This is a genomic window from Pseudomonas sp. ok266, from assembly GCF_900110195.1.
GTDB lineage: Bacteria > Pseudomonadota > Gammaproteobacteria > Pseudomonadales > Pseudomonadaceae > Aquipseudomonas > Aquipseudomonas neuropathica.
Map to the genome: position 1 here is coordinate 680146 of NZ_FOCU01000001.1, position 57671 is coordinate 737816.

A 57671-nucleotide genomic window follows, 5' to 3' on the forward strand; every position below is an offset into this window, starting at 1 on the left:
AACTGCCGTGCAACCAGTGCGGCGACTGCGTTTCGGGCTGTAACAACAAGGCCAAGAACACCACGCTGATGAACTATCTGCCGGACGCCTGGAATCACGGCGCGGAGATTTTCTGTCAGGCCGAAGTGCGGCACCTGGAGCGTGATGGTGAAGGCTGGATCGTGCACTTCCAGTACCTCGACAGCGGGCGGGAGATGTTCAGCGCGCCGACGTTGTTCGTGAAGGCCGACATCGTCGTGGTCTCCGCCGGCACCCTCGGCTCCACGGAAATTCTTCTGCGCACGCGCGACAAAGGCGTGGTGATGTCCGCCCAGCTCGGCGAGAACATGAGCGGCAACGGCGACATCCTCGGCTTCGGCCACAACTGCGAGCAGACCATCAACGGCATCGGTTTCGGTGCGCACCCGGCCAAGGAACTGCACCCGGTCGGCCCGTGCATCACCTCGGTGATCGACATGCGCACGGAAGGCGACTGGCGCAGCCGCATGGTCATCGAGGAGGGCTCGATCCCCGGCGCGCTCGGCCGGCCGATGGTGCCGGCCATGGCCGGGTTTGCCGAGATGATCGGCGTGGCCACGGATGACAGCTTCAGCGGCAAGGTGAAATACAAGGCGCGTGAAGCGGAAAGCTTTCTGCGCGGCCCGTATTACGGCGCACTGCACAACATGCAGACTTACCTGATCATGAGCCATGACAGCGGCCAGGGGCGGATGGTCCTCGACAGCAAGGATCAACTGCGCATCGACTGGCCGGGCGTTGGCGAGCAGGAGAATTTCAAGCTCGGCAACGAGCGTTTGCAGCAGAGCACCAAGGCACTGGGTGGCGTGTGGGTGGAGAATCCGATCTGGACCAAACTGCTCAAGCACAGCATCGTCTCGGTGCACCCGTTGGGCGGTTGCGTAATGGGCGAAGACGCGGCGCAAGGCGTGGTCAATCACAAGGGGCAGGTGTTCAGCGGTGCCAGCGGCACGGATGTTTACGCTAATTTGTACGTGACTGACGGCGCGGTGATTCCGACGTCGCTGGCGGTCAATCCGCTGCTGACCATCTCCGCGGTGAGTGAGCGCAACATGGGCTTGCTCGCCGCCGACCGTGGCTGGCAGATCGACTACACGCTGCCATCCGCACCGCGTAAACCAGTGGCACCGCCAACCCTCGGCGTGCAGTTCACTGAAACCATGAAGGGCTATTTCTCCCGGGCTTTCACTGCGGCGCAAAGCACCGACCTGAAAGTCTACGAAGCGGCGGCCAAACGCGGTGAGGCGGACAATTCGCCGATCGACTTCACCCTGACCATCACCGCCAACGACCTCAACCGCATGATCAAGGAGCCCGAGCACGCGGCAACCATCGTTGGCACTGTCATCGCCCCAGCGCTGTCACCGCAGCCGCTGACCGCGAGCAACGGCGTGTTCAACCTGTTCGAACAATTCGAGCAACAGGTCGATACGCGCCACATGAAGTACGACATGAAACTGACCGCCGAGGACGGCAGCGACTATTTCTTCAGCGCCTTCAAAACCGTGCCGGAAGACAACGGCGTGCTGAATATCTGGCACGACACCAGCACGCTGTACGTGACGCTGTATCGCGGGCCGGACAAGACCGGCGAAGTGATCGGTTCCGGGGTGATGCACATCCATCCGACCGATTTCGCCAAGCAGATGACCACCATGAAAGTGCTCAATGCGCGTAACGAACGTGAGCGCATTGAAGGCCTGGCGCGGTTCGGCAAGTTCTTCGCCGGGATCCTCTGGGAGAGTTACGGCGGGGTGTTTGCCGGGGATATCTACTTCAATCCCGACGCGCCGCCACGCCTGAAACGGCCGCTGGATGCGCCGACGCCAGCGGTGCATTTCTTCCCCACCGAGGACGGTGTCGAGTTGCGCCTGACCCGGTATCAGGCCGGGAGCAAAGGCCCGGTGATGCTGGTGCATGGCCTGGGCGTCGGCTCGAATATCTTTTCCACCGACACCATCCAGACCAACCTGCTGGAATATCTGTGCAAACACGATTACGACGTGTGGTTGCTGGATTTCCGCGTGAGCATTTTGCTGCCGGCGAGCAAGAAAGAGTGGAACGGCGACCAGATTGCCCAATACGATTTCAAGGCTGCCATCGCGCAGATTCAGCAGCAGACCCAGGCCAAGGACGTGCAGTGCGTGGTGCATTGCTACGGCGCAACGACCTTCTTCATGTCGTTGCTCGCCGGTTTGCAGGGTGTGCGTTCGGTGGTCTGCTCGCAGATTGCCGCTGACACCGTAGTTGCCACTGCCACAGGGCTGAAGGCCGGATTGCACCTGCCGGGGATGCTCGATGCGATCGGCATCAAGTCGATGACCGCTTACGCCGACAGCAAGGAAAACTGGTTCAATAAACTCTACGACAAGGCCCTCAACGGCTACGCGCGGATCGAGGCGCAGGGTTATTGCACCAACCCGGTGTGCCACCGCATCACCTTCATGTACGCCTCGCTGTATCGCCACGACACCCTCAACGAAACCCTGCACGACAACCTGCACGAGTTGTTCGGCGAGTCGAATATCGAGACCTTCGAGCACCTGGCGCTGATCGTGCGCAAAGGGCACCTGGTGGATTTCAAAGGCAACGATGTGTACATGCCGCACTTCGATCGCCTGACCATGCCGATCTGCTTCATCAGCGGTGCCGACAACCAGTGTTACCTGCCGGAAAGCACCCTCAAGACCTATCAGCGCTTGTGCGAAATGCATGGGCCGGAGCGCTATAGCCGGCAAGTGGTGCCGGGCTATGGCCACATCGACTGCATGTTCGGCAAGAACGCGGTGGTCGATGTCTATCCGATCATCCTTGAACACCTGGAGAAAACGGCCCTCGGTTGACTATTGACCGAGTCGAATGCTTCGCGAGCAAGCTCGCTCCCACAGGGGCACGCATTCCAATGTGGGAGCGAGCTTGCTCGCGAAAGCGGTAGGTCAGGCGCTACACCTCTTGGGTCTGCACAAGGAAATGGATGACATGGACAGCTACATCCGCTGGTTTCAACGCTTCATCTGGATCGGCATTGCGATGAACATGGTGTTCGCCCTCCCTGCGCTGTTCGCGCCGGGGTTGCTGACATCGGTGGTCGGGCTGCCGCCGCAACTCTCTGACCCATGGCTGGAGAACGCCGGGATGCTGCTGGTCGGCATCAGCGTGTTTTACATGCCGTCGGGTTTCGACGCGCCGCGTTACGTGGTGCATTCCTGGTTGTGTGTGCTGACGCGATTGATCGCGGTGATTTTCTGGATTTACCTGATCAACACCAGCTCTCAAGGCTCGGTATTCGTGCCGATGTTGATGGGCGATCTGAGCTTCTTTCTGATCCTCGGCATTCTGCTCTACCTCGGCACCGCGCCGGAGAATCGCCCTTGGGCATTGCTTTGCGATGGCTGGCGCGAGTGGCGCGCGGCATGGCAGCGGCAATGGCAGAGTCACGCCTTCAAGGTAGGCACGCTGTTTGTCGTCGCGGTGCTCGGTTTCATCGGTTACGAGACTTGGTATCAGATGCTGCGAGTGGTGCCGGAGCAGGAATACGCCTCCGACGAAGACCACTACAAGTACGCTGCCATCGGCCTCGGCATCGAAGCGCGCATCCCGTATTACCTGTTCGCCGTGCTGCCGCAGATGTGCCCGGAGAAAATGCCCAAACCCGGTGGCTGGGAGGTTTTCGGCTTCCTCTTTGAAAACGGCAAGGACCTGCCGATCGGTATGGCCAAGCGGCAGATCGGTTACCCGACGGTAGAGCCGAACTGCGCGCTGTGCCACACCGGCTCATACCGCGCCAATGCCAGCGACGTCGCCGTCAATGTGCCCAGCGCGCCGGCCAACACCCTGCAACTGCAAGCCTTCCAGTGGTTCGCTTACGATTGCGCCAGCGATCCGAAATTCACCACCGACGCGGTGATGGCGGCGATCAACAGCAAGTTTCAGTTGGGCTTCTTCGAGAAGCTCTACAACCGCTACCTGATCATGCCGATGGCCAAAAGCGCACTGCTCAAGCAGAAGCAGGCCTACGCCTGGCAGAAGCTGCGTCCGCAACAAGGCCCGGGGCGCACCGACACCTTCAATCCGACGAAAATGGTCGTGTTCGGCTTCCCGGATGACTCGACGATCGGCACCGTCGACCTGCCGCAAGTATGGAACCAGAAACCCCGCGAATCGATGTACCTGCACTGGGACGGCAATAACAACAAGATCCACGAACGCAACTACGCCGCCGCGATGGCCGTAGGCGCAACGCCAGAATCGGTGTTGCCGCCGAGCTTCAACCGCGTGACCAACTGGCTGCTCGGGCACAAGGCGCCGGCGTGGCCGTGGGCGCTGGATCAGGCCAAGGTCGCCCAGGGCAAACCGATCTGGGAGGCCAACTGCGCGGCTTGTCATGACTTCGGGCGCGCCGATACCGGGCAGGTCACGACCAACATCGATCAGCTCGGCACTGATCCGCACCGGCTCGACTCGTTCACCACGGGGCTGGTGGCCGCGTTCCACACCTTCAAAAAACCGCCGTTCGATTTCGGCGCCTACCGCAAGACCCAGAGCTACAGCAATACGCCCACCGACGGCGTCTGGTTGCGCGCACCGTACCTGCACAACGGCTCGGTGCCGACCCTGTGGGACTTGCTGCAACCGCCGGAAAAGCGTCCGCAGGTGTTCATCACCGGCTCGGATATTTACGACCCGGTCAACGTCGGTTTCGTCACCAGCGGCGCTCAGGCCAAAGCCTCGGCGGACTTCAAATACGACACCCGCCTGGAGGGCAATCACAACAGCGGCCACCTGTACGGCACGACGCTGTCGGACGACGACAAACGCGCGCTGATCGAATTCATGAAAACCCTGTGAACCTTACGGAAAGAGGATTACGCCATGTCACTGGTCAGTCATTGGGAACACGAGTACGACAAGGTCAAAGTGCGCATTCACGGCTTGTTCACGCGCATGGAAATGGCCTGGATGAAACTCATCAGCGAGCTGGAGCCGCAGGAGTTTCAGGCGATCATCAAGCTGCTGCAACGCGGACATGATCAGGCGCAGTACGTGCTGAAGAACGGCGAGTTGCCGGACGACGAACCGAGCGTACCCTGGGAGCTGTCCCACGGTCTGTCGATCCTGCGCATCGGCAACGCCGCACCGTTGCCGCAGTCCACCGATCAACTGGCGACCCGGGTGCTCAAGGACGGCAGCCTGCTCGGCTGTCGCAAGTGGGAACTGCTGGATCTGCTGTGGAGCGAGGCGCTGCTGAAGTGGATCGAAAACCTGCGCCATCACGCGACCTTCGGTACTGACCCGGCGGTGGTGCAAATGGATCGCGACGTGACCCTGGCGATTGCCGGCGACTGGGGCACCGGGCCGTTCGACAGTCATGCGCCGGCGGTGTCGGTGGCCAATCAGATGCAACTGGCCCAGGCCGATTTCACCATTCATTTGGGCGATGTGTATTACGCCGGCAGTCATTCCCAGGAAGACGTCGACATGGCCGGTTGGCCGATGGGTACGCACGGCTCGTTCACCCTCAATTCCAACCACGAGATGTACAGCGGCGCCCACGGTTATTTCAAGGAGCTGGCCAAGCGTTTTCCGGGGCAGCAGGGCACCAGTTACTTCGCCTTGATCAACGATGACTGGCTGGTGGTAGGGCTGGATTCTGCGTACGCGTCTGATGCGATGAATTTGTACATGGACGGCACTTTGAACGAGCCGCAGATCGCGTGGATGAAAGGCCTGCCAAAACGCAAAAAGCTCATGGTGCTCAGCCATCATCAGGGCTTCGATATTTCCGGGCACAACAAGACCGCGCTGTATCAACCGGTGTGCGATGCGCTGGGGCGTGAGCCGGATTACTGGTATTGGGGGCATCTGCACAACGGCATCGTGTATGCGCAGCAGGGCGGTTTGCATGCGCGTTGTGCCGGGCACGGGGCGATTCCCTATGGCAATGCCAGCGAGCTGGACGGGCATTCGCGGGTGTTGTGGTCGGAGACGCAGGATGCCAAGGACCCGGCATATCCGCTGCGGGTGTTGAACGGGTACGCAAAAATCAGGTTGGTGGGGGAGGAGATATTTGAGGAGTTTATTGGTGAGGATGGATCGGTGAGGTGGTCATCGAAGTGATGCAGCGATTGTAATGACGCCATCGCGAGCAGGCTCACTCCTACAATTGGAATGCGTTCCCCTGTAGGAGTGAGCCTGCTCGCGAAGCTTTTGCTTTTAGCCTTGGACAGGCACGCCTTTGAGGTATGGCGCCGGCTCGGCGCCGAGGTTGCTCAGCAAGCGCTCGCTGTACCAATCAACGAAGTTGACCACGCCAAACTCATAAGTCTTGGAGTAAGGCCCGGGCTGGTAGGCGGTGGAGTTGATCCCGCGCTGGTTCTCTTCGGCCAGACGACGATCCTGATCGTTGGTCGCGTCCCACACCTGGCGCATACGGTCGACGTCGTAATCCACGCCTTCCACTGCATCTTTGTGCACGATCCACTTGGTGGTGACCATGGTTTCCTGCGCGCTGATCGGCCACACGGTGAAAACGATGATGTGGTCGCCCATGCAGTGGTTCCACGAGTGCGGCAGGTGCAGGATGCGCATCGAGCCGAGGTCCGGGTTTTTGATCCGGCCCATCAGTTTCGCGCAGCCCTGTTTGCCGTCGAGGGTCATCGACACGGTGCCCTTGAGCAGCGGCATGCGCACGATACGGTTGCGCAGGCCGAAGCTGGCGTGGGCATAAGGAATCTTCTCGGCTTCCCAGGCAGCAGCGGAGGCGGCGACGTGATCCTTGAACGCCTGATCGGCGCGCGGGTCGGTAACGTCGTCCCATTCCAGCAGGGTTTTCAGCAGTTCCGGGTGCGACGCGTTGCAGTGGTAGCACTCGCGGTTGTTTTCCAGCACCAGTTTCCAGTTGGCCTTTTCCATCAAGGTGGTGGTGATCGCCACCTTGGTGTTCTCCATGTCGTACGGTTCCATGTAATGGTTCAGCGTCGACAGGAAGTCATCAATGGCCGGCGGGTTCTCGGCCAGGCTGATGAAGATGTAGCCGCCGGCAGTCTTCACGTTCACCGGTTTGAGGCCGTACTGCTTCATGTCGAAGTCGGCGCCCATTTCGGTACCGGCGAACAGCAGGCGCCCGTCCAGCTCATAGGTCCACTGGTGGTAGTGGCAGACCAGTTTGGCAACCTTGCCTTTTTCGCTGGTGCACAGGCGCGAGCCACGGTGGCGGCAGACGTTGTGGAAGGCATGGACCACGCCTTCGGCGCCGCGGATGACGATGATCGGGTTCTTGCCGACCTGCAGGGTCAGGTAGTTGCCCTTGGCCGGGATCTCGCAGGTCATGCCGGCGATCAACCACTCTTTCTGGAAGATCTCCTGCATGTCGATATCGAACAGCCGCTCGTCGCTATAGAACGGTTGTGGTAGCGAGAACGTCCGCTCGCGCTCCTGGAGCATTTGTGCGGTGGCCTTGCGTGCGGGTTCCAGCGGATCGCCCAGGCTGATTTTTGCGGTGACGTCCATCGATGTGATCCTCATGGCCATCTGCGTGGCCGGCGAAAAGTGGCTGATCAGGTGTGCTGCTAACGGTTGCTACGCAAGGTGTAAAGAATCTGTATTGGTGTTGGGGCGAGTGTGGGGCCGGCGCTGCCGCGAACCTTATCCATGGGCGACATGGTGCAATCTGTTCCCGACGCGCAACCCCCGGTGGTTGGGGGCTGGTCGCGATAAGTATGCCGATGTCGCGGATAGGTAAACGGACGGTTCACGCTATACGCAGAATCGCCGACATGAGGCCGACAGTCGGCCGTGGAGAACAGCATGTCCAACAGCTTCCTGAATCCGGTCACCACCCAGACCTGGGCCAATGGCCGACACATCGTCCGTTGCGTCAAAGTCATCCAGGAAACCTGGGACGTGCGCACCTTCTGCTTTATGGCCGACCAGCCGATCCTGTTCTTCTTCAAACCCGGGCAGTTCGTGACCCTGGAGCTGGAAATCGAAGGCCAGCCGATCATGCGCTCGTACACGATCTCCAGTTCGCCGTCGGTGCCGTACAGCTTTTCGGTAACGATCAAACGGGTGCCGGGCGGCAAGGTCTCCAACTGGTTGCACGACACGCTTCATGAGGGGCAAGAGCTGGCGGTGCACGGGCCGGTTGGGCTGTTCAATGCCATCGATTTCCCGAGCCCGAAAGTGCTGTACCTCAGCGGCGGCGTCGGGATCACGCCGTGCATGTCGATGGCGCGCTGGTTCTACGACACCAACGCCAACGTCGACATGACCTTTATCCACAGCGCGCGCTCGCCGAAAGACATCATTTACCACCGCGAGCTGGAACACATGGCGTCGCGGATCGACAACTTCAGCCTGCACCTGATTTGCGAGAAGCACGGGCTGGGCGAGCCGTGGGCCGGCTATCGCGGCTACCTCAATCACAAGATGCTCGAGCTGATGGTTCCCGACTTCCTTGAGCGCGAAGTGTTCTGCTGCGGCCCGACGCCGTACATGAACGCGGTCAAGCGCCTGCTGGAAGTGGCAGGTTACGACATGTCGCGTTATCACGAGGAATCCTTCGGCGCTACGCCACCGGAAGCTCGTGCCGATGCGGTCGAGCAAGCCGAACAGGCAGCCGATGCGCCGGAAATCGATGCAGCGGATTTGCATCAGGTCGAATTCACTTCGTCTGGCAAGAGCATTCGTGTGGCACCGGGTGAGACGGTGCATGCGGCGGCGGCCAAGCTGGGGCTGATGATTCCGAAGGCGTGCGGGATGGGGATTTGCGGCACGTGCAAGGTGATGAAGCTGGGCGGCGAGGTGGAGATGGAGCACAACGGCGGGATTACCGAGGATGACGAGGCTGAAGGGTTTATCTTGTCGTGCTGCAGTGTGCCTAAAGGGGATGTGCGAATCGATTTTTGAGTGGGGCGAATTTTTGCGTACGGCATGCCCCTCACCCCAGCCCTCTCCCAGAGGGAGAGGGGGCCGACCGAGGTGTCTTGAGGGATCCATCGACCTGAAAGATCGAGTCGACTATGGATTCAGTAAAGCAGTTTCACGTCGGCGTAATTCTCAAATATCTCCCAATCAGTCCCCTCTCCCTCCGGGAGAGGGCTAGGGTGAGGGGCTTTTCAGTCGATAAACAAATCCGGCATGAGTGCCGCGTCGCTTTCTCGATCAAAGCGATATTGACCGAACTCCGTCACACCGCTCTCCCGCAAAATCTCCTCATCAATCAACAACCGCCCGGTAATCTGCCGCCCGCTGCTATCCAGAATCACATGCGCCGCATCCGCCATGATCGCTGGCGTTCGCGCCTGCTTGAACGACTCCCGATTACCCAACTGAAATTCAATCGCCGCCGTCGCAATCATCGTCTGCGGCCACAACGAATTGACACTGATCCCGTAACTGGCAAATTCCTCGCTCATCCCGATCGTCAGCATGCTCATGCCGTATTTGGTCACGGTGTAAGGGCTGAACTGTGTAAACCATTTGCTCGCCAGATTTAGCGGCGGCGACAGGTTGAGAATGTGCCCGGCGGACTTTTTCAGATAAGGCAGGGCGGCCTGGCTGCACAGCAACACCGCGCGGGTGTTGATCTGGTGCATCAGGTCGAAGCGTTTGAGCTCGATGTGTTGCACACCGGTGAGTTTGATCGCCCCGGCGTTGTTCACCAATGCATCGATGCCGCCGAAATGTTCGTTGGCCTGAGCCAGTGCCTGGCGTACGGCGTCTTCATCACGCACATCGACTTGCAGGGCTAAAGCCTTGCCACCCGCCGCTTCGACTTCGGCGGCGACGCTGTGGATGGTGCCGGGCAGTTTGGCGTGGGGTTCGGCGCTCTTCGCCGCAATCACGATATTGGCCCCGTCCCTCGCGGCCCGTAGCGCAATCTCGCGGCCAATGCCACGGCTGGCGCCGGTGATGAACAGGGTTTTGCCTTGTAACGACATGCCGATGCTCCTGCTTATTGTTATGTGAGCGGAGGGCTCGACAGACAATGTAGACCAAGTCTTCAGGTGCGAACGAGGAGGGCTGAGTTGATCGTTCCCGCGCTCTGCGTGGGAATGCAGCCCGGGACGCTCCGCGTCCCATTTTAATACCAGCACTGAACCTCGATCAGCCCCGGCATTCCCGCGTAGTTCCTGGCACTCGAATAACGCCATTGTTCTGGCAAATCCACATATCCGCGTTTCACTGGGTTGTTGTGGATGTATTCAAGCTTCTGGCGCATCACCGATTCGCTATAAACCATCTCTGCGTGGGAGCCTTCTTGCCACAACTGGTAAACCCGGTCTTGCTTGTGCGCACGTTTGCTAAAGCGCAGACGTTGCAGGGCTTTGTCTGCACCTTTGCTTTGCAGATCATCAATAATCTTTCGAGCGGTGAATGACTTGAACTGACTGAGGCATTTGCTCAGGTCGGGTGCTTGGGCGACGAAGTGAAGATGGTTTTCCAGAATCACGTAGCCGTACAGCTTCAAGTCATGGTGGGTCTGTTGATAACGCCAGCAGTTGAGCAGGTGGTCGACGATGTAGGGACGGATAAACAGCGGCAACCACTCCATGACCGTGCAGGTCAGAAAATGTGGCTTGTCGGTTTCGGTAAGGGTGTAGCGGCTGCGGCCCATGGGATTCTTCCTTGAATCTTGCGGTGCATTGGAGATGGAACGCGGAGCGTCCCGGGATGCGTTACCACGCGGAGCGTGGGAACGATCAGGATGAGTCGGGTGGCATGTTCTCGCTAGAAGAGAAGTCTGGTGTTGCGGTGGGAAAAATCATTCCCGATCGAAGATCGTCCCCACGCTCTGCGTGGGAATGCAGCCGTCGACGCTCCGCGTCATAGCGGTGTTAAGCATGTCGACAGTGGTGAGGCTGGAACGCGGAGCGTCCCGGGAGGCATTCCCACGCGGAGCGTGGGAACGATCAGTGTGCGGGAGTCAGGTCAGGCGGACATGACTTCGCGGATGTCGCGAGCCAGTTCGCGGACGCGTTCTTCTTCGGTGTCCCAGGAGCACATGAAGCGCGCGCCGCCCTTGCCGATGAAGGTGTAGAAGCGCCAGTTTTTTGCGGTCAGCGCGGCAATCGCCGGTTCCGACAGTTGCAGGAACACGCCGTTGGCCTGCACCGGGAACATCAGTTCCACGCCTGGAATGTCGCTGACCAGCTCGGCCAGCAATTGCGCGCAGTGGTTGGCGTGGCGGGCGTATTTCAGCCAGGCGCCGTTTTCGAGAATGCCGACCCAGGGTGCCGAGAGGAAACGCATTTTCGACGCCAGTTGCCCGGCTTGTTTGCAGCGGTAATCGAAATCTTCGGCGAGTTTGTGGTTGAAGAACAGGATCGCTTCACCCACGGCCATGCCGTTCTTGGTGCCGCCGAAGCACAGCACATCGACACCGGCCTTCCAGGTCAGATCCGCCGGCGAGCAGCCGAGGAACGCGCAGGCGTTGGAGAACCGCGCGCCGTCCATGTGCAGGTGCAGACCCAGCTCTTTGCAGGTGGCGCTGATGGCGCGGACTTCTTCCGGGGTGTAGACGCTGCCGACTTCGGTGGCCTGGGTCAGAGTCACGACGCGCGGTTTCGGGTAGTGAATGTCCTGGCGCTTGAGCGCGACTTCGCGGATCGATTGCGGGGTGATCTTGCCGTTTTCGGTGCCAGCGATCAGCAGTTTCGAGCCGTTGGAGAAGAATTCCGGGGCGCCGCATTCGTCGGTTTCGACGTGGGCGGTTTCCGAGCAGATCACGCTGTGGTAACTCTGGCACAGCGACGACAGGGCCAGCGAGTTGGCGGCGGTGCCGTTGAAGGCGAAGAACACTTCGCAGTCGGTTTCAAACAATTGGCGGAAATGGTCGGCCGCGCGTGCGGTCCATTCATCGTCGCCATACGCGCGCTGGTGGCCGTGGTTGGCCTGTTCCATCGCAGCCCAGGCTTCAGGGCAGATTCCGGAATAGTTGTCGCTGGCGAATTGTTGGCTCTTGTCGGTCATGGCCGGCTTCCGTGGTCGAGACTCTTGTGAAGGCTCGTGGTCAATGAGGGTGCGCACTTTACCGAAGATCTTCCGGGGAGCACACGGGATGTCACGTTCAGGAAATTACCAGTTTGTAGGACGATTATGCACCTGAGCAAACGCGACGGCGCACTGGATCTGCTCAAGTGGCTGGCGCTGCTGTGCATGTTGCTCGATCACCTGCGATATGCCGGGTTCTCCGCCGATTGGCTGTATGTGCCTGGGCGGCTGGCGTTTCCGTGGTTTTGCCTGGCGATGGCGGCGAATCTGGCGCGCGCCGGGTCGCGGAGGATGGAATGGCGCTATCTGGGCTGGTTGATGCTGTTCAGTGCAGTCAGTGAGATTCCCTATCGGCTGTACATTCCTGAGCCCGATACGTTGAACGTGATGCCGACGCTGGCGTTGGGCTTGCTGGTGGCGCGGGGGTGGCAGGATCCCTCGAGCATGTCGCGATTGCTGGGTGTTGCTGCGCTGGTGTTGGCCGCCATGTTTCCGGAACGACTGATGTTTGGTTTGTTCGGGATTCTGTTGCCGCTGGCGTTGCTGCTGGTGTTTCGCCGGCCGTGGTATTTCAGCCTGCTGCCGGGGTTGGTGTGTCTGGCGGCCAACCAATGGCAAGTCCTGTACGACTCGGCGAGGTTCGGCAGTAGCGTCGCCATCCTCGGGATTGCCATTTGTCTGTTTGCGCCAGTGCTCGGGCTGTTCCTGTTGCGACATGTGCGACATCTCCAGCCACCGCCGATGCGGCGCTGGGCTTACGCCCTCTATCCAGCGCATTTCCTCCTGCTACTCGCCGTCCGCCAACTCTTTACATAACCCTGTGGGAGCGAGCTTGCTCGCGAAAGCGGTGTGTCAGCCAGCATTGATGTTGACTGACACGGCCTCTTCGCGAGCAAGCTCGCTCCCACAGGGTTCTTCGTCATATTGAGGACTGTGTCTGTCAGGGCATTTCCAGCCATGTCGTAAACGCACCTTTGCGTGGCGCGCGCAGGCATTTGAGCTGTCTGCGCCGGTCATACCATCGGCATCAAAGGGCACTGCCTTCAATGCCAGTGCCTTACCGAGACGAATGGCGCACAGATGCCGCTGGGAGAGACGCGATGTTCAGCAAGCAAGACCAGATCCAGGGTTACGACGATGCACTGCTGGCGGCGATGAATGCCGAGGAGCAACGTCAGGAAAATCACATCGAGCTGATCGCGTCGGAGAACTACACCAGCAAACGCGTCATGCAAGCGCAAGGCAGCGGCCTGACCAACAAATACGCCGAAGGTTATCCGGGCAAGCGCTACTACGGTGGCTGCGAGCATGTGGATAAAGTCGAAGCGCTGGCCATCGAACGCGCCAAGCAACTGTTCGGCGCCGATTACGCCAACGTCCAGCCGCACTCCGGTTCTTCGGCCAACAGCGCCGTGTACCTGGCGCTGATCCAGCCGGGCGACACCATCCTCGGCATGAGCCTGGCCCACGGCGGGCACCTGACCCACGGCGCTAAGGTGTCGTCTTCGGGCAAGCTCTACAACGCCGTGCAGTACGGTATCAACACCGACACCGGGCTGATCGATTACGACGAAGTCGAGCGTCTGGCCGTTGAGTCCAAGCCGAAAATGATCGTCGCCGGTTTCTCCGCTTACTCGAAGACGCTGGACTTCCCGCGCTTCCGTCAGATCGCTGACAAGGTCGGTGCGCTGCTGTTTGTCGACATGGCCCACGTTGCCGGTCTGGTCGCCGCCGGTCTATACCCGAACCCGCTGCCGTACGCCGACGTGGTCACCACCACCACGCACAAAACCCTGCGCGGTCCACGTGGCGGCTTGATCCTGGCCAAGTCCAACGAAGAGATCGAGAAGAAGCTCAACGCTGCCGTGTTCCCTGGCGCCCAGGGCGGCCCGCTGATGCACGTCATCGCCGGTAAAGCCGTGTGCTTCAAGGAAGCGCTGGAGCCAGGCTTCAAGGCGTATCAGCAACAGGTGATCGACAACGCTCAGGCGATGGCCCGCGTGTTTATCAAGCGTGGCTACGATGTAGTGTCCGGCGGCACCGACAACCACTTGTTCCTGGTCAGCCTGATCCGTCAGGGCCTGACCGGCAAAGACGCCGACGCCGCCCTTGGCCGCGCGCACATCACCGTCAACAAGAACGCCGTGCCCAACGACCCGCAATCGCCGTTCGTGACCTCGGGCCTGCGCATCGGCACCCCGGCCGTCACTACTCGCGGCTTCAAGGTGACCCAGTGCGAAGTGTTGGCCGGCTGGATCTGCGACATCCTCGACAACCTCGGCGATGCCGATGTCGAGGCCAATGTTGCCCAGCAAGTGTCGGCCCTGTGCGCAGACTTCCCGGTTTATCGCTGAGCGTTCTGGAGTAAATGACTATGCAACGCTATTCGGGCTTCGGCCTCTTCAAACACTCCCTCAGCCACCACGAAAACTGGCAGCGCATGTGGCGCACGCCAACGCCGAAGAAGGTCTACGACGTGGTCATCGTCGGCGGCGGCGGGCACGGTCTGGCGACGGCTTACTACTTGGCCAAAGAACACGGCATCACCAACGTCGCCGTGGTCGAGAAGGGCTGGCTGGGCGGCGGTAACACCGCGCGCAACACCACCATCGTGCGGTCCAACTACCTGTGGGACGAGTCGGCGCACCTCTACGAACACGCGATGAAATTGTGGGAAGGCCTGTCGCAGGATCTCAACTACAACGTGATGTTCTCCCAGCGTGGCGTCTACAACCTGTGCCACACCCTGCAGGACATCCGTGATTCCGAGCGTCGGGTCAGCGCCAACCGCCTCAATGGCGTCGATGGCGAACTGCTCAACGCCAAGCAAGTCGCTGACGAGATTCCGTACCTCGACTGCTCGAAAAACACTCGCTACCCAGTGTTGGGCGCGACTGTTCAGCGTCGCGGCGGCGTTGCCCGTCACGATGCCGTGGCCTGGGGCTTTGCCCGTGCCGCTGACGCCCTCGGTGTCGACTTGATCCAGCAGACCGAAGTGATCGGCTTCCGCAAGGAAAACGGCGTGTGCATCGGTGTCGAAACCAACAAGGGTTTCATTGGGGCCAAGCGCGTCGGTGTGGTCACGGCCGGTAACTCCGGGCACATGGCCAAACTCGCCGGTTTCCGTCTGCCGATCGAATCCCACCCGCTGCAAGCGCTGGTGTCCGAGCCGATCAAGCCGATTATCGACAGCGTGATCATGTCCAACGCGGTGCACGGTTACATCAGCCAGTCTGACAAGGGCGATCTGGTGATCGGCGCCGGTATCGACGGCTACAACGGCTACGGCCAGCGCGGTTCGTATCCGGTGATCGAGCACACCATCCAGGCCATCGTCGAGATGTTCCCGGTGCTGTCGCGGGTACGCATGAACCGGCAGTGGGGCGGCATCGTCGACACCACGCCGGACGCTTGCCCGATCATTTCGAAAACCCCGGTCCCGAACATGTTCTTCAACTGCGGTTGGGGCACCGGCGGCTTCAAGGCCACACCTGGCTCGGGCAACGTGTTTGCCGCGAGTCTGGCCAAGGGTGAAATGCACCCGTTGGCCGCCCCGTTTTCCATCGACCGTTTCCACAACGGCGCACTCATCGACGAACACGGCGCTGCTGCCGTCGCCCACTAACAGGAGAAATCCCCATGTTGCATATCTTCTGTCCTCACTGCGGCGAACTGCGCTCCGAAGAGGAATTCCACGCATCCGGTCAGGCGCACATTCCGCGCCCGCTCGACCCTGGCGCCTGCACCGACGAGGAGTGGGGCGACTACATGTTCTTCCGCGATAACCCGCGCGGTCTGCACCACGAACTGTGGGATCACGTTGCCGGTTGCCGCCAGTACTTCAACGTCACCCGCGACACCGTGACCTACGAGATTCTCGAAACCTACAAGATCGGCACCAAGCCGCAATTCACCGACAAGGCTGATTCGGCGAAAACAGCCACGACGGCGCTGGGAGAGAAGGTATGAGCCAGACCAATCGCCTGTCCAACGGTGGACGGATCGACCGCAACAAAGTGCTGAGCTTCACCTTCAACGGTCAGAGCTACAAAGGCTTCGAGGGTGACTCGCTGGCCGCCGCACTGATCGCCAACGGCGTCGACATCATTGGCCGCAGCTTCAAGTATTCGCGTCCTCGCGGGATCTTCGCCGCCGGTGCCGAAGAGCCGAACGCGGTGCTGCAGATCGGTGCTACCGAAGCCACGCAGATTCCCAACGTGCGCGCCACGCAACAGGCGCTGTATCAAGGTCTGGTTGCGACCAGCACCAACGGTTGGCCGAGCGTCAACAACGACATGATGGGTATTCTCGGCAAGGTCGGCGGCAAGCTGATGCCGCCGGGTTTCTACTACAAAACCTTTATGTACCCGCAGTCGTTCTGGATGACCTACGAGAAGTACATTCGTAAGGCTGCCGGTCTGGGCCGTTCGCCGACCGAGAATGATCCGGACACCTACGACTACATGAACCAGCACTGCGACGTGCTGATCGTCGGTGCTGGCCCGGCCGGTCTCGCCGCTGCCCTGGCCGCTGCGCGCAGCGGTGCCCGAGTGATTCTTGCCGATGAGCAGGAAGAGTTCGGTGGCAGCCTGCTCGATTCCCGCGAAAGCCTCGACGGCAAACCGGCGATGGACTGGGTCGCCAGCGTCATCACGGAACTGAAGAACACCCCGGATGTGCTGCTGTTGCCGCGCGCCACGGTCAACGGTTACCACGACCACAACTTCCTGACCATTCACGAACGCCTCACCGATCACCTCGGCGACCGTGCGCCAATCGGTCAGGTGCGTCAGCGTATTCACCGTGTTCGCGCCAAGCGTGTGGTGCTGGCGACCGGTGCTTGCGAGCGTCCGCTGGTTTACGGCAACAACGATGTGCCGGGCAACATGCTTGCCGGTGCGGTGTCGACTTACGTGCGTCGTTACGGCGTAGCACCGGGCAAGAAGCTTGTCCTCAGCACCAACAACGATCACGCCTACCGCGTGGCACTGGATTGGCTCGACGCCAGTCTGCAAGTGGTGGCCATCGCCGATGCGCGCAGCAATCCGCGTGGTGCGCTGGTGGAAGAAGCCCGCGCCAAAGGCATCCGCATTCTCACCGGCAGCGCCGTGATCGAAGCCCGTGGCAGCAAGCGCGTCACCGCTGCTCGTATTGCCGCGATCGATGTCAAAGCGCACGCCGTGACCAGCCCGGGCGAATGGCTCGACTGCGATGTGATCGCCAGTTCCGGCGGTTACAGCCCGGTCGTTCACTTGGCCTCGCACCTCGGTGGCAAGCCGACCTGGCGTGAAGACATCCTCGGTTTCGTGCCGGGCGAAGCACCGCAGAAGCGCGTGTGCGTTGGTGGCATCAACGGCGTGTACGGTCTCGGCGATTCGCTGGCTGACGGTTTTGAAGGTGGCGTGCGCGCTGCCGCTGAAGCCGGTTTCCAGACCGTCGAAGGCGTGCTGCCAAAAGCCCTCAGCCGTCACGAAGAACCGACGCTGGCGCTGTTCCAGGTGCCGCATGAAAAGAATACCGCACGGGCGCCGAAGCAATTCGTCGACCTGCAAAACGACGTGACCGCCGCCGCCATCGAACTGGCAACCCGCGAAGGTTTCGAGTCGGTCGAGCACGTTAAACGCTACACCGCACTGGGCTTCGGCACTGATCAGGGCAAGCTCGGCAACGTCAACGGTCTGGCCATCGCGGCCCGCTCGCTGAACGTGACCATCCCGCAGATGGGCACCACCATGTTCCGTCCGAACTACACGCCGGTGACTTTCGGCGCCGTGGCCGGTCGTCATTGCGGGCACATCTTCGAACCGGTTCGTCACACCGCGCTGCATGCCTGGCATGTGAAGAACGGTGCCGAGTTTGAAGACGTCGGTCAGTGGAAACGTCCTTGGTACTTCCCGAAAAACGGTGAAGACCTGCATGCCGCCGTGAAGCGCGAATGCAAAGCCGTGCGCGACAGCGTCGGCCTGCTCGACGCCTCGACCCTCGGCAAGATCGACATTCAAGGCCCGGATGCCCGCGAGTTCCTCAACCGCGTGTACACCAACGCCTGGACCAAACTCGACGTGGGCAAGGCCCGCTACGGTTTGATGTGCAAAGAAGACGGCATGGTCTTCGACGACGGTGTCACGGCGTGCCTGGCGGACAACCATTTCGTCATGACCACCACCACCGGCGGCGCGGCGCGCGTGCTGCAGTGGCTGGAGCTGTACCACCAGACCGAATGGCCGGACATGAAGGTTTACTTCACCTCCGTGACTGACCACTGGGCGACCATGACCCTGTCCGGGCCGAACAGCCGCAAGCTGCTCAGCGCCGTGACCGACATTGATCTGAGTAACGAAGCGTTCCCGTTCATGACCTGGAAAGAAGGTCTGGTCGGCGGCGTGCCGGCGCGGGTGTTCCGCATCTCGTTCACCGGTGAGCTGTCGTACGAAGTCAACGTCCAGGCCGACTATGCGATGGGCGTGCTGGAGAAAATCGTCGAGGCCGGCAAGCAGTACAACCTGACCCCGTACGGCACGGAAACCATGCACGTCCTGCGTGCCGAGAAGGGCTTCATCATTGTCGGTCAGGACACGGACGGCTCGATGACCCCGGACGACTTGAATATGGGCTGGTGTGTGGGTCGCACCAAACCGTTCTCGTGGATCGGCCAGCGTGGGATGAACCGTGAAGATTGCGTGAAGGATCAGCGTAAGCAGTTGGTCGGCTTGAAACCGATCGATCCGAACGTGTGGCTGCCGGAAGGTGCGCAACTGGTGTTCAACACCAAGCAGGCGATCCCGATGACCATGGTCGGCCACGTGACGTCCAGCTACGCGCACAACTCCCTCGGTTATTCGTTTGCCATGGGTGTGGTCAAGGGCGGTCTGAAGCGCATGGGTGAGCGGGTGTTTGCACCGCTGGCCGATGGCAGCGTGATCGAGGCGGAGATTGTTTCTTCGGTGTTCTTCGATCCGAAGGGTGATCGCCAGAACATTTGACACTGATCGTTCCCACGCTCTGCGTGGGAATGCATCCCGGGACGCTCCGCGTCCCAAGAGCGGACGCAGAGCGTCCATGGCGGCATTCCCACGCAGAGCGTGGGAACGATCAAGAATTCAGGAAGGTGCTTTATGACCACAGCCAATGTTTACCAACAACGCCCGACCACCGGCGCCAAGGCCGAGTCGTCGCTGCACCATGCCGACCTCGCCAGCCTGGTCGGCAAGGGCCGCAAGAACGCCGGCGTGATCGTGCGGGAAAAGAAACTCCTCGGTCACCTGACCATTCGTGGCGATGGCCACGATGCCGCGTTCGCCGCCGGTGTGCACAAGGCCCTGGGTATCGAACTGCCCGGCGCTCTGAGCGTGATCGTCAAAGGTGAAACCAGCCTGCAATGGATGGGCCCGGACGAGTGGCTGCTGATCGTGCCAAGCGGTGAGGAATTCGCCGCCGAACAGAAACTGCGTGAAGCCCTGGGCGATCTGCACATCGCGATCGTCAATGTCAGCGGCGGCCAGCAAGTGCTCGAACTGAGCGGGCCGAACGTGCGTCAGGTGCTGATGAAGTCCACCAGCTACGACGTGCACCCGAACAATTTCCCGGTGGGTAAAGCGGTCGGCACGGTGTTTGCCAAGTCGCAGTTGATGATTCGCCATACGGCGGAAGACACTTGGGAATTGCTGATTCGTCGCAGCTTTTCGGATTACTGGTGGTTGTGGTTGCAGGATGCTTCGGCTGAGTACGGGTTGAGCGTTCAGGCCTGAAAGATCAAGAGCTGCCCCCTCACCCCAGCCCTCTCCCCCAGGGGGGAGAGGGGAAAGGGAGCAGATTTGTAGAGTTTTCGAGCCTGAGTTCGCCGCGATATTTCAGGTCGGCGTGGCTCGAAACAACACCTCACCCTAGCCCTCTCCCTCTGGGAGAGGGCTAGGGTGAGGGAAAAACCTGACACCCCGCACAAGAACAGGAGTCACCGCACCATGAGCCGCGCCCCAGACACATGGATTCTGACCGCCGACTGCCCCAGCGTCCTCGGCACGGTGGACGCGGTGACGCGTTTTCTGTTCGAGCAGGGCTGCTACGTCACCGAGCACCACTCGTTCGATGACCGCCTCTCCGGGCGTTTCTTCATCCGCGTGGAATTCCGTCAACCCGACGGTTTCGACGAGCAATCCTTCCGCGCGGGTTTAGCCGAACGTGGTCAGGCCTTCGGCATGGTCTTCGAATTGACCGCGCCGAACTACCGGCCGAAAGTGGTGATCATGGTCTCCAAGGCCGATCACTGCCTCAACGACTTGCTCTACCGCCAGCGCATCGGCCAGTTGTCGATGGATGTGGCGGCGGTGGTGTCCAACCATCCGGATCTCAAGCCATTGGCCGACTGGCACCAGATTCCCTACTACCATTTCCCCCTCGACCCCAACGACAAACCGTCGCAGGAACGTCAGGTGTGGCAGGTGATCGAAGAGTCCGGCGCTGAACTGGTGATCCTCGCCCGCTACATGCAGGTGCTGTCGCCGGAGTTGTGCCGCAAGCTCGATGGCAAGGCGATCAACATTCATCACTCGCTGCTGCCGGGTTTCAAAGGCGCCAAGCCGTATCACCAGGCCTACAACAAAGGCGTGAAACTGGTTGGCGCGACGGCGCATTACATCAATAACGATCTCGACGAAGGGCCGATCATTGCCCAAGGCGTCGAGGCGGTGGATCACAGTCATTACCCTGAGGATCTGATTGCCAAGGGGCGGGATATTGAAGGACTGACACTGGCCCGTGCTGTTGGATATCACATCGAAAGAAGGGTTTTCCTCAACGCCAATCGCACGGTCGTTCTTTAGATCGCTTTCGCGAGCAAGCTCGCTCCCACATTGGAACGCATACCCCTGTGAGAGCGAGCTTGCTCGCGAAGAGGCCATAACAGGCAACACATAAACAGCATCTGTACCCGAGCACTTAACGCGCTGCCTGCCTGGGCAACGCGGTTCCATAAAAACAACAGCGAGGTGAAAGCATGTCTGGCAATCGTGGTGTGGTGTATCTCGGCGCTGGCAAGGTCGAAGTACAGAAAATCGACTATCCGAAAATGCAGGACCCGCGCGGTCGCAAGATCGAGCACGGGGTCATTCTCAAAGTGGTTTCCACCAACATCTGCGGCTCCGACCAACACATGGTGCGCGGCCGTACCACGGCGCAGACCGGTCTGGTGCTGGGTCACGAAATCACCGGCGAGGTGATCGAAAAAGGCTCCGACGTCGAAAACCTGAAAATCGGTGACTTGGTCTCCGTACCGTTCAACGTGGCTTGCGGGCGCTGCCGTTCCTGCAAAGAGCAACACACAGGCGTCTGCCTGACCGTCAACCCGGCCCGTGCCGGCGGTGCTTACGGTTATGTCGACATGGGCGACTGGACCGGTGGCCAGGCTGAATACGTGCTGGTGCCGTACGCCGACTTCAACCTGCTGAAACTGCCGGATCGCGACAAGGCCATGGAGAAAATCCGCGACCTGACCTGCCTCTCCGACATCCTCCCAACCGGCTACCACGGCGCCGTCACTGCCGGCGTTGGCCCGGGCAGCACCGTTTATATCGCGGGCGCCGGCCCGGTCGGTCTGGCCGCTGCCGCTTCCGCGCGTCTGCTCGGTGCGGCGGTGGTGATCGTCGGCGACGTCAACACCATCCGCCTGGCGCACGCCAAGGCACAGGGTTTTGAAATCGTCGACCTGTCCAAGGACACGCCGCTGCACGAACAGATTGCCGCACTGCTGGGCGAACCGGAAGTGGATTGTGCAGTGGACTGCGTTGGTTTCGAAGCTCGCGGCCATGGCCACGACGGGGTCAAAGCCGAAGCGCCGGCCACCGTGCTCAACTCGCTGATGGGCGTGGTGCGTGTTGCTGGCAAGATCGGTATCCCGGGTCTGTACGTCACCGAAGATCCGGGCGCCGTCGACGCCGCCGCAAAAATGGGCAGCCTGAGCATTCGCTTCGGCCTGGGCTGGGCCAAGTCGCACAGCTTCCACACCGGGCAAACCCCAGTGATGAAGTACAACCGCCAACTGATGCAGGCGATCATGTGGGATCGCATCAACATTGCTGAAGTGGTAGGCGTGCAGGTGATCAGCCTCGATCAGGCGCCGGAAGGTTACGGCGAGTTCGATGCGGGCGTGCCGAAGAAGTTTGTGATTGATCCGCATAAGTTGTTTAGTGCGGCGTAAGGTTTTACACAATAGAAAACGGCGCCATTGAGGCGCCGTGTTTCATGGGGGGCGGGAATTTCCTTCCGCTTTTACTCAATTTCTACTTCTTCCGCTTGCAGTCCTTTCTGCCCTTTAGCAGCAATGTAACTAACGAACTGTCCTTCCTTCAAAGTCTTGAACCCGTCAGCCTTGATTGCTTTGAAATGAACGAAGAGGTCATCGCCGCCATTCTTCGGCGTTATGAAACCAAACCCCTTTTCATCGTTGAACCACTTGACCGTGCCACTCTCTCTACCTGCCATGTCTTTGCTTCCTGCTTCGATTGATTGGTTAAAATATTTACAAAACTACAGAAGAATGAGGATGTTTGAGAAAGTCCTCGTCCTGAGCCAGTTTTATATCGACTGCGTAATATTGACCGTTATCACCACGCACAAGGTCATAAGTAACCTTCTGCCCCGCTTTGATGTATTTGATGATCGGATCGTCCGGGCTGATGCAAAAGATGATCGGCGGGACATCTGATTCGAGCAGTTGATCGCGCGGACTGAGTTGCTTCTCCATCACCGTATCTCCCGTTGAATGACCGTTAATTGCACCTCGCTTTCTTCGAACAATTGACACACCAGCAGCCTATTCCAGCCCGGATCGCTAGACACCTGTCAGATCTGACAGGTGTCTAGTTCTTTTTGAAATATTGATTTTCACGACAAGCAATTAACGACCTAAAAAGATCTCAGCCCTCGGGTTGTTTCGCGGATTTGAAGTCTTGCGGGGAGGTCAGCCTCGATCAGGCGTTGGAAGGTATGGCGAGTTCGATACGGGTGTGCCGAAGAAGTTTGTGATTTGATCCGCATAAGTTGTTTAGTGCGGCGTAATGCTTGAGCGCAATACAAAACGGCGGCCTCAGGTTCGTCGTTTTTTGTTGAAATCCAAGGTAAAAAGCTACCCTCATCGGAACGCCGCCCGCCCAGCCCTCTCCCTAAGGGAGAGGGGGAAAGGGAGCAGATTTGCGTTGTTATCGGGCCCGAGTTCGGCTCGGTAATTCAGGTCGATGAAACTCGAGAGAACACCACGGTCAGTCCCCTCGCCCTCTGGGAGAGGGCTAGGGTGAGGGGCTTTGTTTCATAGGGCCGCCAAAGCCCCCTGATAAAGAACTGGCCCTGTCGGCTGCCCGGTCGGCGAACCACCTTTCGGCTCAAGACTTACCGCCAGCGCAATCGGTTTACCGATCAAGGCTTTCTGCGCTTCGCTCAGCTCAACCTTGCCTTTGCCTCCCGCCGGAATAACGCCGAGGGAAATCGGTTTGCCATCCGCCGGAATCGCCCACAGTTCCAGACTACGATCCGCATCAACCGCCGCCAGCGTCAGCGGCTCAACTTGCAGATAATCCGCATGCGCTTCGACCTTCAGCGCCGGTTGCGCATCGGCGGTCAGCAGCGTGGCGCGGTAGCGGGCGTCGTCGCGGTTGTACAGCGAGCCGAGGAGCACCAGCACGGCAATGGAGCAGATCGCAGCGGTGAGTCGCAGCCAGTTCCAGAATGGCCGTTTTTCAGGCACATGCAGAACCTGTGGTTCGATGCGCGCGGTGATGCCGTGCCACACGCGGTCGGGCACCGGATGTTCCGGCAGCGCTTCGGTGAGAGTGGCGAGGCTTTCCTGCCATTGCGCCAGTTCAGCCCTTAATGCCGCGTCATCCAGTAGCAACTGTTCAAAGCGCCGCCGCGCAGGTGCAGACATCAGGCCGATGGCGTAATCGGCAGCGAGGGCGCGGCGCAGGGCAGGGGTCTGGTAGTTCATGATTCAAGGCACCGGCGCAGGCGTTCCATGCCACGGCGAATCCACGATTTGACTGTCCCCAGTGGCGTGGCGAGATGTTCGGCGAGTTCCGTGCACGACAGTCCTTGAAAGTAGGCCACGGTGATTGACTGGCGCTGCATGCTTTCGAGGGTTTCGAGGCATCGGTTCAGCGCGTTGGCCTCGCGGGCGCTGTTCAGTTGCTCGTGAGCCGAGGGGCTTTCGTCCGGCAGTGTGTCCTGTTCCAGATCAGTCAGTGGCCTTTCGCGATGTTTGCGCAACTGATCGATGGCCTGATTACGGGTGATGTTGATCATCCAGGTCAGCGGCGCCGACAGGTGCGCTTCGTAGCGCGAGGCGTTGTTCCAGATGCGCACGAAGCTTTCCTGCAGCACTTCCTCGGCCAGATCGGTGCGGCGCATAAACCGCAGAGCGACACCATGCAGACGCGGGCCGACGCTGCGGTACAGCGTTTCGAAGGCGCGACGATCGCCCAGTGCACACTGGGCCAACAGCTGGCGCAACTGATCGGTGTCGGCGATGGAAATGACGACTCTCCAGGCAAAGGTAGAGCGACGAGGGCTGGGCTCGGACTGTTCACAGGCTAGTTCAGTGATAGCGGTTGTGCCATTCATCGCGAAGGTGTCCGGGATTTCACGTTTTATATACGCAGGCCGGACGAAAATGGATGCGCCGCGCCGGAACATGCCGGCGGATACCCGGTCAAACCGGCAGTTTCACTGCCCGTGCAACGGGTGGTTTTCACAGCGCAAGAGGATGTCTGAATGAAGATTTCACGCGGTATTGCCTTGGCTTCACTGATGACCCTTGCGGCCAGCCCGGTGTTCGCCGGTTTCAGTCTGGACGACGTGACCAAGGCGGCTTCGAGCATGCAGGGCGGCAACGCTGCCACCGCCGCGGCGCCGACCTCGGAAACCGCCGGTCTGCTGCAAGCCGTCACCGGTCTGGGGGTTACCCCTCAACAAGCCGTCGGCGGCACCAGCGCCATGCTTGGCCTGGCCAAGAACCAGTTGAGCAGCACTGATTATTCACAGTTGGCCAAAGAAGTACCGGGCATCGACAAACTGTCGGGCGGTGGCGGCAACCTGGCGGCGCTGAGCGGCTTGTTGGGCTCGTCGGGCAAGTCAGCCGGACTCGAAAACGCGCTGGGCAACGTCAAGGACACCAATGACCTGAACAATGCCTTCGGCGCGCTGGGCATGGACAGTGGCATGGTTGGCCAGTTTGCCCCGGTGCTGCTCAAGTACTTGGGTGAACAGGGCGTCGGCGGCCCGCTGCTGCAAAGCCTCGGCAGCATCTGGGGCGCCGGCACCGGTAGCTGATTCAGCCGCGTTCGCCGCGCAGTTCGGCGATGCGCTGATCCTTCTCGTTCCAGAGCTGGTTGACCCAGCTCTGGACCGTTTGACGAAACGCCGGATCATTCTCGTAATCACCCTGCCACAGCGCCGGGTCGAGTTCGCGGGTCTTGATATCGATGATCACGCGCGGCACGTTGCCGCTGATCAAATCCCAGAAGCCCGGTATGTTCGCCTGTGGATAAACCACCGTGACGTCGAGAATCGCATCCAGTTGTTCACCCATCGCCGCCAACACAAACGCCACGCCGCCCGCCTTGGGCTTGAGCAAGTGCTTGAACGGTGATTGCTGCTGGGCGCTTTTTGCCGCGGTGTAGCGGGTGCCTTCCAGATAGTTCACCACGGTCACTGGCTGACGCTTGAACAGCTCGCAGGCCTGTTTGGTGATTTCCAGATCCTTGCCGGCCAGCTCCGGGTGCTTCGCCAGAAACGCCTTGGTGTAGCGCTTCATGAACGGGTAATCCAGCGCCCACCACGCCAGCCCCAGAAACGGCACCCAGATCAGTTCTTTCTTAAGGAAGAATTTGAAGAACGGCGTGCGCCGGTTGAGGGTTTGGATCAGCGCCGGAATGTCGACCCACGACTGGTGGTTACTGACCACCAAATACGAAGTGTCACTGCGCAAGTCTTCGCCACCGCGAATGTCCCACTGAGTGGGGATGCACAGGCGGAAAATCAGCTTGTCGATCTCGGCCCAGGTCTCAGCGATCCACATCACCGCCCACGAGGCGTAATCGCGCCAGCGGCCGGGGGCGACCAGTTTGAGCAGAGCAAATACCAGCAACGGCCCGATCAAGATCAGGGTGTTGAGCAACAGCAGCAGGGTGACGAAACAGCCGGTGAGCAGGCGGCGCATAAGCAACTCTTTGCAAACGGATGGGCGCGCCATGATAAGCAGCTTCGCGCGACAGGCCAAATCGGTGGTGACGAATGTTTCACTTCAGTCGCGTTAACCTGATCGTTCCCACGCTCTGCGTGGTAACGCCGCCCGGGACGCTCCGCGTCCCTGTGACGCAGAGCGTCACTGGATGCATGCCCACGCAGAGCGTGGGAACGATCAAGCGCGCAACGGTCTAAAATCCCGTTGCCCAACCTCTCAAGGAAGCCCCTTACGTGAAATCCCTCCTTGCACTGTTTGCCCTCGTCGCCCTGCCGGTCATGGCCGCCGAGCCGACCCTGTACGGGCGCTATGAATACATCGCGCTGCCGGAAATCGGCGGTGAAGTGCTCAAGGCCAAGATGGACACCGGCGCACTGACCGCCTCGCTGTCGGCCAAGGACATCGAAACCTTTACCCGCGATGGCGATGAATGGGTGCGTTTCCGCCTCGGCACCAAGGACGCCAGCAACAAGGTCTACGAACACAAGGTCGCGCGGATCAGCAAGATCAAGAGCCGCTCGGATGAAGAGGATGAGGGCGAAAGCACCGAAGTCGCCAAACGTCCGGTGGTCGATCTGGAGCTGTGCCTGGGCAACGTCAAGCGTACCGTCGAGGTCAACCTGACCGATCGCAGCAACTTCAATTATCCGCTGCTGATCGGTGCCAAGGCCTTGCGCGAGTTCGGCGCGGCGGTTAACCCGGCGCGGCGCTTCACGGCGGATAAACCGGACTGCTGAGCCAAGTGGTCTCATTGACGTAACGTCAGGCTTGGGGCACCGTTCGCGCACCTAACCCACGGGCTCGGACGCCATGCCTCATATCCTGATTGTCGAAGACGAAGCGGCGATTGCCGATACGCTGATTTTTGCCCTGCAAGGCGAGGGGTTCGGCACCACGTGGCTGAGCCTCGGCGCGGCGGCGCTGGAGCATCAGCGGCAGACGCCTGCCGATCTGATCATCCTCGACATCGGCCTGCCGGACATCAGCGGCTTCGAGACCTGCAAACAGCTACGTCGCTTCAGCGACGTGCCGGTGCTGTTCCTCAGCGCCCGCGATGCCGAGATTGATCGCGTGGTCGGGCTGGAGATCGGCGCCGACGACTACGTGGTCAAGCCGTTCAGCCCGCGTGAAATCGCGGCGCGAGTAAAGGCAATCCTGAAACGCATGGCGCCGCGTCCAGTGATTGAAGCCTCTTCGGCGCTGTTTCGCATCGATCCCGAGCGCGTACAAATCAGCTATCGCGGCCAGACGTTAAGCCTGACCCGCCACGAATTCCGCCTGTTGCAATGCCTGCTCGAACAACCCGAGCGTGTGTTCAGCCGCGAGCAATTACTCGATGCGCTGGGCGTCGCTGCCGACGCCGGCTACGAGCGCAGCATCGATAGCCACATCAAAAGCGTGCGCGCCAAACTGCGTCTGGTGCGGGCCGACGCCGAGCCGATCCAGACCCATCGCGGCCTCGGTTACAGCTACAGCCCGGGGCACAGCTGATGTCGCTGGGGCTGCGGATCTTTCTGGTGTATGTGCTGTTTGTCGGCCTCACCGGGTACTTTGTGCTCAACACGGTAATGGAAGAAATCCGCCCCGGCGTGCGCCAGTCCACCGAAGAAACCCTGGTCGATACCGCCAACCTGATGGCGGAAATCCTCCGTGATGATTTCAAGGCCGGCACCCTTAGCGAGAACCGCTGGCCCGAGTTGCTGCGCGCCTATGGCGAGCGCCAGCCGCAAGCGACCATCTGGGGCTTGCCGAAAAATCAGGTCAACCACCGTATCTACGTCACCGACGCGAAAGGCATCGTCGTGCTCGATTCCAGTGGTGTCGCGGTCGGTCAGAATTACTCGCGCTGGAACGATGTCTACCTGACCCTGCGCGGTGAGTACGGCGCACGTTCGAGCCGCAGTGATCCGGATGACGCCAGCTCGTCGGTGATGCACGTCGGCGCGCCAATTCGCGATAACGGCAAGATCATCGGCGTAGTCACCGTGGCCAAGCCCAACAGCTCATTGCAGCCCTATGTCGATCGCACCGAGCGGCGCTTGCTGTTTTACGGCGCCGGGTTGATCGGCCTCGGTCTGCTGTTTGGTGCTTTGTTGTCGTGGTGGCTGAGCCGTGCGCTGCACCGTCTGACCGGTTATGCCCAGGCGGTGAGCGAAGGCCGGCGGGTGGAAGTGCCGCATTACCGTGGTGGTGAACTGGAACAACTGGCTACCGCCGTGGAACAGATGCGCACGCAACTGGAAGGCAAGGCCTACGTCGAGCGTTATGTGCACACGCTGACCCATGAACTGAAAAGTCCGCTGGCGGCGATTCGCGGTGCGGCGGAGTTGCTGCAAGGCGACATGCCGCCGGTTCAGCGCTTGCGGTTTGTCGGCAACATCGACAGCGAAAGTGCGCGGATGCAGCAGTTGATCGAACGGTTGCTGAATCTGGCGCAGGTGGAACAACGTCAGGGCCTTGAAGAGCGGGTCGCCGTGCCGTTGGCGGCGCTGGTTGATCAGTTGTTGCAGGGGCAGGCAGCGCGAATTGAAGGCAAACAGTTGCGCATCGAACAGACGATTGCCGCGGATCTGCTGTTGATTGGCGAGCCGTTTCTGTTGCGTCAGGCGCTGGGCAACTTGCTGGAAAATGCGCTGGATTTCACCCCGGTTGAGGGGCTGTTGCGCTTCAGTGCCGAGCGGGTTGGCGAGCAAATCGAATGTCGATTGTTCAATGAGACGGCGCCGATTCCCGATTACGCTTTGCCGCGGTTGACCGAGCGTTTTTACTCATTGCCGCGCCCGGACAGTGGGCGCAAAAGCACGGGGTTGGGGCTTAACTTCGTTGAAGAAGTGATCAAGTTGCATGGTGGGGCGATGCAGATTCGCAATGTTGAAAACGGGGTTGAAGTGACATTGCGCTTGCCTTGATACCGAGTTGCGGCCATCGCGAGCAGGCTCACTCCTACAGGGGAGCGCATTCCAAATGTAGGAGTGAGCCTGCTCGCGATAGGGCCGGTGAAGTCTCCACACAATCTCCACATTCCCCCCACAAAACCCCCACACCCACTCAGCAGACTCTGCCCATCCAAACAGGGAGAGTCCCATGAACAAGAATCTGACCATCAAGCTCGGCGCCATCGCCCTGCTGATCCTGCTGTTGCTGATCCCGCTGCTGATGATCGACGGCGTCATCGACGAGCGCCAACAGCTGCGTGACGGTGTGCTCGAAGACATTGCCCGCAGCTCCAGCTACAGCCAGCAACTGAGCGGCCCGGTGATGGTGGTGCCGTATCGCAAAGTGATTCACAACTGGAAAACCAACGATAAAACCAACCAGCGTTACGACGAACCGAGCGAAGAACGCGGTCGTTTGTACTTCCTGCCGGAGCGTTTCGAACTCGACGGCCAGGTGCAAACCGAACTGCGTGCACGAGGCATTTATGAAGCGCGGTTGTTCCACGCCGATAACCGTATCAACGGCCATTTCTCATTGCCGGCGCAATTGGGCATCAAGGAAGACTTCAGCGACTACCAGTTCGATGCACCGTTTCTCGCGGTCGGTATCAGCGATATTCGCGGTATCGAAAATGCGCTGAAACTCGAGCTCGATGGACAGCGCCTCAATTTCGTTCCAGGTACGCAAGTCGGTTGGCTCGGTGAAGGTGTGCGGGTCACGCTGCCGTTGCTCGACACCAGTAAAACCACGGAACTGAGCTTCGGCTTCGACCTGCGTCTGCAAGGCACCGGTTCATTGCAGGTGCTGCCGGTGGGCAAGAGCAGCAGCGTCAGCCTCACCGCCAACTGGCCGCATCCAAGCTTTGTCGGCAACTTCCTGCCGGGCAAACGTGAAATCAATGATCAAGGTTTCAGCGCCGATTGGCAGACCACGTTTTTCTCCACCAACCTGCAAGACGCCATGAGCCGTTGCGTGAGCAGCAATGATTGCGAGGCGTTCAACGGTCGCAGCTTCGGTGTGAGCTTTATCGATCCGGTGGATCAATATCTGAAGAGTGACCGGGCGATCAAATATGCGCTGCTGTTCATTGTCCTGACGTTCGCTGGTTTCTTCCTGTTCGAAGTGCTCAAGAGTCTGGCCGTGCACCCGGTGCAATACGCGTTGGTCGGTGTGGCGCTGGCGTTCTTTTATCTGTTGTTGCTGTCGTTGTCGGAGCACATTGGTTTTGCTTTGGCCTATCTGTTGTCGGCCAGCGGTTGTGTGTTGTTGATCGGGTTTTATGTCTGCCACGTGCTGCGCAGTGTGCGCCACGGTTTGAGTTTTTCGGCGGGGTTGGCGGCGTTGTATGGCCTGCTTTATGGCTTGCTGAGTGCCGAGGATTACGCGTTGTTGATGGGCTCGTTGTTGCTGTTCGGTCTGCTCGGTGTGTTCATGGTGCTAACGCGCAAACTGGATTGGTACGGGATTGGGCAGAAGCCGGGCAAGCCGTTGGAGTTTGATGTGGGGGCGATGCAATGAGCCGGGTGGGATTACGTGAAGATCAGCGAGAGGCGGAGGTTTTGGTGACGCTGATTTTTGCAGCGCTACCATCGGAACCGAGGTGGTTCATTCGCGAGCAAGCTCGCTCCCACATTGGATTTATGTCGTTGCATCCATGGCATGAACAACACAATACAACTGTGGGAGCGAGCCTGCTCGCGAAGAGGCCGGAACAAGCGCCGCCGATTTAAGGCTTGGGCATCGTGGCGATCATGGAAGGTCGCTGACTCACTTCAAAGAACCAGTTGGCCAATTGCGGGTTGGCATCACGCCAGCCCAGGTCCGGGAAGCGCAGGTCGAGGTAACCCAGCGCACAGGCGACGCTGATCGCCGCCACATCAAAGTGGCTGGTCAGCTCGGCAATCGCGTCGCGCTCCAACACTGCGAGGGCGCGGCGGATCTTGTCGCGCTGAGCCTCGAGCCATTCGTCCCAATGCTTTTCCGGCGCGCGCAGGACCATTTCATAACGCACCATCACCGACGCATCCATGATCCCGTCGGCCATCGAGGCCAGGGTCAGACGCCGCCAGCGGGCCGCGCCTTCGCGCGGGATCAGCGGATTGCCGACGTGTTGTTGATCGAGGTATTCGAGGATCACACGGCTGTCATGGATGACGTTGCCATCGGCCAGGCGCAGGGCGGGGATCTTGCCCAGCGGGTTGTCGACATTGAGTTCAGCGCTCGGGCTGACCGGGCTGAGCACGCAATCTTGCAAAGAGACGCGATCCTGCTGGCCGGTTTCGTGCAGCAACACCATCACTTTGCGCACGAACGGGGAGAGCGTGTTGTGGTACAGGGTCATGCTGGGGGCGGACATTGGTAAACCTCGGTGATCGTCGAAGAGCAGGAGGTTAGCCTAGCCAGATGCGGCGAGGCTGGCGAGGAATTGATGGTGTAATTACTGCCGCCTTCGCGAGCAAGCTCGCTCCCACAGGGGAACGCATTTCAAATGTGGGAGCGAGCTTGCTCGCGAAGGGGCCATCCCAGGCAACACAGATTTCACCCGCGCAGCAACAATCCTCTTATGGCCAGAAACGCCGGCACACCCAGCCCAACCCAGCTCAACGCATCCCAAATCCCATCCCCAAGCAGCGCCGCAAACAACCCCGCCGCACTGAGCAACGCAATCACGATCGGCGTGCTGAACACTTTCCAGAAACTCGACTGACGCGGCTTCATGCGGAGGCCTCCGCCGTTTCCAGCACAGGCCTGGCCGCTCTGCGCCGAACCACCCACAAATACACGCCACTGCCGAGCACAATGATCGTCAGCACATCCAGAGTGGCCCAGAGGATTTTCATCGGCATGCCGCCATAGTCACCAAAGTGCAGCGGCTGCGACATGCCCATGGCGTCCATGTACCACGGCCGTTCGGCCACGGCGGTGACCTGCAGCGTGGTCGCATCGATCAGCACCGGCGTCAGCAGATGCGAGGTCAGGTGCGTACCGCCCTTCATGAACACCGAGTAATGGTGTTCGCTGGAAAAGCGTGTGCCGGGGAAGGCAATGAAGTCCGGCTGCATGTCCGGCGCGACTTCGCCAGCGATATCGAGCAAACGTGTGGCCGGTGCCAGATGTGTCAGTGGCGGGGCATCGCGATAAGGTGCGATCAAGGTGTTCAGTGCATCGTTGCGCCAGGCCGCGATCAACAAGTCGGCGCACGCGCTGATCACGCCGGTCACGCCCACCACCAGCGCCCAGGTCAGGGTGACGACACCGATCAGGTTGTGCAGGTCGAGCCAGCGCAGGCGGGTGGATTTGTCCTGACGCACGGTGCCGAACTTCAAGCGGCGCATGAACGGCAGGTACAACACTGTCCCGGATACGATGGCCACGACAAACAGCAGCCCCATGAACGCCAGCAGCAACTTGCCCGGCAGCCCGGCGAACATGTCGACATGCAGGCGCAGGATGAACAGCATCAAGCCGCCATTGGCCGAAGGCGTTTCCAGCGCTTCCCCGGTGCGCGCATCGAGCATGAACGTGTGCGAGGAATTCGGTTCGGTGCCAGCGGTTTTCGCCATGATCGTCAGCACGGCGTTCGGCTCATCGTCATCGAAGCCGAAGTACTGCACGACGTCATCGGGGCGATGCTGTTCGGCGGCCACGACCAGTTGCGCCAGATTCAATCGAGGCGTATCGGCTGGCAACTCGCGTACTTCGGGTGCATCGCCGAGCAGATGTTCGATCTCGTGATGGAAAATCAGCGGCAGACCGGTCAAGGCCAGCATCAGCAAAAACACGGTACAGACCAGGCTGGTCCAGGTGTGGATGAACGACCAGCGACGAATTGTTTTACTTTTCATTTCATGACCTTCAAAAACACCAAAGCCGTCCCCGAGGGACGGCCTGGTCACAGGGCCTGTTTCAGCTCAAGCGCTTACCACTTGTAAGTGGCGCTGGCGACGACACTGCGCGTGTCGCCGTAGTAGCAGTAGAAGCTGTCGCAGGTGGAAATGTATTCCTTGTCGAACAGGTTGGTCGCGTTGAGTGCCAGCGACGCGCCTTTGAGGCTGTTGTCCAGGCGGCCGAGGTCGTAATGCACCGAAGCGTCGAACACGGTGTAGGCGTCCGCCTTGCCCAGCCAGGAATTGGCCTTGTCGCCGTAGGTGTTGCCGGTGTAACGCACGCCACCGCCAATGCCGAAGCCGTCGAGCACGCCGGCGTGCCAGGTGTAGTCAGTCCACAGCGACGCTTGCTGGTTCGGCATCAGTTGCAGGCGATTGCCCTTGTCGACGCCATTTTGTACTTCCGATTTGGCCAGGGTGTAGGCAGCGATGACTTTCAGGTTGTCGGTGACGTCGGAAACCGCTTCCAGCTCCAGGCCTTTGACTTTCACTTCGCCGGTCTGGCTGGTGATCGACACGTTGTTGACGAAGGTGTTGACCGAAACGTTCTTCTGAGTGAGGTCGTATACGGCAGCGGTCAGCAGGGTTTTGCTGCCCGGTGGCTGGTACTTGATGCCCAGTTCCCACTGCTTGCCTTCGGTCGGTTTGAGCGAACCGGTCGAGGTGGCGTCGGCGCCCGTGGTCGGCTGGAAGGATTCGGCGTACGACAGGTACGGCACGAAACCGTTGTCGAACACGTAGCTGAGCGCGGCGTTGCCGCTGAACGCTTTGTCGCGCTGAGTGTTGGTGGCATCGCCCTTGTTGATGAACTGGGTGCTGGTGTGCACCCAGTCTTCACGGCCACCGAGGGTCAGGCGCCACTGGTCGAGGGCCATCTGATCCTGAATGTACAGGCCGGTCTGGTAGGTCTTCTGGTCGTAATCGTAAAACGCGGTGGAGCGCGCTGGACGCACGATCGGCTGACCATAGATCGGCGTGATCACGTTGGTGGTCAGGCCGTCACCGAAGATCGAGGTGTAGTTGGTGTTGCTGCGCTGATGGTCCAGACCCAACAACAGAGTGTGGCGGATATCGCCAGTGGCGAAGTCGGCCTGGAAGTTGTTGTCCACGGCGAACTGGCTGATGTCTTCTTCGACGCTGGTGCTGGTGCGCCCGACGTTGCCTTGATCATCCACTTCGGTGAACGGGTAGGAACCCGGCGTCAGCGACTGGAACGACAGGTCCGACTTGGTGTAGCGCAGGTTCTGCTTGAACTGCCAGACGTCGTTCAGACGATGTTCGAAGGCGTAGCCCAGCGCGTAGTAGGTGCGATCGTAATATTCCCAGTCCGGATCACCCAGATTCTTGTGGTGGGAAATATCACCGAACGGTGATTTGATCTTGGTGCCCTGAATCGGCAGGAACTGACTGGTGATGCCGGTATCGTCGCGGGTGAACTGGCTCAGCAGGGTGAGCTTGGTGTCGTCGTCGATGTTCCAGGTCAGGCTCGGCGCGATGTTGTAGCGCTTGTTGTCGACGTGATCGACCTGCGTGCCGCTGTCGCGCACCACACCGCTGAGGCCATAGAGAAACTGGCCGGCGTCATCGATCTTGCCGGTGCTGGCGAAGTTGATCTGACGGTGGTTGTCACTGCCGTATTGCAGCTGGATTTCGTTGCTAGCTTCGGCGCTTGGACGACGGCTGACCATGTCCAGCAAACCGCCCGGCGGGGTCTGGCCGTAAACCGAGGAGGCCGGGCCGCGCAGCAGGGCGAGGCGGTCGAGGTTCCAGGTTTCCTGTTTCGGGTTGGCGTACACGCCTTTTGGCAGCGGCAGGCCGTCGAGGAACTGGGTCGGTTCGAAACCGCGCACACGCAACCAGTCGGCACGGGTGTCGCTGCCGTAGCTGCTGGCGGTGATACCCGGCATGTAGCGTACGGCGTCATCGAGGCTGTGCACGCTGCGGTCGTCCATTTGCTGGCGAGTCACGACGGAGATCGAACGCGGCGCTTCGACCAGCGCGGTGTCGGTCTTGCTGCCAGCGGCGGTGCGGGTGGCGGTGTAGCCGTCGACCGGCCCCCAGGCGCTTTCGAAGTTTTCCACACCGATAACCGATGTTTCCGGCAGGGCCAACGTCCCTTCAGGTACCGCCACAAGGGTGTAGGTGCCGGTGCTGCTTTGTTCCAGTTGCAGACCGGTGCCACGCAGGGCCGCGCGCAAGGCACCGGCCGCGTCGTACTGGCCGTTGACCGGCGCCGAGGTCTTGCCCGCCGCCAGCGACGGATTCAGCGACAGCGCAATGCCGCCCTGGCTGGCGATCTGGTTCAGGGTGGTCGACAGTGGCGCCGCCGGCAGGTTGTAGGCGCGCACGCTGGACGCTTGTTCAGCGGCGAGCAACGGACTGCTGATCAGCGGCGCGCTGAGCGCGATGGCGACGGCCAGCAGACCGGGGCGCAACAAGGTGTCTAGCGAACGGGACATACGGCGGCTCCTGAATGGAAATATTTCTCAATTGCCTGTGTGCCGGATGAAAAGCAGAAAGTGATAGGGCAGGATGAAAATAATTTCGATTAACTGGAAACAGCCACATTTCTGCGGGCTTGATCGTTCCCACGCTCCGCGTGGGAATGCCTCAATGGACGCTCTGCGTCCGCTTCGGCAGGGACGCAGAGCGTCCCGAGCTGCATCCCCACGCAGAGCGTGGGAACGATCAGGTCAAGGGGAGGAGGGCTCGGCCTTAGCGACTGTGACCCAATACGGCGTATGCCGCTCGATCTGCACCGGCAGGGTCGGCAGCAATGCGCTCAGGGCCTTATCGGTGTCATGCAGCGGGAAGCTACCGGTAATCCGCAGGTCAGCCACGTCCGACGCCACGCCCAGATACCCGCGACGATAACGCCCGAGCTCGTGCACCAAATCGCCCAACCGCGCGTTATCGACCACCAGCATGCCGCGCGTCCAGGCATCGGCGCCGGGGTTGAGCGCGACGATCGAACCCAATCCATCACGGCGCAGCAGCACTTGCTGGCCTCCATGGAGAATTTGCTCATCAGGGTTGGATTGCGGGTGCGCCGCGACCGCCGATTGCAACACACTCAGGCGCGTGCCTTGGTCTTCACGCTTGACCAGGAACCGCGTACCCAGCGCGCGCATGCTGCCTTCGCGGGTTTCGACGATAAAAGGGCGCGCATCGCCATGCCCGGTTTCGACAAGAATTTCGCCTTCCTGCAAGACGATCAACCGGCGCTTGTCATCGAACCGCACGTCCACCGCACTGTGGGTGTTCAGATTCAACACAGTGCCGTCAGCCAGACGCACAGTGCGCTGCTCACCGGTCGCGGTGCGTTGATCGGCGAGCCAGTAATCCAGTGGCAGAAAGCGTTCGCTGGCGAACAGCCCCACACCGACCAGCAGCACAACGCTGGCCAGCCCACTGCCCAGTCTGCGCACCCGGCGGCGAATGCCTTCGCGTGACTGCAGCAAGGCACTGCGGGCCGGACCTTTGGCCACGCTGAAGCGCTGATCGAGCATGCCCAGTTGCCGCCACGCGCGGGCGTGTTCTTCATGGGCCGCATGCCATTTGGCGAATTCCTCGCGCTCCAGCGGGCTGCTCGAATCGAGGGTCAGTTGCCAGGCAATCGCCGCGTCCAGCACATGCGCCGGCACCGGTCTGGAACTGGCCGGGCTCACGTCGGCTCTCCGTACAGCGCGATGTAGCACTGACGAATCCCCTGGGCCAGATACTGGCGCACGCGCGGCACCGAGACGCCGAGCTTGTCGGCGATCTCGGCATGGCTGAGGCCATCGAGGCGGTTATAAAGGAAAGCGGCGCGGGCCTTGGTCGACAGTTTGCCGAGCAAGCGGTCGATGGCTTTGAGGTCTTCGAGGATCATTTGCTGTTCTTCCACCGACGGTTGTTCGCCTTCGGGGATCAGCATCAGTTCGGTGAGGTAGGCCTGTTCCAGCGCCGCGCGGCGGAAGTAGTCGAACAGCAAGCCTTTGGCGATCGCCACCAGAAAGGCGCGTGGCTCGCGCGGTGTCAGCATGTCGTCGCGACCGAGCAGGCGGACGAAGGTGTCCTGACTGAGGTCCTCGGCACGTTGCGGGCAGGCCACATTGCGCCGCAGCCACGCCAGCAGCCAACCGCGATGGTCACGATACATCGCACCGACGAGCTCACTGTTAGGGCTTGGGACTGACGACACCGGACATCACCGATTGGGAAATATTAACTAACGCGAATTGTTCGCGATTGTGGCAGAGGTGGGAATGGTTAGCAATTGGCCACTGGTCAGGTGGGCGTTAAAGGCTGGCCCTCACCCTAGCCCTCTCCCGGAGGGAGAGGGGACCGATTGGGGGATATTGTCGCAATACACCGACGTGAAAGATTTCTGCTGAATCCATAATCGACTCGGTTTCTCAGGTCGATGGAAAACCCGAGACACCTCGGTAGGCTCCCTCTCCCTCGGGGAGAGGGCTGGGCGGGCGGCGTTCCGATGAGGGGCTTCTGATTCAGAACGAAGGCGCCTGTTGCCTACGCTTCCACTGACTCAACCGCTGCTGCAAATTCAACGGACTATGAATCTGCTGCCCCCGCGCCCGACTGAACAGAATCAACGCCAACTCTGCAGTGGCCAGCGCATCGGCACTGGCGTTATGCCGCTCGAACACCTCAAGCTTGAACCAGTCGATCCACTCATCCAGCCCGGCCTCACGAATGTTCGCTTGCGGGCACACTAGCGGTGCAATGTCGGCGACATCCAGGAACACCTGCTGCAACTTGTGCCCCAGATGTTCCTTCAGCGCACGCCCGAGCATGTGCTGATCAAACGGCGCATGAAACGCCAGCACCGGGCTGTCGCCGATAAATTCCAGGAGTTCCAGCAACGCCTCGACCGGCTCACTGCCCGCCGCAATCGCATTCGGCCCCAACCCGTGAATCAACACGCTGGGACTGAGCTTCAGCTCGCGACATTGCAGCGTGCGTTCGAACTGCTGACTGAAATCGATCGCGCCGTCCTCGATCACCACCGCGCCAATCGACAACACACGGTCCTTGTTCAGATTCAGCCCGGTGGTCTCCAGATCCAGCACCACCCAGCGTTGTTCGCGCAGTGTGCATTCGCTCAGCTCGGTAATCGTCGGCAGCTGCGCCAGACGCTGCTGAAAATCCACCGGCACCACCGCACTCGCCGGGCGCAGCCACGAGAACAGGCTCATAGCTGATACCGCAACATCAGGCTACTTTGCAGACGCTGAGCCTGGCGCAGGGATTCACGCAGGATGCGCCGGTCGAGGTGATTGAGGCTGTCCGGGTCGACGCGGTTGGAATAGGGCAGGTTCTCCCGCGTCTGCAATTGATGCTGCTGCATGCGCGTCTGCTGTATGAAATGATAGGCCTCTTCATACGCCGCGCCATCCAGTCGCTCGATGACTTCTTTCTCGACCAACTGACGGAAGCGCTCGAGGGTATTGTTGGCGTCGATACCGTTAGCCAGCGCGAGCAATCGTGCGCCATCCACGAACGGCGTCAGCCCCTGCACCTTGAGGTCCAGCGTGGCTTTCTCGCCATTCTTGCGTGCCAGCACAAACTCACGGAAACGGCCCACCGGTGGACGATTGCGCAGGGCGTTCTCGGCCATCATGCGCTGGAACAAACGGTTGTCGCCGACCTGATCGAGAATGCCACGGCGCAATTGTTCGCAGCCTTTTTCATCGCCCCAGACCACGCGCAGATCGAAGTAAATACTCGAACCGAGCAGATTCTCCGGCGTTGCCTCACGAATAAACGCCGCGAAGCGCCGCGCCCATTCTGCCCGCGACAGACACAGCTCGGGATTGCCGGCCATGATGTTGCCCTTGCACAGAGTGAAACCGCACTGCGCCAGACTCTGGTTGATCTGCTGCGCAATCGGCAGCAGCTTGCCGCGAATCTCTGCTGCATGCGCAGCATCGCGGGCGTCGAACAGAATGCCGTTGTCCTGATCGGTGTGCAGCGTCTGCTCGCGACGGCCTTCGCTGCCGAAGCACAACCAACTGAACGGCACGCCGGGGTCGCCTTTTTCCGCGAGGGTCAGCTCGATCACCCGGCACACGGTGTGATCGTTTAGCAAGGTGATGATGTGGGTGATCTGCGTCGACGACGCGCCATGAGCGAGCATGCGCTCGACCAGTTGGCCGATCTCACCGCGCAGGCCGACCAGTTGTTCGACGCGCTGGGCGCTGCGAATCGTCCGGGCCAGGTGTACCAGGTCGACCCGTTGCAGGGAAAACAGATCGCGCTCGGAGACCACGCCACACAAACGCTGATCCTTGACCAGACAGACGTGGGCGATATGCCGTTCGGTCATGGCAATTGCCGCATCGAACGCACTGTGATCCGGCGACAAGTAGAAGGGCGCGGGTGTCATGTGGCGCTCGATCGCTTCGTTGAAATCACCGACACCGGCGGCTACTACATGGCGTAGATCGCGCAGGGTGAAAATCCCCAGCGGGGCTTTGTGTTCATCTACCGCCACGATGCTGCCGACCTGTTGCTCATGCATCAGCTTCACCGCTTCACGCAATGGCGTGTCGGGGCTGCAGGTCACCGGGTGACGCATCGCCAGTTCGCCCAGTCGGGTGTTCAGCGAATACTGGGTGCCAAGGGTTTCCACGGCTTTCTGCTGCACTTGCTGATTGACTTGATCGAGCAGACTGCTTACCCCGCGCAAGGCGAAATCGCGAAAGGCGTTGGAGAGGGCGAACAGCTTGATGAACGCCAGTTTGTTCAGTTGCAGGCAGAAGGTGTCTTCGCCGGCCAAGTGTTCGGTGCGGGTTGCGCGTTCGCCGAGCAGCGCGGCCAGCGGAAAGCATTCGCCGGTGGTGATTTCAAACGTGGTCTCGGTGCCGGGCTTGGTGATGTGCTGACGTTCGCCGACCACCCGACCTTGCTTGACGATATAGAAGTGTTCAACCGGGCCGTCGGCGGGTTTGATGATGCTCTCGCCCTGGCCGTAGAAACGCAGCTGGCATTGTTCCACCAGATAAGCCAGGTGGGCGTGTTCCATCTGATTGAAGGGCGGGAAGCGCTGGAGGAATTGCAGGGTGCCCTGAATGTTCTGCAATACCGCGGTTTTCCCTGCCTGGGTGAAGGCGTCCGCTTTACTCATAACCATTACCGCAGTCTTTTTCGAATTGTTGTTGTCGGATCGTTCTGACCATGGTCGACCCCTGCGGGCGGGGTGCCCATTGGACGTAAGTCTAGGTTTGAGCTGCCGTTGGGCACATTTGGGAAGTGCCCTACAAAAACAGTCGGAAATTCGCCCGCCAGCCTCTTGGAAAAAAATCCGACGAAGTGCACATTGAAGCTCTGCTTAGCGATGTCTGACGACTGTGCCAGGTGATTGATTTGAAAACGTAGAGAACGCCATGTCCGACCACGATATTTTGAGCGACGCCGAGCGTGAAGCGCTCAGCGCTGTAATGCTCGAACCCGATTTGCCGCCGCAGCGTGTACTGATCGTCGATGACGACAAGGACGCCCGGGAGCTGTTGTCGGAGATTCTCGCGTTGGATGGCATTCGTTGCATGACCGCAGCCAGTGGCGAAACGGCGCTGAAGATGCTCGAAGAAAAACCGTCGATCGGGCTGGTGATTACCGATCTGCGCATGGGCCATGTCGGTGGCCTTGAGCTGATTCGCCAGGTGCGCGAATCGGTGCGGGCGGCGCTGCCGATCATCATCGTGTCCGGCGATGCGGATGTGAAAGATGCGATTGCGGCGATGCATCTGAGCGTGGTGGATTTTTTGCTCAAGCCGATTGATACGGGTAAGTTGCTCGGTCTGGTCAAACACGAGTTGGGTATTGATCCTTAAAAGCCCCTCACCCTAGCCCTCTCCCAGGGGGAGAGGGGACTGACCGCGGTGAATGTTCGAGGTACACCGACCTGAAATTCCTCAGTCGAACTCAGGTTTTGAATAGCACCAATATCGGCTCCCTTTCCCCCTCTACCCTTGGCAATTCCTGAGCCGAGCTCAGATTTTGAAAAGCACATAGATCGGCCCCCTCACCCCAGCCCTCTACCCCTTGGGGGAGAGGGCTGGGGTGAGGGGGGTGGATCTCAAGCCCACCACAAAAATCCAATCCACAGCACAAACAAAAAAGCCCTGATCTTTCGATCAGGGCTTTTTCATGTCCGGCATTCAGCGCAAGTTACAGGCCGTTGGCCTTCTTGAACTCGCGACGACGACGGTGCAGCACCGGCTCGGTGTAGCCGTTCGGCTGTTTGGTGCCTTCGATCACCAGTTCGACCGCCGCCTGGAAGGCGATGTTGCTGTCGAAGTTCGGTGCCAGCGGACGGTACAGCGGGTCGTTGGCGTTCTGACGATCCACCACCGGCGCCATGCGCTTGAGGCTTTCCATCACTTGCGCTTCGGTGACGACACCGTGGCGCAGCCAGTTGGCGATGTGCTGGCTGGAGATACGCAGCGTGGCACGGTCTTCCATCAGGCCGACGTCATTGATGTCCGGCACTTTCGAGCAGCCCACACCCTGGTCGATCCAGCGCACCACATAACCAAGAATGCCCTGGGCATTGTTGTCCAGTTCGTTCTTGATCTGCTCCGGAGTCCAGTTCGGATTGACCGCCAGCGGAATGGTCAGGATGTCGTCCACCGAGGCGCGAGCACGTTTGGCCAGTTCGGCCTGACGGGCGAACACGTCGACCTTGTGGTAGTGCAGCGCGTGCAGCGCAGCAGCAGTCGGCGATGGCACCCAAGCGGTGTTGGCACCGGCCAACGGGTGCGCGATTTTCTGCTCAAGCATCGCGGCCATCAGGTCGGGCATCGCCCACATGCCTTTACCGATTTGCGCGCGACCTTGCAGGCCGGTGCTCAGACCGATATCGACGTTCCAGTTTTCGTAGGCGCCGATCCACTTCTCAGCCTTCATGTCAGCCTTGCGCACAACCGGGCCGGCTTCCATGGAGGTGTGGATTTCGTCGCCGGTGCGGTCGAGGAAACCAGTGTTGATGAACACCACGCGCTCGCTGGCGGCCTTGATGCAAGCCTTGAGATTGACCGTGGTGCGGCGCTCCTCGTCCATGATCCCGACTTTCAGGGTGTTGCGCGTAAGGCCCAACACGTCTTCGATGCGGCCGAACAGCTCGTTGGTGAACGCTGCTTCTTCCGGGCCGTGCATCTTCGGTTTAACGATGTAGACCGAGCCGGTGCGGGTGTTACGACGCGTGGTATTACCGTTGAGGTTGTGCATCGCCGCCAGGCAAGTGACCAGACCGTCAAGGATGCCTTCCGGCACTTCGTTGCCTTGACTGTCGAGGATCGCGTCGATGGTCATCAAGTGGCCAACGTTGCGCACGAACAACAGCGAACGACCGTGCAACGTCACTTCACCGCCATTTGGCGCGGTGTAGGTGCGATCCGGGTTCATGGTGCGGGTGAAGGTCTGGCCGCCCTTGGAAACGGATTCCGACAGATCGCCCTTCATCAGGCCGAGCCAGTTACGGTAGATCACCACTTTGTCGTCGGCATCGACGGCAGCCACGGAGTCTTCGCAGTCCATGATGGTGGTCAGAGCCGCTTCCATCAGGATGTCTTTGACGCCGGCCGGGTCGGTCTGGCCAACCGGGGTGCTGGCGTCGACCTGGATTTCGAAGTGCAGACCGTTGTGTTTCAGCAGAATGGCGATTGGCGCGTTGGCGTCGCCCTGGAAACCGATCAGTTGTGCATCGTCGCGCAGGCCGGTGTTGCTGCCGCCCTTGAGGGTGACCAGCAGTTTGCCGTCAGCGATTTTGTAGGCGGTCGAATCGACGTGGGAGCCAGCAGCCAATGGTGCGGCTTCGTCGAGGAAGGCACGGGCGAAGGCGATGACTTTGTCGCCCCGCACCTTGTTGTAGCCTTTGCCTTTTTCCGCGCCACCGTCTTCGCTGATCGCGTCGGTGCCGTAGAGGGCGTCATACAGCGAACCCCAGCGGGCGTTCGAGGCATTGAGAGCGAAGCGGGCGTTCATCACCGGCACCACGAGTTGCGGGCCGGCGGTACGGGCGATTTCATCATCGACATTTTGCGTCGTTGCCTGGAAATCAGCCGCTTCTGGCAGCAGATAACCGATTTCTTGCAGGAAGGCTTTATAGGCCACGGCGTCGTGCGCCTGACCGTTGCGTTCCTGGTGCCAGGCATCAATGCGAGCCTGGAAGTCATCGCGTTTGGCGAGTAGGGCTTTGTTCTTCGGCGCCAGGTCATGAATGACCTTGTCGGCACCTTCCCAGAATTTTTCGGCGGTGAGGCCGGTACCGGGAATGGCTTCGTTGTTCACGAAGTCGAACAGGACTTTGGCGACCTGCAGGCCACCGACTTGAACGTGTTCAGTCATTGCTTGCCTCACTCTGCTCAGCTATTTCGCTTTTCAGCTCTTCAATTTGACAATGAAGCCTCTGGCCATTTAAACCACAAACCTGCCGACCAGTACATGCCATTGCTGGCGGCTGGGCTGGGACCAATCAACGGCTTGGGGCCTTGCTGACGGGGCTTTCAGGGTTGCGAACAGGCTTTGGGCAGACATCGATCCAGCGTTATGTAGTGCGCGCTGCGGCATACTACATGATGAGTTGCGCTTGTGAAAATCAGACTAATTACGTCGTTCTGCGACCTCATGTCGCATTGCGGTCACATCGCGGAACGGGATGTTCTCAAAAAACAGATGGATTGTTCCAGCTAAATATAAAAAGTTGTACACATAAATAGTAATTGGCTGCTATGGCACCGGTTTTTGTGGGAGCGAGCTTGCTCGCGAAAGCGTCGGTCGCCTCAACGCAAAATCGACCCTTGCCTATACTTCCCCCTTCTATAACAAAAGTCATGACAAGAGGGCTGCGCCATGGACCATCTCGTACTCACCGTATTCGCCCCGGACAAGCCCGGGCAGGTCGAGCGCATCGCCCAATGCATTGCCGAACACGGCGGTAACTGGCTGGAAAGCCGCATGTCGCGGATGGCCGGGCAGTTCGCCGGGATTCTTCGGGTGGGGGTGCCGGCAGAGGCTTACGACGAATTAGTCGATGCCTTACAAGCATTGTCGACGCACGGCATTCGCGTGCTGATCGCCGAGAGCGGTATCGAACAATCCTGTACCTGGAAACCGATCGCCATGGAACTGGTGGGCAATGACCGGCCCGGCATTGTTCGCGACATCACCCGGCTGTTGAGCGAGCAGGGCGTCAACCTTGAGCGGCTGGTGACTGAAGTGCGTCCGGCACCGATGAGCAGCGAACCGCTGTTCCACGCCGAAGCGATTCTCGCGGTACCGCTAACCCTGTCGCTGGATGTATTGCAGTCGCGGCTGGAAACCCTGGCCGATGATCTGATGGTCGAACTGGTGTTACGCACAGACAGTTAAGCGCTGACCGGGTTATCCAGTTTTAACGTGCACCTGCCTGTGGATAACCTGTAGAGACCGGGCGCAGCGCCAAGCCGGCCGGGGCTTGCGCGGAACTGATCAAAAAACCGCCAACATTCAGTGACTTGCACACAAACGGCGGGGATCACGTTGTGGATAACCTTGGGAAGAAACGATGCAGGCCACGAGAACCGTGGCCTGTGAGGGTTTGTACGTTTTTTGATCAGCTGCGCCGGCGTAAACTGATCACCGCGTCGACGCTGTAAACGGCCAGGCCGGCCCAGATGAAGATAAACGCCACCAATGTGCTGGACGATAGATGCTCACCGAACAGCAGCACGGCTTGCAGCAGCACCAAAGTCGGCGCCAGGTATTGCAGGAAGCCGATGGTGGTGTAGGGCAAGTGACGCGTGGCAGCGTTGAAACACACCAGCGGCACCAATGTCACCGGGCCGGCCGCTACCAGCCACCAGGCTTGCGAGGTGGTCCAGAACTCCGGTTGGGCGCTGGTCGCGGTCTGATTGAACAGCAACCAGGCAATTGCGATCGGTACCAGCATCCAGGTTTCCACCACCAGCCCCGGTAACGCCTTGACCGGCGCCTGTTTGCGGATCAGACCGTAGAAGCCGAACGTCAACGCCAGCACCAGCGATACCCACGGCAGACTGCCGACCTGCCACACCTGCTGCGCCACACCAACCGCCGCCAGGCCGACCGCGAGCCACTGCATCCGGCGCAAGCGTTCGCCGAGAATCAACATGCCCAACAGCACGTTTACCAACGGGTTGATGTAGTAACCGAGGCTCGCTTCCAGCATGCGCCCGTTATTCACCGACCACACGTAGGTCAGCCAGTTGGCCGCGATCAACGTGCCGCTCAAGGCCAGAATCGCCAAACGTTTAGGGTTGTCGAGCAGTTCGCGCAACCAGCCCGGATGTTTCCACACCATCAGCAACAACGCACCAAACAGCGCCGACCACAGCACTCGATGGATGATGATTTCAACGGCCGGCACTTCGGCGATGGCTTTGAAGTAGATCGGGAACAGGCCCCAGATGATGTAGGCGCTCAGGCCCAGAATGTACCCGCGACGCGGGTTGGCGGCTTGCATGCAGAATCCTTGCTTAGGCAGCTAACAAAGGAGGGATTGTAAGGAGATTTGTCTACGAATGCCGTAGCGCAATGGTCGGGAAATTGTGAACACCGAACAAATGTAGGAGTGAGCCTGCTCGCGATCGCGGTCTGACATTTAACATTTACGTCGACTGACAAAGCGCTATCGCGAGCAGGCTCACTCCTACAAGGAGGAGGTGGTGATCAGAAGAGTTTCAGTGGCTCTTCATTCAGCGCGGACAGTTGCTCACGCAACGCCAACACTTGATCACCCCAATAACGCTCGGTGCCGAACCACGGAAAGCTGTGCGGGAACGCCGGGTCATCCCAGCGCCGCGCCAGCCAGGCGCTGTAGTGCATCAGGCGCAAGGCGCGCAGCGGCTCGATCAGCGCCAGTTCTCGCGGATCGAAGTCGTGGAACTCGTTGTAGCCATCCATCAATTCCGACAACTGCCCCAGGCATTCCTGACGATCACCGGCGAGCATCATCCAGATGTCCTGCACCGCCGGGCCCATGCGGCAGTCGTCGAGGTCGACGATGTGGAACATCTCGTCACGGCACATCATGTTGCCGGGGTGGCAATCGCCGTGCATGCGGATGTTCTGGTGCGGTGTGTTGGCGTAGGCATCTTCCACGCGTTTGAGCAGGTCGCGGGCGACGGACTCGTAGGCCGGCAGCAGGCTTTTCGGAATGAAGTTGCCTTCGAGCAAGGTGTTCAGCGAAGCGTGGCCGAAGTTCTGCACGGCGAGGGCTTCACGGTGCTCGAACGGCTTGGTCGCGCCGACCGCGTGGATGCGCCCGAGCAACTGGCCGAGGCGATACAACTGATCAAGGTTGCCCGGCTCCGGCGCACGACCGCCGCGACGCGGGAACAGAGTGAAGCGAAAACCGGCATGTTCGTGCAGGGTTTCGCCGTTGTGGATCAGCGGCGCTACCACCGGGATGTCGACGTTGGCCAGTTCGAAGGTGAATTGATGTTCTTCGAGGATGGCTTCGTTGGTCCAGCGTTGCGGGCGGTAGAACTTGGCGATCAGCGGTTCGGAGTCTTCGATGCCGACCTGATAGACGCGGTTTTCGTAGCTGTTGAGCGCGAGAATGCGCGCATCGCTCAGGAAACCGATGCTTTCAACGGCATCGAGCACGAGGTCGGGGGTAAGGGTTTCAAACGGGTGGGCCATGCTGACTCCTGCGCGCAGCAGGCTGCCGCGTCCGGCCCAGCATGGTAGCGCAGATGGCAGCGGGGAGGTGGTTGGTGTCTGTGCTGACACCATCGCTGGCAAGCCAGCTCCCACATTTGGAATGCGATCCCTTGTGGGAGCGAGCCTGCTCGCGAAAGCGGTGTATCAGGCGCCGACGATCCCGCCATCCTCACGCGTAATCGCCATCACCGAAGACCGCGGCTTGCCATTCGGCAGATGCTCGGGGAAGGTCGAACCGCCGTTCTCCCCCGGATGCTGAATCCCGACAAACAGGGTTTTCTGATCCGGCGAGAAGCTGATTCCCGTCACCTCACAACCAATCGGCCCGACCATGAACCGGCGAATTTCACCGGTCTTCGGATCGGCGCAGAGCATCTGGTTATTGCCCATCCCGGCAAAATCCCCGGCATTGCTCGAGTCACCATCGGTGAGAATCCACAAACGCCCAGCCTTGTCGAAACCCAAACCATCCGGGCTGTTGAACATGTTCTGCGGGGTGATGTTCTTCGAGCCACCCTTCGGCGTCCCGGCATGCACGCCCGGGTTGCCAGCGACCACAAACAGATCCCAGGCAAACGTCTTCGAGGCGTGATCGTCACGGTCGGTGCGCCAGCGCAGAATCTGCCCGTAGACGTTTTTCTCGCGCGGGTTCGGCCCGCCCACCGGCTGCCCGTCTTCGCCGCGCTTGGCGTTGTTGGTCAGGGTGCAATAGACCTGACCGTCCTTCGGGCTGACGACGATCCACTCCGGACGGTCCATGCGCGTCGCGCCAACCACGCTGGCGGCGAGGCGCGCGTGGATCAGCACTTCGGCCTGATCGGCGAAACCGCTGCTGGCGTCGATGCCGTTTTTGCCGTGGGTCAGCTCGATCCACTGGCCCTGGCCTTTCGGGTGGTCGGGGTTGCTGTCGCCATTATCGAACTTGGCCACGTACAGGGTGCCGTGATCGAGGATGTCGCGGTTGGCCTTGGCGTTGCGATGGTTGATGCGGTCGCGGCTGACGAATTTATAGATGAACTCGCCACGCTCGTCGTCGCCCATGTACACCACGGCGCGACCGTCGTCGGTCTCGGCCAGTGCGGCGTTTTCATGCTTGAAGCGGCCCAGCGCTGTGCGCTTGACCGGGGTCGATTGCGGATCGAACGGATCGATCTCGACCACCCAGCCGTGTCGGTTGAGTTCGTTGGGGTTTTTCGCCATGTCGAAGCGCGGGTCGTACGGGTGCCAGTTGATCTCGCGGCTGGCGACGGAGACACCGTAACGCTTCTGCGCCGGGTCGAACTGTTGCTGGGCATTGCTGCTGCCGAAACAGTCGGTGAAGTTTTCTTCGCAGGTCAGGTAAGTGCCCCACGGCGTTTTGCCGTTGGCGCAGTTCTGGAAGGTGCCGAGGACTTTCTTGCCGTGTTTGTCGGCCGCCGTTTTCATCAGATCATGACCGGCTGCCGGGCCGCTGATGCGCAGCGGTGAGTTGCCGTGAATGCGGCGGTTGTAGCGCGAACCCTGAACGAACTGCCATTGACCGTTCTTGCGTTGCACTTCAATCACCGAGACGCCCTCGCAGGCCAGTGCTTTACGCACGTCTTCGGCCGATTGCGGCATGCCGCCGTGCGGATAGAGGTAGCGGTAGTTGGTGTATTCGTTGTTGATCGCCATTAACGCGCGGTTGCGGTCGTCGGGGAAGGCGAACAGGCTCATGCCGTCGTTGTTGTCGCCGAATTGCACTTCCTGTGCGGCAGCGGTGCCGTTGCCACTCGGGTCGAAGGCCGGGCCGTTCTTTTGCAGGGGCTGGCCCCAACTGATCAGCACCGAAGACTTGTAGCCTTTGGGCAGTGTGATGACGTCGGTGGTTGCCGCCGGAATACTCTCGAAACCGAGCAGACGGCTGTTGCCGGCACTGACGCCAGTGGCCAGCGCGCTGCGGCTCAACAGGCTGCCGCCGAGGAACATCGCCGCGCCGCACAGCGCGCCGGCGCCGATGAAACCGCGACGGCTGAGGCCGACCATTTTTTCCAGGTCAGTGGATTGGTTTTCTTCTAATAGGCTCACATCAGGCTCCCTGCTTGGTTTTGGCAGCCACCTTAATGAGCGTCGATGACGCTTTCGTTGCAGCGCCTGATTACAGCGGCGTGCCGAGCAGCACGTTGGACGGCGAAAACTGCACCTGCACCGGTTGTGCGATGGCCAACCCGCGAGTGCGCAGGTCCAACGGTTCCGCCAGGGCACAGAGGGTATGGCCGTTGGGCAGGGCAATGCGCACTTCACTCGGGCCATCCTCGGCGTCGAGGATCGCTTCGATGGTGCCGTTGAGAAGATTGTGACCAAACGTTGCAGGCTGCTCATTGCTGAGCAATTCTAGCCAGCCGGCCTTGATCAGGGCCACCACTTCGGTGCCGGCTTGCAGCTCCAGATGCACGGTGCTGTCGTGGGTGATCTGCGCGTCGAGGTACAGGCCTTCGGCCAGTTCGAGGCGGATCAGGTCATTGCGGCCCTGCGCTTCGATCGCCACGACCTTGCCGTGCAACTGATTGCGCGCGCTGGTTCTGAGCATCAAACGACCGAGCAGATCCAGATCACTGGCGTCTTCCGCTGCCTCCAGCACCTGGGCCTGCAAGGCCTGCAGTTTTTGGTACAGGCGCAAAACGCGCTCGCCTTCGCTGGAGAGTTTCGCACCGCCGCCACCCTTACCACCGACGGCGCGCTCGACCAGCGGTTTCTGCGCGAGGTTGTTCAGCTCATCGATGGCGTCCCATGCCGCTTTGTAGCTCAGGCCAGCACTTTTCGCCGCGCGGGTGATCGAGCCCTGTTCGGCGATATGTTGCAGCAGGGCGATGCGCTGCGGACGGCGGACGATGTGCTGGGAGAGCAGGGAAGGCATGGACATGAATGGGTGCTTTTTTGCTGTGGCGGTGGAGGAGGAAGTTGGCCGCTCGCAACGCGAGAGTCAAGCTTGACGCAGAACCCTGTGGGAGCGAGCTTGCTCGCGAAAGCGGCTTGTCAGTCAACATTGATTTTGAATGTGCTGGCCCCTTCGCGAGCAAGCTCGCTCCCACATGAACATTGCGTTGGCTTCAGTTTCCGGGTTTCGGCGTGCGGGCCAGGCAATAGACATCAACCCGCGCAGCGCCTGCGTTCATCAGCAACCGGGCGAGAGCCTGTGCGGTCGCGCCAGTGGTCAATACGTCGTCAACCAGCGCGAGATGTCGGTCTTTTATGCGCGCATCCGGCATGAGGCTGAAGGCATTGCGCAGATTACCTTTACGCGCCTTGGCGTCGAGATCCTGCTGAGCATCGGTATCCTTGATTCGCCGCAGAACCCGTTCTTCGCACGGCAGATCCAGTGACTGACTCAACCAGCGCGCCAGCATCGCAGCCTGGTTGAACCCGCGTTGACGCAGACGTTTGTTCGCCAGCGGCACCGGCAACAACACATCAGGCCTCGGCAACCCCTCATCGAAGCGATGTTGCAGGTATTGCCCGAGAACGTCGGCGAGCAGGTGACCAAACGGCCATTTTGCGTTGTGTTTAAAACGCGTAATCAAACTGTCGACCGGGAAGCCGTAGCGCCACGGCACCACCACCTGTTCGAACGCCGGCGGCTCTAGCAGGCACTCGCCACAGGTCAGGTCGGCGGCAGAGAGTGGCAGGGCGCAGGTCTGGCAGTGGTCGCCGAGCCAGGGCAAATCCGTTTCGCAGGCCACGCAGATTGGCATTTCTGCTTCTGCCGGCTCATCGCAAAGTAAGCAGGTCTGTACATTATTTAAACAGATGTAAACCTGTCCTTCGTATCGTGGTTGACAGCGCATGACTCTTCCTTAAATATGCCGAACATCCGTGTCGCGCCTGTGGGTATTCCATTCCCGCAGCCGCCAGCCAAGCATAACCAAGGAACTACCCATGAGCGCGAGCACCACTGCCACCCTGCGTCACGACTGGTCTCTGGCCGAAGTCAAAGCACTCTTCGTACAGCCATTCAACGACTTGCTGTTCCAGGCGCAAACGGTGCACCGCGCACATTTCAACGCCAACCGCGTTCAGGTGTCGACACTGCTGTCGATCAAGACCGGCGCCTGCCCGGAAGACTGCAAGTACTGCCCGCAGTCCGGTCACTACAACACCGGCCTGGAAAAAGAAAAGCTGATGGAAGTGCAGAAGGTCCTCGAAGAGGCTGCACGCGCCAAGGCTATCGGTTCGACACGGTTCTGCATGGGCGCGGCGTGGAAACATCCGTCGGCGAAAGACATGCCGTACGTGCTGAAAATGGTCGAAGGCGTGAAGGCCATGGGCCTGGAAACCTGCATGACTCTTGGCCGTCTCGACCAGGATCAGACCGAAGCACTGGCCAAGGCCGGGCTCGATTACTACAACCACAACCTCGACACGTCGCCGGAGTTCTACGGCAGCATCATCACCACCCGTACTTACAGCGAACGTCTGCAAACGCTGGCCTATGTGCGTGAATCGGGGATGAAGATCTGCTCCGGCGGCATTCTCGGCATGGGCGAGTCGCTGGATGACCGCGCCAATCTGCTGATCCAGTTGGCCAACCTGCCGGAGCATCCGGAATCGGTGCCGATCAACATGTTGGTGAAAGTTGCCGGCACGCCGCTGGAAAATGCTGAAGACGTCGACCCGTTCGACTTCATCCGCATGCTCGCCGTGGCGCGCATTCTCATGCCGCAATCCCACGTACGCCTGTCCGCCGGCCGCGAAGCGATGAACGAGCAGATGCAGGCCTTGGCCTTCTTCGCCGGCGCCAACTCGATTTTCTACGGCGACAAACTGCTGACCACCGCCAACCCGCAGGCGGACAAGGACATGCAGTTGTTCGCGCGTCTGGGCATTCAGCCGGAAGCACGTGAAGAACATTCCGATGAGGTTCACCAGGCCGCAATCGAACAGGCGCTGGTGGAGCAGAAGAGCAGTGAGCAGTTCTACAACGCCGCAGTGTAAAAAGCTGCGCGGATTCCTCTGAAGGAATGCAAAACCCCTGTGGGAGCGAGCTTGCTCGCGAAAGCGGTGCCTCAGTCGACATTGATGTTGGATGTGAAGGCCTATTCGCGAGCAGGCTCGCTCCCACAAGGGATCTGTGTCACTTGAAAGTCGAGGCCTGCATGTCTTTCGATCTCGCCGCACGCCTTGCTGCCCGTCGTGCCGAAAATCTCTATCGCCAGCGACCGCTGCTTGAGTCCCCGCAGGGGCCTGAAGTGGTGGTCGACGGCAAACCATTGCTCGCGTTCTGCAACAACGATTACCTGGGCTTGGCCAATCATCCGCAAGTGATCGAAGCCTGGCGCGCCGGTGCTGAACGCTGGGGAGTCGGTGGCGGTGCCTCGCATCTGGTGATTGGCCACAGCGGCCCGCACCACGCTCTGGAAGAAGCGCTGGCCGATCTCACCGGTCGACCGCGTGCATTGCTCTTTACCACCGGCTACATGGCTAATATCGGCGCGGTCACGGCGCTGGTCGGGCAGGGCGATACGGTGCTGGAAGATCGCCTCAATCACGCTTCGCTGCTGGACGCGGGTCTGTTGTCCGGCGCGCGTTTCAATCGTTATCTGCACAACGACGCGGTGAGCCTGGCCAAGCGCCTTGAGAAAGCCAGCGGCAATACGCTGGTGGTCACTGACGGTGTGTTCAGCATGGACGGCGACCTCGCTGACCTGCCGGCATTGGCTCGTGAAGCCAAGGCCAAAGGCGCGTGGTTGATGGTCGATGACGCTCATGGGTTCGGGCCGCTCGGTGCGAGCGGCGGCGGCATCGTCGAGCATTTCGGTTTGAGCCAGGAAGATGTGCCGGTACTAGTTGGCACCCTCGGTAAAGCGTTCGGCACGGCAGGGGCATTTGTTGCTGGCAATGAAGAGTTGATCGAAAGCCTTATCCAGTTCGCCCGTCCGTACATCTACACCACCAGCCAACCGCCGGCGCTGGCCTGCGCGACCCTGAAAAGTCTGGAGTTGCTACGCACTGAACACTGGCGCCGGGATCATCTGCAGACCTTGATCCGCCAGTTCCGCCAGGGCGCCGAGCAGATCGGTCTGGAGCTGATGGACAGCTTCACGCCGATCCAGCCGATCATGATTGGCGATGCCGGGCGCGCGGTACGTCTTTCGCTGATGTTGCGCGAGCGTGGGCTGATGGTCACCGCCATCCGCCCACCGACCGTGCCCGCCGGCAGCGCGCGCTTGCGCGTGACCCTGACCGCCGCCCACAGCGAGGCGCAGGTGCAGCTATTGTTAGACGGACTGGCCGATTGCTTTGCCCAACTGTCGTCGGAGCCAAGCCATGCGTGATCGCCTGATTCTGCTGCCCGGCTGGGGCCTCGGTGTGTCGCCGATGGAGCCTCTGGCCGCCGCTTTGCAAGGGCTCGACGAGCATCTGAAAGTGGAAATCGAGCCGCTGCCGGAGCTGGATTCCAGTGACCTGCAAGACTGGCTCGATGAACTCGATGAACGCATTCCACAAGACGTCTGGCTCGGTGGCTGGTCGCTGGGTGGCATGCTCGCGTCCGAATTGGCGGCGCGCCGTGGCGAGCGCTGCTGCGGTTTACTGACTCTGGCGAGCAACCCTTCCTTCGTTGCCCATGAACAGTGGCCGACCGCGATGCCCGGCGAGACCTTCGATGCATTTCTCGCCGGTTGCCAGGCCGATCCCCGGCTGACCCTCAAACGCTTTTCGCTGCTCTGTGCTCAAGGTGCACAAGATGCGCGCGGCTTGTCGCGGTTGATGCTCGGCGGCGCACCGCACACGGCGCCGTCGGCGTTGATGGCGGGCCTGGAATTGCTCGCGCAACTGGACACCCGCGAAGCACTGCAAGCATTTCGCGGCCCGCAATTTCATCTGTTCGCCGGACAGGACGCTCTCGTTCCGGCGGAAGCGGCGGGGGCGTTGTTCGTCCTGTTGCCGGATATCGAAATCGGTCTGATCGAACAGGCCAGCCATGCCTTTCTTCTGGAAGACCCCCACGGACTGGCGGGCGCTATCCAGGCTTTTCTACATGAGTGCGGTGATGACTGATTTGTCTCTTGTGCTGCCCGGCGGCTTGCCTGACAAACGTCAGGTCGCGGCCTCTTTTTCCCGCGCTGCGGCCAGTTACGACAGCGTCGCCGAGTTGCAACGTGATGTCGGTACACAATTGCTGCAGCGCTTGCCGGCGGATTTTTCACCGTCGCGCTGGCTGGATCTGGGCTGTGGCACCGGTTATTTCACCCGGGCACTGGCCGCGCATTTTGCCGAGGGCCATGGTCTGGCGCTGGACATTGCCGAGGGCATGCTCGATCACGCGCGGCCGTTGGGCGGCGCTGATTACTTCATTGCTGGCGATGCGGAGCGTCTGCCGTTGCAGGACTCGACTTGCGACTTGATCTTTTCCAGCCTGGCGGTGCAATGGTGCGCGGACTTCGATGCGGTGCTCAGCGAAGCCTTTCGCGTACTGAAACCGGGTGGGATTTTTGCGTTTGCTAGTCTTTGTGTAGGGACGCTGTTCGAGTTGCGCGACAGTTGGCGGCAGGTCGACGGGATGGTGCACGTCAACCGCTTCCGCGAGTTCACCCGTTATGAGCAACTGTGTACGGCCAGTGGCTTGCGTACGTTGAGCCTGGAGAATCAGCCTCACGTGCTGCATTACCCCGATGTGCGCAGCCTGACCCATGAATTGAAGGCCTTGGGTGCGCACAATCTGAATCCCGGACGGCCCGGTGGTTTGACCGGACGAGCGCGGATTCTCGGGCTGGTGGAAGCTTACGAGCAGTTCCGTGAAGCGTCGGGATTGCCGGCGACTTATCAGGTGGTCTACGCCGTGTTGGAGAAACCCGTATGAGCGCAGCCTATTTCATCACTGGAACGGACACTGACGTCGGCAAGACCACCGTGGCTGCCGGGTTGCTGCATGCGGCGCGGTCAGCGGGCTTGAGTACCGCAGCGGGCAAACCGGTGGCCTCAGGGTGCGAAGTGACGCCGAAGGGGCTGCGCAATTCCGATGCGTTGGCGCTGTTGGCCGAATGTTCGCTGCCGCTGACTTATCAACAGGTCAATCCCGTGGCGTTCGAGCCTGCGATCGCTCCACACCTGGCAGCGCGTGAGGCCGGAGTAGCGTTGACCGTGCAATCGTTGCTGGCGCCGATGCGCGAGATTCTGGCGATGAACGCCGATTTCACCTTGATCGAGGGCGCGGGTGGCTGGCGGGTGGCGTTGGCGGATCAGGACAATCTGTCGGATCTGGCGATTGCGTTGAAGCTGCCGGTGATTCTGGTGGTGGGTGTGCGGCTGGGGTGCATCAGTCATGCCTTGCTGACGGCCGAGGCGATTGCCCGTGATGGCCTGCAACTGGCCGGGTGGGTGGCGAATATCATCGATCCGAAGACTTCGCGGCTTGAGGAGAACCTCGCCACATTGGCCGAGCGAATTCCGGCGCCATGCCTTGGGCGCGTGCCGAAACTCAAGAGCTTGAGTGCCGAAGCGGTAGCGGATCATTTGCAACTGGATCTGCTCGACTAAGCTTTTCTCTATGGGCAGGCACTGTGCCATTAGTGTTTTTGACGGGTGTTTTTCTGGCGCCTCTGGTTCAATGGCGCCATTGATCCTTCCCAAGGATGAGAACTGTTATGGAAATCTCCGGTAACACAGCTTTTTATGCAGGTCTGAGCTCGATTCAGAGCGGGCAGAACCGCGTTGATCAGGCCGCCAGCCAGATTGCCAACAACACCATTGAGCGTTCGGTCACGAGCCAGTCTTCGGAAGCGCAGGTCGATCGTCTGCGTGGCGTTGATCGCAGCCAGCAAATGGACCTGGGCAGCGACATGGTGCAAATGGCCCAAGGCAAATTTCAGGTGGAGCTGGGCGTAAAAGTCGCCAAAGCTTCCGACGAAATGCTCGGTACGATCATCGACACCTTCGCCTGATTTTTCGCCATCTACACCCTGAACGCCGCGCTTTGTCGCGGCGTTTTTCGTTGTAAGTCCTTCTCCCTCAACTAATCTTTTTTCAGCACCCGTGACTCGATCGAGCGCATGGCGGTTTGCTGTGTCCGGCGTTTGAAAGATGCGATGACGAACGGCAAAAGATCGACGCTTGACAAGATTTCGGCGTAAACGTATGTTTCAAACAACTGTTTGACCGTCACAACAAATCAACACGGTCGTTCATTCCCGGTTACATCAGCAGAGGTTTATCGCTATGCCTGACTACAAGGCCCCCTTGCGTGATATTCGCTTCGTTCGTGACGAACTGCTCGGCTACGAAGCGCACTATCAGAGCCTTCCGGCTTGCGCAGACGCAACTCCAGACATGGTTGACGCCATTCTCGAAGAAGGCGCCAAGTTTTGTGAGCAGGTACTGGCGCCGCTGAACCGCGTGGGCGACCTCGAAGGTTGCACCTGGAGCGAGTCCGGCGTGAAAACCCCGACCGGCTTCAAAGAGGCTTACAAGCAATTCGTCGAAGGCGGCTGGCCAAGCCTCGCTCACGACGTTGCGCACGGCGGCCAAGGCTTGCCGGAGTCGCTGGGTCTGGCAGTGAGCGAGATGGTTGGCGAAGCCAACTGGTCGTGGGGCATGTACCCAGGCCTGTCGCACGGTGCGATGAACACCATCTCCGAGCACGGCACCCCTGAGCAGCAAGAAGCCTATCTGACCAAACTGGTTTCCGGCGAATGGACCGGCACCATGTGCCTGACCGAACCGCACTGCGGCACCGACCTGGGCATGCTGCGCACCAAGGCCGAACCTCAGGCCGATGGCTCTTACAAAGTTTCCGGCACCAAGATCTTCATCTCGGCCGGTGAACACGACATGGCCGACAACATCGTCCACATCGTACTGGCCCGCCTGCCGGATGCACCGGCCGGCACCAAAGGCATCTCGCTGTTCATCGTTCCAAAGTTCATGCCCAATGCTGATGGCACCGTCGGTGCACGCAACGCAGTGAGTTGCGGTTCGCTGGAACACAAGATGGGCATCCACGGCAACGCCACTTGCGTGATGAACTTCGACGGCGCCACCGGTTACCTGATTGGCCCGGCGAACAAAGGCCTGAACTGCATGTTCACCTTTATGAACACCGCTCGCCTGGGTACCGCGCTGCAAGGTCTGGCCCACGCCGAAATCGGTTTCCAGGGCGGTCTGAAATACGCTCGCGACCGTCTGCAAATGCGCTCCCTGACTGGCCCGAAAGCGCCGGACAAAGCCGCTGACCCGATCATCGTGCACCCTGACGTACGCCGCATGCTGTTGACCATGAAGGCTTTCGCCGAAGGCAACCGTGCGATGGTGTACTTCACCGCCAAACAGGTCGACATCGTCAAATACGGCGTCGATGAAGAAGAGAAAAAGAAAGCCGACGCATTGCTGGCCTTCATGACCCCGATCGCCAAGGCGTTCATGACCGAAGTCGGTTTTGAATCCGCCAACCACGGCGTACAGATCTACGGCGGCCACGGCTTCATCGCCGAGTGGGGCATGGAGCAGAACGTTCGCGACAGCCGCATTTCGATGCTGTACGAAGGCACCACCGGTATCCAGGCACTCGATCTGCTAGGCCGTAAAGTGCTGATGACGCAAGGCGAGGCCCTGAAAGGCTTCACCAAGATCGTCCACAAGTTCTGCCAGAACAACGAAGGCAACGAAGCCGTTGCAGAGTTCGTCGCACCGTTGGCGGCAATCAACAAGGAATGGGGCGAGCTGACCATGAAGGTCGGTATGGCTGCCATGAAAGATCGCGAAGAAGTCGGCGCGGCCTCCGTGGACTACCTGATGTACTCCGGTTATGCCTGCCTGGCTTACTTCTGGGCCGACATGGCGCGTGTAGCAGCCGAGAAGCTGGCAGAAGGCAGTGGCGACGCGGCGTTCTACACCGCCAAGCTGCAAACCGCGCGCTTCTACTTCCAGCGCATCCTGCCACGCACCCGTACTCACGTGGCCACCATGCTGTC

At 60.2% G+C, this 57671-nt stretch carries 49 protein-coding genes (2 of these 49 only partly in view); 26 read left to right on the forward strand and 23 right to left on the reverse strand.

The window, feature by feature from the left end; genetic code table 11:
- From BMY54_RS03205 to BMY54_RS03215, 3 genes are all read left to right on the forward strand, one after another.
- Positions 1-2861: the 3' portion of a GMC family oxidoreductase gene (locus tag BMY54_RS03205; RefSeq protein WP_093429903.1), read on the forward strand. The gene continues 592 nt to the left of window position 1, outside the view; only the last 2861 of its 3453 coding nucleotides appear in the window; the start codon falls outside the window, past its left edge; its stop codon occupies positions 2859-2861.
- Positions 2862-2997: 136 nt separating this feature from the next.
- Complete coding sequence (locus tag BMY54_RS03210) at positions 2998-4866, forward strand: c-type cytochrome (protein WP_093429904.1); 1869 nt, start codon at positions 2998-3000, stop codon at positions 4864-4866.
- Between the two features lie 24 nt (positions 4867-4890).
- A complete protein-coding gene (locus BMY54_RS03215) occupies positions 4891-6135 on the forward strand; it encodes a metallophosphoesterase family protein (RefSeq protein ID WP_093429905.1) in 1245 nt (414 codons plus the stop codon).
- Between the two features lie 96 nt (positions 6136-6231).
- Here BMY54_RS03215 and gbcA read toward each other — a convergent pair whose 3' ends face one another.
- On the reverse strand, positions 6232-7527 hold the full coding sequence (gbcA, locus tag BMY54_RS03220; RefSeq protein ID WP_093429906.1) for a glycine-betaine demethylase subunit GbcA: 1296 nt from the start codon (positions 7525-7527) through the stop codon (positions 6232-6234).
- A gap of 297 nt (positions 7528-7824) precedes the next feature.
- On the opposite strand from gbcA, the gene gbcB reads away from it, so the two are divergent.
- On the forward strand, positions 7825-8925 hold the full coding sequence (gene gbcB, locus BMY54_RS03225) for a glycine-betaine demethylase subunit GbcB (RefSeq protein WP_093429907.1): 1101 nt from the start codon (positions 7825-7827) through the stop codon (positions 8923-8925).
- A gap of 209 nt (positions 8926-9134) precedes the next feature.
- Here gbcB and BMY54_RS03230 read toward each other — a convergent pair whose 3' ends face one another.
- From BMY54_RS03230 to BMY54_RS03240, 3 genes are all read right to left on the reverse strand, one after another.
- Complete coding sequence (locus BMY54_RS03230; protein ID WP_093429908.1) at positions 9135-9959, reverse strand: SDR family oxidoreductase; 825 nt, start codon at positions 9957-9959, stop codon at positions 9135-9137.
- 143 nt (positions 9960-10102) lie between these two features.
- The gene (locus BMY54_RS03235; protein WP_093429909.1) at positions 10103-10636 is read right to left on the reverse strand and encodes an REP-associated tyrosine transposase; all 534 of its coding nucleotides are present in this window, start codon (positions 10634-10636) and stop codon (positions 10103-10105) included.
- A gap of 314 nt (positions 10637-10950) precedes the next feature.
- Positions 10951-11991: a threonine aldolase family protein gene (locus tag BMY54_RS03240; RefSeq protein WP_093429910.1), complete on the reverse strand. Its 1041-nt coding sequence runs from the start codon at positions 11989-11991 to the stop codon at positions 10951-10953.
- A 126-nt stretch (positions 11992-12117) separates the two neighbouring features.
- Here BMY54_RS03240 and BMY54_RS03245 point away from each other — a divergent pair, with 126 nt between their 5' ends.
- The 8 genes from BMY54_RS03245 (at position 12118) to fdhA (ending at position 22204) form a co-directional block, all read left to right on the forward strand.
- Positions 12118-12828, forward strand: a complete 711-nt coding sequence (locus tag BMY54_RS03245; RefSeq protein WP_093429911.1) for a TraX family protein — start codon at positions 12118-12120, stop codon at positions 12826-12828.
- A 284-nt stretch (positions 12829-13112) separates the two neighbouring features.
- On the forward strand, positions 13113-14366 hold the full coding sequence (glyA, locus tag BMY54_RS03255; protein WP_093429913.1) for a serine hydroxymethyltransferase: 1254 nt from the start codon (positions 13113-13115) through the stop codon (positions 14364-14366).
- A 20-nt stretch (positions 14367-14386) separates the two neighbouring features.
- The gene (locus BMY54_RS03260) at positions 14387-15637 is read left to right on the forward strand and encodes a sarcosine oxidase subunit beta (RefSeq protein WP_034155011.1); all 1251 of its coding nucleotides are present in this window, start codon (positions 14387-14389) and stop codon (positions 15635-15637) included.
- A gap of 14 nt (positions 15638-15651) precedes the next feature.
- Positions 15652-15981, forward strand: coding sequence for a sarcosine oxidase subunit delta (locus tag BMY54_RS03265; RefSeq protein ID WP_007913119.1), 330 nt, complete (start codon positions 15652-15654; stop codon positions 15979-15981).
- A complete protein-coding gene (locus BMY54_RS03270; protein WP_093429914.1) occupies positions 15978-18995 on the forward strand; it encodes a sarcosine oxidase subunit alpha in 3018 nt (1005 codons plus the stop codon). The genes BMY54_RS03265 and BMY54_RS03270 overlap by 4 nt, the downstream gene beginning before the upstream one ends.
- A gap of 132 nt (positions 18996-19127) precedes the next feature.
- Complete coding sequence (locus BMY54_RS03275; RefSeq protein ID WP_008086919.1) at positions 19128-19760, forward strand: sarcosine oxidase subunit gamma; 633 nt, start codon at positions 19128-19130, stop codon at positions 19758-19760.
- 213 nt (positions 19761-19973) lie between these two features.
- Positions 19974-20831: a formyltetrahydrofolate deformylase gene (gene purU, locus BMY54_RS03280; RefSeq protein WP_064589552.1), complete on the forward strand. Its 858-nt coding sequence runs from the start codon at positions 19974-19976 to the stop codon at positions 20829-20831.
- A gap of 173 nt (positions 20832-21004) precedes the next feature.
- Positions 21005-22204 carry a formaldehyde dehydrogenase, glutathione-independent gene (gene fdhA / locus BMY54_RS03285; RefSeq protein WP_093429915.1) on the forward strand — a complete coding sequence of 400 codons (1200 nt, stop codon included), beginning with the start codon at positions 21005-21007 and terminating at the stop codon, positions 22202-22204.
- Between the two features lie 71 nt (positions 22205-22275).
- Here fdhA and BMY54_RS03290 read toward each other — a convergent pair whose 3' ends face one another.
- The 4 genes from BMY54_RS03290 to BMY54_RS03305 all read right to left on the reverse strand — a co-directional run bounded on the left by BMY54_RS03290 (position 22276) and on the right by BMY54_RS03305 (position 24618).
- Positions 22276-22488, reverse strand: a complete 213-nt coding sequence (locus BMY54_RS03290) for a cold-shock protein (protein ID WP_093429916.1) — start codon at positions 22486-22488, stop codon at positions 22276-22278.
- A gap of 37 nt (positions 22489-22525) precedes the next feature.
- Positions 22526-22750, reverse strand: a complete 225-nt coding sequence (locus tag BMY54_RS03295) for a hypothetical protein (RefSeq protein WP_007909992.1) — start codon at positions 22748-22750, stop codon at positions 22526-22528.
- A 561-nt stretch (positions 22751-23311) separates the two neighbouring features.
- Positions 23312-23986, reverse strand: coding sequence for an anti-sigma factor (locus BMY54_RS03300; RefSeq protein ID WP_093429917.1), 675 nt, complete (start codon positions 23984-23986; stop codon positions 23312-23314).
- Positions 23983-24618, reverse strand: a complete 636-nt coding sequence (locus BMY54_RS03305; protein ID WP_093429918.1) for an RNA polymerase sigma factor — start codon at positions 24616-24618, stop codon at positions 23983-23985. Before BMY54_RS03305 ends, BMY54_RS03300 begins: the two co-directional genes overlap by 4 nt.
- Before the next feature lie 150 nt (positions 24619-24768).
- Between BMY54_RS03305 and BMY54_RS03310 the strand changes: the two genes are divergently transcribed.
- Positions 24769-25326 carry a DUF2780 domain-containing protein gene (locus tag BMY54_RS03310; protein WP_093429919.1) on the forward strand — a complete coding sequence of 186 codons (558 nt, stop codon included), beginning with the start codon at positions 24769-24771 and terminating at the stop codon, positions 25324-25326.
- A 1-nt stretch (position 25327) separates the two neighbouring features.
- On the opposite strand, the gene BMY54_RS03315 is transcribed toward BMY54_RS03310, so the two are convergent.
- Entirely contained in the window at positions 25328-26215 is an 888-nt protein-coding gene (locus BMY54_RS03315; protein WP_093429920.1) for an acyltransferase, read from the reverse strand.
- Positions 26216-26472: 257 nt separating this feature from the next.
- On the opposite strand from BMY54_RS03315, the gene BMY54_RS03320 reads away from it, so the two are divergent.
- From BMY54_RS03320 to creD, 4 genes are all read left to right on the forward strand, one after another.
- Positions 26473-26976, forward strand: a complete 504-nt coding sequence (locus BMY54_RS03320) for a retropepsin-like aspartic peptidase RloA2 (RefSeq protein ID WP_007909997.1) — start codon at positions 26473-26475, stop codon at positions 26974-26976.
- Between the two features lie 73 nt (positions 26977-27049).
- The gene (gene creB, locus BMY54_RS03325) at positions 27050-27730 is read left to right on the forward strand and encodes a two-component system response regulator CreB (RefSeq protein ID WP_093429921.1); all 681 of its coding nucleotides are present in this window, start codon (positions 27050-27052) and stop codon (positions 27728-27730) included.
- Positions 27730-29148 carry a two-component system sensor histidine kinase CreC gene (gene creC, locus BMY54_RS03330; RefSeq protein WP_093429922.1) on the forward strand — a complete coding sequence of 473 codons (1419 nt, stop codon included), beginning with the start codon at positions 27730-27732 and terminating at the stop codon, positions 29146-29148. Before creB ends, creC begins: the two co-directional genes overlap by 1 nt.
- 175 nt (positions 29149-29323) lie before the next feature.
- Positions 29324-30694 carry a cell envelope integrity protein CreD gene (creD, locus tag BMY54_RS03335; RefSeq protein WP_093429923.1) on the forward strand — a complete coding sequence of 457 codons (1371 nt, stop codon included), beginning with the start codon at positions 29324-29326 and terminating at the stop codon, positions 30692-30694.
- Positions 30695-30902: 208 nt separating this feature from the next.
- On the opposite strand, the gene BMY54_RS03345 is transcribed toward creD, so the two are convergent.
- The 8 genes from BMY54_RS03345 to BMY54_RS03380 form a co-directional block, all read right to left on the reverse strand.
- Positions 30903-31532: a glutathione S-transferase gene (locus BMY54_RS03345; protein ID WP_093429925.1), complete on the reverse strand. Its 630-nt coding sequence runs from the start codon at positions 31530-31532 to the stop codon at positions 30903-30905.
- Positions 31533-31714: 182 nt separating this feature from the next.
- On the reverse strand, positions 31715-31894 hold the full coding sequence (locus tag BMY54_RS03350; protein WP_093429926.1) for a hypothetical protein: 180 nt from the start codon (positions 31892-31894) through the stop codon (positions 31715-31717).
- A complete protein-coding gene (locus BMY54_RS03355) occupies positions 31891-33021 on the reverse strand; it encodes a PepSY-associated TM helix domain-containing protein (protein WP_093429927.1) in 1131 nt (376 codons plus the stop codon). The genes BMY54_RS03350 and BMY54_RS03355 overlap by 4 nt, the downstream gene beginning before the upstream one ends.
- A 74-nt stretch (positions 33022-33095) precedes the next feature.
- Positions 33096-35522, reverse strand: coding sequence for a TonB-dependent siderophore receptor (locus BMY54_RS03360; protein ID WP_093429928.1), 2427 nt, complete (start codon positions 35520-35522; stop codon positions 33096-33098).
- A gap of 234 nt (positions 35523-35756) precedes the next feature.
- A complete protein-coding gene (locus tag BMY54_RS03365) occupies positions 35757-36731 on the reverse strand; it encodes a FecR domain-containing protein (RefSeq protein WP_093429929.1) in 975 nt (324 codons plus the stop codon).
- Positions 36728-37204, reverse strand: a complete 477-nt coding sequence (locus BMY54_RS03370; RefSeq protein ID WP_189661312.1) for an RNA polymerase sigma factor — start codon at positions 37202-37204, stop codon at positions 36728-36730. The genes BMY54_RS03365 and BMY54_RS03370 overlap by 4 nt, the downstream gene beginning before the upstream one ends.
- A gap of 349 nt (positions 37205-37553) precedes the next feature.
- Positions 37554-38261 carry a 3'-5' exonuclease gene (locus BMY54_RS03375; protein ID WP_093429931.1) on the reverse strand — a complete coding sequence of 236 codons (708 nt, stop codon included), beginning with the start codon at positions 38259-38261 and terminating at the stop codon, positions 37554-37556.
- Complete coding sequence (locus BMY54_RS03380; protein ID WP_305881818.1) at positions 38258-40192, reverse strand: DUF294 nucleotidyltransferase-like domain-containing protein; 1935 nt, start codon at positions 40190-40192, stop codon at positions 38258-38260. The genes BMY54_RS03375 and BMY54_RS03380 overlap by 4 nt, the downstream gene beginning before the upstream one ends.
- A 259-nt stretch (positions 40193-40451) precedes the next feature.
- Between BMY54_RS03380 and BMY54_RS03385 the strand changes: the two genes are divergently transcribed.
- A complete protein-coding gene (locus tag BMY54_RS03385) occupies positions 40452-40898 on the forward strand; it encodes a response regulator (RefSeq protein WP_093429933.1) in 447 nt (148 codons plus the stop codon).
- Between the two features lie 337 nt (positions 40899-41235).
- Here the strand turns inward: BMY54_RS03385 and BMY54_RS03390 are convergent, their stop codons facing one another.
- Positions 41236-43413 carry a malate synthase G gene (locus BMY54_RS03390; RefSeq protein WP_093429934.1) on the reverse strand — a complete coding sequence of 726 codons (2178 nt, stop codon included), beginning with the start codon at positions 43411-43413 and terminating at the stop codon, positions 41236-41238.
- A 504-nt stretch (positions 43414-43917) separates the two neighbouring features.
- On the opposite strand from BMY54_RS03390, the gene BMY54_RS03395 reads away from it, so the two are divergent.
- Positions 43918-44436 (forward strand): glycine cleavage system transcriptional repressor, encoded by a 519-nt coding sequence (locus BMY54_RS03395; RefSeq protein ID WP_093429935.1) that lies wholly within the window; start codon positions 43918-43920, stop codon positions 44434-44436.
- Between the two features lie 223 nt (positions 44437-44659).
- On the opposite strand, the gene rarD is transcribed toward BMY54_RS03395, so the two are convergent.
- The 5 genes from rarD to BMY54_RS03420 all read right to left on the reverse strand — a co-directional run bounded on the left by rarD (position 44660) and on the right by BMY54_RS03420 (position 50552).
- Positions 44660-45547 carry an EamA family transporter RarD gene (gene rarD / locus BMY54_RS03400; RefSeq protein WP_093429936.1) on the reverse strand — a complete coding sequence of 296 codons (888 nt, stop codon included), beginning with the start codon at positions 45545-45547 and terminating at the stop codon, positions 44660-44662.
- 206 nt (positions 45548-45753) lie between these two features.
- Entirely contained in the window at positions 45754-46728 is a 975-nt protein-coding gene (locus tag BMY54_RS03405; RefSeq protein ID WP_093429937.1) for a serine/threonine protein kinase, read from the reverse strand.
- A 165-nt stretch (positions 46729-46893) separates the two neighbouring features.
- Positions 46894-48795, reverse strand: coding sequence for a PhoX family protein (locus BMY54_RS03410; protein ID WP_093429938.1), 1902 nt, complete (start codon positions 48793-48795; stop codon positions 46894-46896).
- Between the two features lie 70 nt (positions 48796-48865).
- Positions 48866-49630 carry a TOBE domain-containing protein gene (locus BMY54_RS03415; protein WP_093429939.1) on the reverse strand — a complete coding sequence of 255 codons (765 nt, stop codon included), beginning with the start codon at positions 49628-49630 and terminating at the stop codon, positions 48866-48868.
- A 187-nt stretch (positions 49631-49817) separates the two neighbouring features.
- A complete protein-coding gene (locus BMY54_RS03420) occupies positions 49818-50552 on the reverse strand; it encodes a ComF family protein (protein WP_093429940.1) in 735 nt (244 codons plus the stop codon).
- Between the two features lie 91 nt (positions 50553-50643).
- Here BMY54_RS03420 and bioB point away from each other — a divergent pair, with 91 nt between their 5' ends.
- The 7 genes from bioB to BMY54_RS03455 all read left to right on the forward strand — a co-directional run.
- Positions 50644-51699, forward strand: a complete 1056-nt coding sequence (gene bioB, locus BMY54_RS03425; RefSeq protein WP_007910031.1) for a biotin synthase BioB — start codon at positions 50644-50646, stop codon at positions 51697-51699.
- Positions 51700-51860: 161 nt separating this feature from the next.
- Positions 51861-53039 (forward strand): 8-amino-7-oxononanoate synthase, encoded by a 1179-nt coding sequence (bioF, locus tag BMY54_RS03430; protein ID WP_093429979.1) that lies wholly within the window; start codon positions 51861-51863, stop codon positions 53037-53039.
- Positions 53032-53763, forward strand: coding sequence for an alpha/beta fold hydrolase (locus BMY54_RS03435; RefSeq protein WP_093429941.1), 732 nt, complete (start codon positions 53032-53034; stop codon positions 53761-53763). Before bioF ends, BMY54_RS03435 begins: the two co-directional genes overlap by 8 nt.
- A complete protein-coding gene (gene bioC / locus BMY54_RS03440; RefSeq protein WP_093429942.1) occupies positions 53756-54565 on the forward strand; it encodes a malonyl-ACP O-methyltransferase BioC in 810 nt (269 codons plus the stop codon). The genes BMY54_RS03435 and bioC overlap by 8 nt, the downstream gene beginning before the upstream one ends.
- Positions 54562-55242 (forward strand): dethiobiotin synthase, encoded by a 681-nt coding sequence (bioD, locus tag BMY54_RS03445; RefSeq protein ID WP_093429943.1) that lies wholly within the window; start codon positions 54562-54564, stop codon positions 55240-55242. Before bioC ends, bioD begins: the two co-directional genes overlap by 4 nt.
- A gap of 107 nt (positions 55243-55349) precedes the next feature.
- Complete coding sequence (locus BMY54_RS03450; RefSeq protein ID WP_093429944.1) at positions 55350-55646, forward strand: pyrroloquinoline quinone biosynthesis protein PqqE; 297 nt, start codon at positions 55350-55352, stop codon at positions 55644-55646.
- Between the two features lie 274 nt (positions 55647-55920).
- On the forward strand, positions 55921-57671 hold the 5' portion of the coding sequence (locus BMY54_RS03455; RefSeq protein WP_093429945.1) for a phenylacyl-CoA dehydrogenase. 55 nt of this gene lie beyond the right edge of the window; only the first 1751 of its 1806 coding nucleotides appear in the window; it begins with the start codon at positions 55921-55923; its stop codon lies off the right edge, out of view.

Coding starts and splice junctions, on each gene's coding strand:
- BMY54_RS03385 (WP_093429933.1), top strand. CDS start 40,452: ATGTCCGACCACGATATTTTGAGCGACGCCGAGCGTGAAGCGCTCAGC.
- BMY54_RS03230 (WP_093429908.1), bottom strand. CDS start 9,959: ATGTCGTTACAAGGCAAAACCCTGTTCATCACCGGCGCCAGCCGTGGC.
- BMY54_RS03350 (WP_093429926.1), bottom strand. CDS start 31,894: ATGAAGCCGCGTCAGTCGAGTTTCTGGAAAGTGTTCAGCACGCCGATC.
- BMY54_RS03275 (WP_008086919.1), top strand. CDS start 19,128: ATGACCACAGCCAATGTTTACCAACAACGCCCGACCACCGGCGCCAAG.
- BMY54_RS03295 (WP_007909992.1), bottom strand. CDS start 22,750: ATGGAGAAGCAACTCAGTCCGCGCGATCAACTGCTCGAATCAGATGTC.
- BMY54_RS03245 (WP_093429911.1), top strand. CDS start 12,118: ATGCACCTGAGCAAACGCGACGGCGCACTGGATCTGCTCAAGTGGCTG.
- bioD (WP_093429943.1), top strand. CDS start 54,562: ATGAGCGCAGCCTATTTCATCACTGGAACGGACACTGACGTCGGCAAG.
- BMY54_RS03210 (WP_093429904.1), top strand. CDS start 2,998: ATGGACAGCTACATCCGCTGGTTTCAACGCTTCATCTGGATCGGCATT.
- BMY54_RS03260 (WP_034155011.1), top strand. CDS start 14,387: ATGCAACGCTATTCGGGCTTCGGCCTCTTCAAACACTCCCTCAGCCAC.
- BMY54_RS03265 (WP_007913119.1), top strand. CDS start 15,652: ATGTTGCATATCTTCTGTCCTCACTGCGGCGAACTGCGCTCCGAAGAG.
- BMY54_RS03240 (WP_093429910.1), bottom strand. CDS start 11,991: ATGACCGACAAGAGCCAACAATTCGCCAGCGACAACTATTCCGGAATC.
- BMY54_RS03355 (WP_093429927.1), bottom strand. CDS start 33,021: ATGAAAAGTAAAACAATTCGTCGCTGGTCGTTCATCCACACCTGGACC.
- BMY54_RS03305 (WP_093429918.1), bottom strand. CDS start 24,618: ATGAATGGCACAACCGCTATCACTGAACTAGCCTGTGAACAGTCCGAG.
- gbcA (WP_093429906.1), bottom strand. CDS start 7,527: ATGGACGTCACCGCAAAAATCAGCCTGGGCGATCCGCTGGAACCCGCA.
- gbcB (WP_093429907.1), top strand. CDS start 7,825: ATGTCCAACAGCTTCCTGAATCCGGTCACCACCCAGACCTGGGCCAAT.
- BMY54_RS03395 (WP_093429935.1), top strand. CDS start 43,918: ATGGACCATCTCGTACTCACCGTATTCGCCCCGGACAAGCCCGGGCAG.
- BMY54_RS03290 (WP_093429916.1), bottom strand. CDS start 22,488: ATGGCAGGTAGAGAGAGTGGCACGGTCAAGTGGTTCAACGATGAAAAG.
- BMY54_RS03380 (WP_305881818.1), bottom strand. CDS start 40,192: ATGAGTAAAGCGGACGCCTTCACCCAGGCAGGGAAAACCGCGGTATTG.
- BMY54_RS03405 (WP_093429937.1), bottom strand. CDS start 46,728: ATGGCCCACCCGTTTGAAACCCTTACCCCCGACCTCGTGCTCGATGCC.
- BMY54_RS03370 (WP_189661312.1), bottom strand. CDS start 37,204: ATGTATCGTGACCATCGCGGTTGGCTGCTGGCGTGGCTGCGGCGCAAT.
- BMY54_RS03415 (WP_093429939.1), bottom strand. CDS start 49,630: ATGTCCATGCCTTCCCTGCTCTCCCAGCACATCGTCCGCCGTCCGCAG.
- fdhA (WP_093429915.1), top strand. CDS start 21,005: ATGTCTGGCAATCGTGGTGTGGTGTATCTCGGCGCTGGCAAGGTCGAA.
- BMY54_RS03435 (WP_093429941.1), top strand. CDS start 53,032: ATGCGTGATCGCCTGATTCTGCTGCCCGGCTGGGGCCTCGGTGTGTCG.
- bioC (WP_093429942.1), top strand. CDS start 53,756: ATGACTGATTTGTCTCTTGTGCTGCCCGGCGGCTTGCCTGACAAACGT.
- rarD (WP_093429936.1), bottom strand. CDS start 45,547: ATGCAAGCCGCCAACCCGCGTCGCGGGTACATTCTGGGCCTGAGCGCC.
- BMY54_RS03300 (WP_093429917.1), bottom strand. CDS start 23,986: ATGAACTACCAGACCCCTGCCCTGCGCCGCGCCCTCGCTGCCGATTAC.
- BMY54_RS03420 (WP_093429940.1), bottom strand. CDS start 50,552: ATGCGCTGTCAACCACGATACGAAGGACAGGTTTACATCTGTTTAAAT.
- creD (WP_093429923.1), top strand. CDS start 29,324: ATGAACAAGAATCTGACCATCAAGCTCGGCGCCATCGCCCTGCTGATC.
- creC (WP_093429922.1), top strand. CDS start 27,730: ATGTCGCTGGGGCTGCGGATCTTTCTGGTGTATGTGCTGTTTGTCGGC.
- BMY54_RS03235 (WP_093429909.1), bottom strand. CDS start 10,636: ATGGGCCGCAGCCGCTACACCCTTACCGAAACCGACAAGCCACATTTT.
- BMY54_RS03215 (WP_093429905.1), top strand. CDS start 4,891: ATGTCACTGGTCAGTCATTGGGAACACGAGTACGACAAGGTCAAAGTG.
- bioF (WP_093429979.1), top strand. CDS start 51,861: ATGTCTTTCGATCTCGCCGCACGCCTTGCTGCCCGTCGTGCCGAAAAT.
- BMY54_RS03310 (WP_093429919.1), top strand. CDS start 24,769: ATGAAGATTTCACGCGGTATTGCCTTGGCTTCACTGATGACCCTTGCG.
- creB (WP_093429921.1), top strand. CDS start 27,050: ATGCCTCATATCCTGATTGTCGAAGACGAAGCGGCGATTGCCGATACG.
- BMY54_RS03345 (WP_093429925.1), bottom strand. CDS start 31,532: ATGTCCGCCCCCAGCATGACCCTGTACCACAACACGCTCTCCCCGTTC.
- purU (WP_064589552.1), top strand. CDS start 19,974: ATGAGCCGCGCCCCAGACACATGGATTCTGACCGCCGACTGCCCCAGC.
- glyA (WP_093429913.1), top strand. CDS start 13,113: ATGTTCAGCAAGCAAGACCAGATCCAGGGTTACGACGATGCACTGCTG.
- BMY54_RS03450 (WP_093429944.1), top strand. CDS start 55,350: ATGGAAATCTCCGGTAACACAGCTTTTTATGCAGGTCTGAGCTCGATT.
- BMY54_RS03270 (WP_093429914.1), top strand. CDS start 15,978: ATGAGCCAGACCAATCGCCTGTCCAACGGTGGACGGATCGACCGCAAC.
- BMY54_RS03375 (WP_093429931.1), bottom strand. CDS start 38,261: ATGAGCCTGTTCTCGTGGCTGCGCCCGGCGAGTGCGGTGGTGCCGGTG.
- BMY54_RS03315 (WP_093429920.1), bottom strand. CDS start 26,215: ATGCGCCGCCTGCTCACCGGCTGTTTCGTCACCCTGCTGCTGTTGCTC.
- BMY54_RS03360 (WP_093429928.1), bottom strand. CDS start 35,522: ATGTCCCGTTCGCTAGACACCTTGTTGCGCCCCGGTCTGCTGGCCGTC.
- bioB (WP_007910031.1), top strand. CDS start 50,644: ATGAGCGCGAGCACCACTGCCACCCTGCGTCACGACTGGTCTCTGGCC.
- BMY54_RS03390 (WP_093429934.1), bottom strand. CDS start 43,413: ATGACTGAACACGTTCAAGTCGGTGGCCTGCAGGTCGCCAAAGTCCTG.